At 47.6% G+C, this 57671-nt stretch carries 43 protein-coding genes, 1 tRNA gene and 3 rRNA genes (1 of these 47 cut by a window edge); 12 read left to right on the top strand and 35 right to left on the bottom strand.

Going from position 1 to position 57671, the window contains the following annotated elements:
* Nucleotides 1-98 precede the first annotated feature (98 nt).
* Nucleotides 99-626 carry a hypothetical protein gene (locus QFZ78_RS23860; protein WP_307551250.1) on the top strand — a complete coding sequence of 176 codons (528 nt, stop codon included), beginning with the start codon at nucleotides 99-101 and terminating at the stop codon, nucleotides 624-626.
* 501 nt (nucleotides 627-1127) lie between these two features.
* Here the strand turns inward: QFZ78_RS23860 and rrf are convergent.
* From rrf to QFZ78_RS23775, 17 genes are all read right to left on the bottom strand, one after another.
* Nucleotides 1128-1244, bottom strand: a 5S ribosomal RNA gene (gene rrf, locus QFZ78_RS23855).
* 136 nt (nucleotides 1245-1380) lie between these two features.
* A 23S ribosomal RNA gene (locus QFZ78_RS23850) occupies nucleotides 1381-4297 on the bottom strand.
* Nucleotides 4298-4614: 317 nt separating this feature from the next.
* Nucleotides 4615-4690 (bottom strand) — tRNA-Ala (locus QFZ78_RS23845).
* 160 nt (nucleotides 4691-4850) lie between these two features.
* Nucleotides 4851-6392 (bottom strand): 16S ribosomal RNA (locus QFZ78_RS23840).
* The 16S, 23S and 5S rRNA genes sit together here with 1 tRNA gene alongside, the layout of an rRNA operon.
* 248 nt (nucleotides 6393-6640) lie before the next feature.
* Complete coding sequence (locus QFZ78_RS23835; protein ID WP_307551249.1) at nucleotides 6641-7651, bottom strand: DUF1835 domain-containing protein; 1011 nt, start codon at nucleotides 7649-7651, stop codon at nucleotides 6641-6643.
* Nucleotides 7652-7674: 23 nt separating this feature from the next.
* Nucleotides 7675-9696 (bottom strand): NAD-dependent DNA ligase LigA, encoded by a 2022-nt coding sequence (ligA, locus tag QFZ78_RS23830; protein WP_307551247.1) that lies wholly within the window; start codon nucleotides 9694-9696, stop codon nucleotides 7675-7677.
* 63 nt (nucleotides 9697-9759) lie between these two features.
* Nucleotides 9760-12117: a DNA helicase PcrA gene (gene pcrA / locus QFZ78_RS23825; RefSeq protein ID WP_307551245.1), complete on the bottom strand. Its 2358-nt coding sequence runs from the start codon at nucleotides 12115-12117 to the stop codon at nucleotides 9760-9762.
* 3 nt (nucleotides 12118-12120) lie between these two features.
* Nucleotides 12121-12816, bottom strand: a complete 696-nt coding sequence (pcrB, locus tag QFZ78_RS23820; protein WP_307551243.1) for a heptaprenylglyceryl phosphate synthase — start codon at nucleotides 12814-12816, stop codon at nucleotides 12121-12123.
* Between the two features lie 180 nt (nucleotides 12817-12996).
* A complete protein-coding gene (locus tag QFZ78_RS23815) occupies nucleotides 12997-13464 on the bottom strand; it encodes a DUF6130 family protein (RefSeq protein ID WP_307551242.1) in 468 nt (155 codons plus the stop codon).
* A 201-nt stretch (nucleotides 13465-13665) separates the two neighbouring features.
* A complete protein-coding gene (locus tag QFZ78_RS23810; protein WP_307551241.1) occupies nucleotides 13666-14496 on the bottom strand; it encodes a spore coat protein in 831 nt (276 codons plus the stop codon).
* A 28-nt stretch (nucleotides 14497-14524) separates the two neighbouring features.
* Nucleotides 14525-14749: a hypothetical protein gene (locus QFZ78_RS23805; RefSeq protein WP_307551239.1), complete on the bottom strand. Its 225-nt coding sequence runs from the start codon at nucleotides 14747-14749 to the stop codon at nucleotides 14525-14527.
* Between the two features lie 135 nt (nucleotides 14750-14884).
* Nucleotides 14885-15817, bottom strand: a complete 933-nt coding sequence (locus QFZ78_RS23800; protein WP_307551238.1) for a DUF4340 domain-containing protein — start codon at nucleotides 15815-15817, stop codon at nucleotides 14885-14887.
* Nucleotides 15814-17202 (bottom strand): GldG family protein, encoded by a 1389-nt coding sequence (locus tag QFZ78_RS23795; RefSeq protein WP_307551236.1) that lies wholly within the window; start codon nucleotides 17200-17202, stop codon nucleotides 15814-15816. Before QFZ78_RS23795 ends, QFZ78_RS23800 begins: the two co-directional genes overlap by 4 nt.
* 5 nt (nucleotides 17203-17207) lie before the next feature.
* Nucleotides 17208-17924, bottom strand: coding sequence for an ABC transporter permease subunit (locus QFZ78_RS23790; protein ID WP_307551234.1), 717 nt, complete (start codon nucleotides 17922-17924; stop codon nucleotides 17208-17210).
* On the bottom strand, nucleotides 17917-18993 hold the full coding sequence (locus QFZ78_RS23785; RefSeq protein WP_307551232.1) for an ABC transporter ATP-binding protein: 1077 nt from the start codon (nucleotides 18991-18993) through the stop codon (nucleotides 17917-17919). Before QFZ78_RS23785 ends, QFZ78_RS23790 begins: the two co-directional genes overlap by 8 nt.
* 210 nt (nucleotides 18994-19203) lie before the next feature.
* Nucleotides 19204-20718 (bottom strand): coiled-coil domain-containing protein, encoded by a 1515-nt coding sequence (locus QFZ78_RS23780; protein WP_307551229.1) that lies wholly within the window; start codon nucleotides 20716-20718, stop codon nucleotides 19204-19206.
* A 195-nt stretch (nucleotides 20719-20913) separates the two neighbouring features.
* Nucleotides 20914-23466: a U32 family peptidase gene (locus QFZ78_RS23775; RefSeq protein WP_307551227.1), complete on the bottom strand. Its 2553-nt coding sequence runs from the start codon at nucleotides 23464-23466 to the stop codon at nucleotides 20914-20916.
* A 249-nt stretch (nucleotides 23467-23715) separates the two neighbouring features.
* Between QFZ78_RS23775 and QFZ78_RS23770 the strand changes: the two genes are divergently transcribed.
* The 6 genes from QFZ78_RS23770 to QFZ78_RS23745 all read left to right on the top strand — a co-directional run bounded on the left by QFZ78_RS23770 (nucleotide 23716) and on the right by QFZ78_RS23745 (nucleotide 31861).
* Complete coding sequence (locus tag QFZ78_RS23770) at nucleotides 23716-26964, top strand: FG-GAP repeat domain-containing protein (RefSeq protein ID WP_307551225.1); 3249 nt, start codon at nucleotides 23716-23718, stop codon at nucleotides 26962-26964.
* Nucleotides 26965-27011: 47 nt separating this feature from the next.
* Nucleotides 27012-27269, top strand: coding sequence for an acyl carrier protein (locus QFZ78_RS23765; RefSeq protein ID WP_261303522.1), 258 nt, complete (start codon nucleotides 27012-27014; stop codon nucleotides 27267-27269).
* A 7-nt stretch (nucleotides 27270-27276) separates the two neighbouring features.
* Complete coding sequence (locus tag QFZ78_RS23760) at nucleotides 27277-28476, top strand: hypothetical protein (protein WP_307551222.1); 1200 nt, start codon at nucleotides 27277-27279, stop codon at nucleotides 28474-28476.
* Nucleotides 28477-28644: 168 nt separating this feature from the next.
* Complete coding sequence (locus tag QFZ78_RS23755) at nucleotides 28645-29547, top strand: hypothetical protein (protein WP_307551220.1); 903 nt, start codon at nucleotides 28645-28647, stop codon at nucleotides 29545-29547.
* 142 nt (nucleotides 29548-29689) lie between these two features.
* Complete coding sequence (locus tag QFZ78_RS23750; protein WP_307551218.1) at nucleotides 29690-30844, top strand: MBOAT family O-acyltransferase; 1155 nt, start codon at nucleotides 29690-29692, stop codon at nucleotides 30842-30844.
* 48 nt (nucleotides 30845-30892) lie between these two features.
* Nucleotides 30893-31861 (top strand): sugar phosphate isomerase/epimerase family protein, encoded by a 969-nt coding sequence (locus QFZ78_RS23745; RefSeq protein WP_307551216.1) that lies wholly within the window; start codon nucleotides 30893-30895, stop codon nucleotides 31859-31861.
* Between the two features lie 89 nt (nucleotides 31862-31950).
* Here the strand turns inward: QFZ78_RS23745 and QFZ78_RS23740 are convergent, their stop codons facing one another.
* The 4 genes from QFZ78_RS23740 to uvrB all read right to left on the bottom strand — a co-directional run bounded on the left by QFZ78_RS23740 (nucleotide 31951) and on the right by uvrB (nucleotide 37875).
* The gene (locus QFZ78_RS23740) at nucleotides 31951-32151 is read right to left on the bottom strand and encodes a DUF2759 family protein (protein WP_307551214.1); all 201 of its coding nucleotides are present in this window, start codon (nucleotides 32149-32151) and stop codon (nucleotides 31951-31953) included.
* Between the two features lie 377 nt (nucleotides 32152-32528).
* Nucleotides 32529-32687, bottom strand: a complete 159-nt coding sequence (locus tag QFZ78_RS23735) for a hypothetical protein (RefSeq protein ID WP_307551213.1) — start codon at nucleotides 32685-32687, stop codon at nucleotides 32529-32531.
* A 270-nt stretch (nucleotides 32688-32957) separates the two neighbouring features.
* On the bottom strand, nucleotides 32958-35840 hold the full coding sequence (gene uvrA, locus QFZ78_RS23730; RefSeq protein ID WP_307551211.1) for an excinuclease ABC subunit UvrA: 2883 nt from the start codon (nucleotides 35838-35840) through the stop codon (nucleotides 32958-32960).
* Between the two features lie 37 nt (nucleotides 35841-35877).
* Entirely contained in the window at nucleotides 35878-37875 is a 1998-nt protein-coding gene (uvrB, locus tag QFZ78_RS23725) for an excinuclease ABC subunit UvrB (protein WP_307551209.1), read from the bottom strand.
* A 296-nt stretch (nucleotides 37876-38171) separates the two neighbouring features.
* Between uvrB and QFZ78_RS23720 the strand changes: the two genes are divergently transcribed.
* Both QFZ78_RS23720 and QFZ78_RS23715 read left to right on the top strand, forming a co-directional pair.
* Complete coding sequence (locus tag QFZ78_RS23720; RefSeq protein WP_307551207.1) at nucleotides 38172-38966, top strand: flagellar motor protein; 795 nt, start codon at nucleotides 38172-38174, stop codon at nucleotides 38964-38966.
* Nucleotides 38950-39765 (top strand): OmpA/MotB family protein, encoded by an 816-nt coding sequence (locus QFZ78_RS23715; RefSeq protein ID WP_307551205.1) that lies wholly within the window; start codon nucleotides 38950-38952, stop codon nucleotides 39763-39765. Before QFZ78_RS23720 ends, QFZ78_RS23715 begins: the two co-directional genes overlap by 17 nt.
* 50 nt (nucleotides 39766-39815) lie before the next feature.
* Here the strand turns inward: QFZ78_RS23715 and QFZ78_RS23710 are convergent, their stop codons facing one another.
* From QFZ78_RS23710 to ftsE, 6 genes are all read right to left on the bottom strand, one after another.
* A complete protein-coding gene (locus tag QFZ78_RS23710; RefSeq protein ID WP_307551204.1) occupies nucleotides 39816-41099 on the bottom strand; it encodes a PDZ domain-containing protein in 1284 nt (427 codons plus the stop codon).
* A gap of 123 nt (nucleotides 41100-41222) precedes the next feature.
* Nucleotides 41223-42686 (bottom strand): S41 family peptidase, encoded by a 1464-nt coding sequence (locus QFZ78_RS23705; RefSeq protein ID WP_307555861.1) that lies wholly within the window; start codon nucleotides 42684-42686, stop codon nucleotides 41223-41225.
* 91 nt (nucleotides 42687-42777) lie between these two features.
* Nucleotides 42778-43968 carry a murein hydrolase activator EnvC family protein gene (locus QFZ78_RS23700; protein ID WP_307551202.1) on the bottom strand — a complete coding sequence of 397 codons (1191 nt, stop codon included), beginning with the start codon at nucleotides 43966-43968 and terminating at the stop codon, nucleotides 42778-42780.
* A 182-nt stretch (nucleotides 43969-44150) separates the two neighbouring features.
* Nucleotides 44151-44291 (bottom strand): hypothetical protein, encoded by a 141-nt coding sequence (locus tag QFZ78_RS23695; protein WP_307551201.1) that lies wholly within the window; start codon nucleotides 44289-44291, stop codon nucleotides 44151-44153.
* Between the two features lie 77 nt (nucleotides 44292-44368).
* Nucleotides 44369-45286: a permease-like cell division protein FtsX gene (gene ftsX, locus QFZ78_RS23690; protein WP_307551199.1), complete on the bottom strand. Its 918-nt coding sequence runs from the start codon at nucleotides 45284-45286 to the stop codon at nucleotides 44369-44371.
* On the bottom strand, nucleotides 45276-45962 hold the full coding sequence (ftsE, locus tag QFZ78_RS23685; protein WP_047682153.1) for a cell division ATP-binding protein FtsE: 687 nt from the start codon (nucleotides 45960-45962) through the stop codon (nucleotides 45276-45278). The genes ftsX and ftsE overlap by 11 nt, the downstream gene beginning before the upstream one ends.
* A gap of 363 nt (nucleotides 45963-46325) precedes the next feature.
* Here ftsE and QFZ78_RS23680 point away from each other — a divergent pair, with 363 nt between their 5' ends.
* The 3 genes from QFZ78_RS23680 (at nucleotide 46326) to QFZ78_RS23670 (ending at nucleotide 49487) form a co-directional block, all read left to right on the top strand.
* Nucleotides 46326-47768, top strand: a complete 1443-nt coding sequence (locus QFZ78_RS23680) for a VanW family protein (protein WP_307551197.1) — start codon at nucleotides 46326-46328, stop codon at nucleotides 47766-47768.
* A 117-nt stretch (nucleotides 47769-47885) separates the two neighbouring features.
* Entirely contained in the window at nucleotides 47886-48590 is a 705-nt protein-coding gene (locus tag QFZ78_RS23675) for an HAAS signaling domain-containing protein (RefSeq protein WP_307551195.1), read from the top strand.
* 3 nt (nucleotides 48591-48593) lie between these two features.
* Nucleotides 48594-49487, top strand: coding sequence for a DUF4097 family beta strand repeat-containing protein (locus tag QFZ78_RS23670; RefSeq protein ID WP_307551193.1), 894 nt, complete (start codon nucleotides 48594-48596; stop codon nucleotides 49485-49487).
* A gap of 56 nt (nucleotides 49488-49543) precedes the next feature.
* On the opposite strand, the gene argH is transcribed toward QFZ78_RS23670, so the two are convergent.
* The 8 genes from argH to argC all read right to left on the bottom strand — a co-directional run.
* On the bottom strand, nucleotides 49544-50959 hold the full coding sequence (gene argH / locus QFZ78_RS23665; protein ID WP_307551191.1) for an argininosuccinate lyase: 1416 nt from the start codon (nucleotides 50957-50959) through the stop codon (nucleotides 49544-49546).
* A 150-nt stretch (nucleotides 50960-51109) separates the two neighbouring features.
* On the bottom strand, nucleotides 51110-52348 hold the full coding sequence (locus QFZ78_RS23660) for an argininosuccinate synthase (RefSeq protein ID WP_307551189.1): 1239 nt from the start codon (nucleotides 52346-52348) through the stop codon (nucleotides 51110-51112).
* A 39-nt stretch (nucleotides 52349-52387) separates the two neighbouring features.
* Nucleotides 52388-53347 carry an ornithine carbamoyltransferase gene (gene argF / locus QFZ78_RS23655; RefSeq protein ID WP_307551187.1) on the bottom strand — a complete coding sequence of 320 codons (960 nt, stop codon included), beginning with the start codon at nucleotides 53345-53347 and terminating at the stop codon, nucleotides 52388-52390.
* Between the two features lie 31 nt (nucleotides 53348-53378).
* Nucleotides 53379-54575 carry an acetylornithine transaminase gene (locus tag QFZ78_RS23650; RefSeq protein ID WP_307551185.1) on the bottom strand — a complete coding sequence of 399 codons (1197 nt, stop codon included), beginning with the start codon at nucleotides 54573-54575 and terminating at the stop codon, nucleotides 53379-53381.
* Between the two features lie 27 nt (nucleotides 54576-54602).
* Nucleotides 54603-54878 carry a hypothetical protein gene (locus QFZ78_RS23645; RefSeq protein ID WP_307551183.1) on the bottom strand — a complete coding sequence of 92 codons (276 nt, stop codon included), beginning with the start codon at nucleotides 54876-54878 and terminating at the stop codon, nucleotides 54603-54605.
* Nucleotides 54879-54921: 43 nt separating this feature from the next.
* Nucleotides 54922-55692, bottom strand: a complete 771-nt coding sequence (argB, locus tag QFZ78_RS23640; protein WP_307555860.1) for an acetylglutamate kinase — start codon at nucleotides 55690-55692, stop codon at nucleotides 54922-54924.
* A gap of 68 nt (nucleotides 55693-55760) precedes the next feature.
* Nucleotides 55761-56987 (bottom strand): bifunctional glutamate N-acetyltransferase/amino-acid acetyltransferase ArgJ, encoded by a 1227-nt coding sequence (argJ, locus tag QFZ78_RS23635; RefSeq protein ID WP_307551181.1) that lies wholly within the window; start codon nucleotides 56985-56987, stop codon nucleotides 55761-55763.
* A 30-nt stretch (nucleotides 56988-57017) separates the two neighbouring features.
* Nucleotides 57018-57671, bottom strand: the 3' portion of a protein-coding gene (argC, locus tag QFZ78_RS23630) for an N-acetyl-gamma-glutamyl-phosphate reductase (protein ID WP_307551180.1). Its footprint extends 396 nt past the window's final position; only the last 654 of its 1050 coding nucleotides appear in the window; the start codon falls outside the window, past its right edge; its stop codon occupies nucleotides 57018-57020.

The following is a 57671-nucleotide window of genomic DNA, read 5'->3' as shown; positions in this document are numbered from 1 at the left end:
ATTCACAATTCTCCTAAACTAGCTAAACGCTCATATTTTGGAAGGCATGTGCCGATATAGTCTTATATCAGGTTAACCGCCTTGCGGAGGTCATCAGCATGTCAACTAAACAGGAACCAAATCTCTCCAAACAATCTACCATTTATAGCTATACTTTAATGAAGCGAATATATCATTCCTTGTATAAAATAATTGTTTATTTTATGCTGCTGCTACTAACGGTCTTTTACAAATTTGACCCTTCGAACTGGCTGCCGCTCTTAGTTAGCTATCCGCTTCTTCTTATCTTCCATTCTTTGCTCATCCGGATCTATTTTCAGTTTACAATTGGAATGGCAATGAGGGGCTGGTCTTACCGTTGGGGTGTTTTTTGGTGTGGATTCTTACCAGAAGGAAATGCCTCCATTCGACTGGTATCCAGAATACAGCTTACTTTATTTTGGATTGGCCTTGCTATGATTACACTTCTTTATCCATGGATACCCGACAAATGGTTAATCCATCTCACAATTTTTCACTTCTGGATGCTCATGCCGCGACTGTGGATGCTTTTCCGGTTTCGCCCGTACCGCAAAGCTGGGCTGATTAAGATCACAGATAAGGACACCTCCTGCTACATGCAGTAGTTGTTATTAAAATGCAAATAAGAGCCTTTGGCTCTTATTTGTTGTTGTTTGCTTGTTCAAAGGACGAATGAATCAACTTACTCGTCATCTTAGGCAAGAGTGTCACCCAAAATAACTTTTGCGGCTATAAGGTTTGTTCCATGCAGGCAAAGTTTTAGGTTATACAACATTTAAGCAAGCTATCTGTGTTATCTAAGAAAATGGTGTAAAAAAATACACATTATTATCAAAATTAGCTCCATAGCATAGCCTGAAATACGGCTAAAATTGTTGTACAACATACAACATAAACAACTTAGTAGATAGTAGGTATAAAATCAACGAAATTATTGTACGGTGTACAACTTTTAAAGGCAAGGAAAGACTAAACCATACATCTACTTTAAACCAAAAATCGAAAACACAACACAACAACCAATAATCATGCATTTACGTACAATTCAATAAAATCAACAATAAAAAAGCCTTCTTGAGATTTCTCTCAAAAAGGCTTTATCTTTTGCTTGGCAACGTTCTACTCTCCCAGAACCCTGCGGTTCAAGTACCATCGACGCTGGAGGGCTTAACGGTCGTGTTCGAGATGGGAACGCGTGGGTCCCCTCCGCCATCATCACCAAACGGGATGCTTCTGCCAGGAAACATCGAAAACATTGTTCAGGCTGTCTTGCACCCTGAAAACTAGATACGAAACTTGCGTAAAGTTATCATGTGCATGGCTACGTTAGACGTAGGTGCTAGCTGCTTAGTCAGCTTTTTGGTTAAGCCCTCGACCGATTAGTATTCGTCAGCTGCATGCATTGCTGCACTTCCACCTCGAACCTATCAACCTCGTCGTCTACAAGGGGTCTTACATACTGGGAAATCTCATCTTGAGGGGGGCTTCGCGCTTAGATGCTTTCAGCGCTTATCCCCTCCGTACATAGCTACCCAGCGATGCCTCTGGCGAGACAACTGGTACACCAGCGGTACGTCCATCCCGGTCCTCTCGTACTAAGGACAGCTCCTCTCAAATTTCCTACGCCCGCGACAGATAGGGACCGAACTGTCTCACGACGTTCTGAACCCAGCTCGCGTACCGCTTTAATGGGCGAACAGCCCAACCCTTGGGACCTACTTCAGCCCCAGGATGCGATGAGCCGACATCGAGGTGCCAAACCTCCCCGTCGATGTGGACTCTTGGGGGAGATAAGCCTGTTATCCCCAGGGTAGCTTTTATCCGTTGAGCGATGGCCCTTCCATTCGGTACCACCGGATCACTAAGTCCGACTTTCGTCCCTGCTCGACTTGTAGGTCTCGCAGTCAAGCTCCCTTATGCCTTTGCACTCTGCGAATGATTTCCAACCATTCTGAGGGAACCTTTAAACGCCTCCGTTACATTTTAGGAGGCGACCGCCCCAGTCAAACTGCCCACCTGACACTGTCCCCATACCGGATTACGGTACCAGGTTAGAACTCCGATACGATCAGGGTGGTATCCCAACGATGCCTCCACCCAAGCTGGCGCTCAGGCTTCAAAGGCTCCCACCTATCCTGTACAGATCGTACCAAAGTCCAATATCAAGCTGCAGTAAAGCTCCATGGGGTCTTTCCGTCTTGTCGCGGGTAACCTGCATCTTCACAGGTATTAAAATTTCACCGGATCTCTCGTTGAGACAGCGCCCAAGTCGTTACGCCATTCGTGCGGGTCAGAATTTACCTGACAAGGAATTTCGCTACCTTAGGACCGTTATAGTTACGGCCGCCGTTTACTGGGGCTTCAATTCATAGCTTCGGGCTTGCGCCCTAACCACTCCTCTTAACCTTCCAGCACCGGGCAGGCGTCAGCCCGTATACTTCGCCTTGCGGCTTCGCACAGACCTGTGTTTTTGCTAAACAGTCGCTTGGGCCTTTTCACTGCGGCCCCCTCGGGCTATTCACCCTACCGAGGCACCCCTTCTCCCGAAGTTACGGGGTCATTTTGCCGAGTTCCTTAACGAGAGTTCTTCCGCGCGCCTTAGAATTCTCTTCTCACCCACCTGTGTCGGTTTGCGGTACGGGCACCTTCGCCTGGCTAGAAGCTTTTCTTGGCAGTGTGAACTCATGACCTTCGGTACTTAAATTTCCCTCCCCATCACAGCCCAGCCTTACGATGTGCGGATTTGCCTACACATCAGCCTCACTGCTTGGACGAGCATCCATCAGCTCGCGTCACTATCCTTCTGCGTCACTCCATCGCTCATAACGGCTACGGTGGTACAGGAATTTCCACCTGTTGTCCATCGACTACGCCTTTCGGCCTCGCCTTAGGTCCCGACTTACCCTGAGCGGACGAGCCTTCCTCAGGAACCCTTAGGTTTTCGGCGGATCAGATTCTCACTGATCTTTTCGTTACTTATACCGGCATTCTCACTTGTATGCGCTCCACCTGTCCTTACGGTCAGAATTCAACGTACATACAACGCTCCCCTACCCATGCACTAAAGTGCAAGCCATAGCTTCGGTGGCGTGTTTAGCCCCGTTACATTTTCGGCGCAGAGTCACTCGACCAGTGAGCTATTACGCACTCTTTCAATGGTGGCTGCTTCTAAGCCAACATCCTGGTTGTCTGTGCAACTCCACATCCTTTCCCACTTAACACACACTTGGGGACCTTAGCTGATGGTCTGGGCTGTTTCCCTTTTGACAATGGATCTTAGCACTCACTGTCTGACTCCCGGATTTAAGTTTGTGGCATTCAGAGTTTGACTGGACTTGGTAACCCTTGGCGGGCCCCGCACCCAATCAGTGCTTTACCTCCACAACTCAACATCCGAGGCTAGCCCTAAAGCTATTTCGGGGAGAACCAGCTATCTCCGAGTTCGATTGGAATTTCTCCGCTACCCCCACCTCATCCCCGCATTTTTCAACATGCGTGGGTTCGGGCCTCCAGTGAGTGTTACCTCACCTTCACCCTGGACAGGGGTAGATCACACGGTTTCGGGTCTACGTCCACGTACTAAAGCGCCCTATTCAGACTCGCTTTCGCTGCGGCTCCGCCTTTTCAGCTTAACCTCGCACGGGAACGTAACTCGCCGGTTCATTCTACAAAAGGCACGCCATCACCCATATAGAGGGCTCTGACTTCTTGTAAGCACACGGTTTCAGGTTCTTTTTCACTCCGCTTCCGCGGTGCTTTTCACCTTTCCCTCACGGTACTGCTTCACTATCGGTCACTAGGGAGTATTTAGCCTTGGCAGATGGTCCTGCCGGATTCCGACGGGGTTTCACGTGACCCGCCGTACTCAGGATACCTCTAGGGGTTTCGTTCGATTTTGGCTACGGGGCTTTTACCCTCTATGCCGGACCTTTCCAGATCACTTCGCCTACCGAACTAACCCCACAACGAGGTCCTACAACCCCAAGGAGCAAGCTCCTTGGTTTGGGCTATTCCGCTTTCGCTCGCCGCTACTGACGGAATCACTTTTGTTTTCTTTTCCTCCAGGTACTTAGATGTTTCAGTTCCCTGGGTATGCCTCTACTATTGCTATGTATTCACAATAGAGTAACTGCGCATTACCACAGCTGGGTTCCCCCATTCGGACATCCCCGGATCAAAGCCTGCTTACGGCTCCCCGAGGCATTTCGTCGTTCGCCACGTCCTTCTTCGGCTCCTAGTGCCTAGGCATCCTCCGTGTGCTCTTTCTAGCTTAACCATTTATAGGGACCTTTTGCGCTAAGCAAAAGTCTCTCCTATTGGAAAGAGTTAAAGATTTTTGCAAGATCCGTTAGAATCAAGCAACCTAAGTTCTTACTTTACGTTTTGTTTCGTTATCTAGTTTTCAAGGAACAAATGTTTTTCCTTCGCCTATCAGCGGCAGGAAATATATCTTATCATGCCATCTCATCATCGGCAACAATCAATAATTGCCAGTTAACGAGACGAATCATAAGTTATATAGATGGTTTGCTTTTCATTAGCCTAGTGTCAACAACACCGCCTTATCGGCGGCGGAAGTATGCATTAGATTAATGGTGGAGCCAAGCGGGATCGAACCGCTGACCTCCTGCTTGCAAGGCAGGCGCTCTCCCAGCTGAGCTATGGCCCCATATTGATGAGATACACTTCAAATAAAGTGTACAAGCTCCATCAAAACTGAACAAATGAAATGAGTAATCAGCGATTTGTGCAATATGTGAGACTTTGATCTACGATCAAAGATCCCTATATATCACTTGACTGGATCTATCAGATCCGAGTCTCCATAGAAAGGAGGTGATCCAGCCGCACCTTCCGATACGGCTACCTTGTTACGACTTCACCCCAATCATCTACCCCACCTTCGGCGGCTGGCTCCCTTGCGGGTTACCCCACCGACTTCGGGTGTTGTAAACTCTCGTGGTGTGACGGGCGGTGTGTACAAGACCCGGGAACGTATTCACCGCGGCATGCTGATCCGCGATTACTAGCAATTCCGACTTCATGCAGGCGAGTTGCAGCCTGCAATCCGAACTGAGATCGGCTTATAAGGATTGGCTCCACCTCGCGGCTTCGCTTCCCGTTGTACCGACCATTGTAGTACGTGTGTAGCCCAGGTCATAAGGGGCATGATGATTTGACGTCATCCCCACCTTCCTCCGGTTTGTCACCGGCAGTCATCTTAGAGTGCCCACCCAAAGTGCTGGCAACTAAGATCAAGGGTTGCGCTCGTTGCGGGACTTAACCCAACATCTCACGACACGAGCTGACGACAACCATGCACCACCTGTCTCCAATGCTCCGAAGAGGGCGCCTATCTCTAGGCGTTACATCGGGATGTCAAGACCTGGTAAGGTTCTTCGCGTTGCTTCGAATTAAACCACATACTCCACTGCTTGTGCGGGTCCCCGTCAATTCCTTTGAGTTTCACTCTTGCGAGCGTACTCCCCAGGCGGCATACTTACTGTGTTAACTTCGGCACCGAGGAATCGAATCCCCAACACCTAGTATGCATCGTTTACGGCGTGGACTACCAGGGTATCTAATCCTGTTTGCTCCCCACGCTTTCGCGCCTCAGCGTCAGTTATAGGCCAGAAAGTCGCCTTCGCCACTGGTGTTCCTCCACATCTCTACGCATTTCACCGCTACACGTGGAATTCCACTTTCCTCTCCTACACTCAAGTCAACCAGTTTTGGATGCGAACCGGGGTTGAGCCCCGGGCTTAAACACCCAACTTAATTGACCGCCTGCGCGCGCTTTACGCCCAATAATTCCGGACAACGCTTGCCCCCTACGTATTACCGCGGCTGCTGGCACGTAGTTAGCCGGGGCTTTCTTCTCCTATACCGTCACACAAAAGGCAGTTACTCCTCTTGCTGTTCGTCTAGGGCAACAGAGCTTTACGATCCGAAAACCTTCATCACTCACGCGGCGTTGCTCCGTCAGACTTGCGTCCATTGCGGAAGATTCCCTACTGCTGCCTCCCGTAGGAGTCTGGGCCGTGTCTCAGTCCCAGTGTGGCCGTTCACCCTCTCAGGTCGGCTACGCATCGTCGCCTTGGTAGGCCGTTACCCTACCAACTAGCTAATGCGCCGCAGGCCCATCTATAAGCCACAGATTGCTCCGTGTTTCATGATTCTCTCATGCGAGAAAACCAGTTATCCGGTCTTAGCTATCGTTTCCGATAGTTATCCCGATCTTATAGGCAGGTTACCTACGTGTTACTCACCCGTCCGCCGCTAACTTATCCCGAAGGATAAATCCGCTCGACTTGCATGTATTAGGCACGCCGCCAGCGTTCGTCCTGAGCCAGGATCAAACTCTCCATAATAGTGGACGATTGCTCGTCCGTATATCTGAAAGCTGAAATGCTCATTGACTTGCTAGCGAGATTTTGCAATCTCAATTGTAGTCACTTACGTGACTGAATTTGCTGATTTACTTCATTCATTTGTTCAGTTTTCAAGGAGCTTTAATGCGTTACCGTTTAAAGCGTTAATGCATCGCTTGTTGCGGTGACAAGAACATATATTATCAGGTTTCAAAACGAATTGCAAGCAACTTTATGCATCCATTATCTTACATCTTCAAAAACCCTGTGGTTGCAGCGTTTCGGCGCCATAACCCCTTTTTTCCAAGCAGATGAACGCCACCAATCCAATCATTCATGCCATTCAGGTATATATGATCCTGCTCACCTGCATGAACTAGCTTTCCCGTATCCGACCTTTGCAATCGCCATTCTTCAAAATGAGGCGGTAGCGGTTCGCCGTAAACTGGCAGCTTGTCCCCTCCGGCAAGACGGACCAGCGGAATCTCACATTTGCGGATACTATCAACAATAGCCCAGAATTGCAAATCACCGAGGCCGTAATGACTGGCCGTTTGGCTTACACGTTTAAACAATGACAGAATCGGCATTTCCTCCTCCCCTATCAGCTCCAGAATAAGCTGCTGGTTGGCTGACAAGCCATTTTGAGAGGAGGGATAGCGTTCTGAATTGGCCTGTAGAGCCTTTTGAAGAAAAGGCAGTGCAGATAGATCCTCTTCCAATAAAGTCGCCATAAGAAGGGGCTCAGAAGCTGAGTAGGCTGTCCAGACTTTGCAGGCCAAAAGAAGTTGGTCTTCATTAACAGGCAACCACTTGTCGTGCAGCTGAGTAATTTGATCCACGTTTAATTGTCCTAATCCATGAAAGAACTCAACGCCAGGAAACTGATTGATACTTAACAAAGATAGTTTTAAGGATGGATTAGGAAGAGCGAATAATCTCGACAGCAAGTAACAAAGCATCAATTGGTCATATAAATCATGCTCAAACCACAGGACAATTTCGTCTATATCCTCAGCGAGTCTGTCCATCGCTTTTTCCTGCTGTAGGGTAATGGACTTGAACAATTCCTCAGGAATGCCATGTTGGAGATTCATATAGGCCGCCCTTATAGATAAAAGGACACTATCAGACATTTGCATGCCGATAGGTCCTTCATATAATGACTCACGCCACACCAATATGTCTCCATCGATACCCGAAACACGCAGCTTATCTCCAAATGCGTCTCCATTCACGATATGAAGTTTATTCGGCATGGCACAGTCCCCTTATTTGTCATTTAGCCTTCACCTAAAAGCTGCAAAAGCTCCTGTTCATCCTCAATGATCCTAATTCCAAGTTCTTGCGCTTTCGCCAGCTTGCTTCCGGCGCTTTCCCCTGCGATCACGATGTCCGTTTTCTTAGAAACGCTGCCGGTAATCTTAGCCCCTAGCGCTTCCAGCTTCTTGGCACATTCGTCACGACCCATGGTGGATAGCGTACCTGTGAGGACGACGGTTTTACCAAAGAACGGATTGTCAGGGCTAGCCAAAACAACCGCCGGTTCTTCAGCTATTGGGTTGACACCTGCAGCGAGCATACGCTCAATACTGGACACCATCACAGGGTCACGGAAGAATGAATAAATACTCTCAGCCACTATTCCACCTACATCGGGAAGCCCGATTAGCTCCTCAGGCGTAGCCGCCATAATCTTCGTTAAGCTGCGATAGTAGTCTGCCAGAACCTTTGTCGTGGTTTTACCCGAGTTAGGAATGCCTAGGGCATAAAGGAACGAAGCTAGATCGCGCGATTTGCTTTTTTCTAGGGCATCAAGCAGATTGCGGGCCTTCTTCTCACCAAAGCGATCGAGCTTGACGAGGTCCTCGAATTGTAGCGTGTACAGATCCGCAGGATCGCGGACATCCAGCTCTTGATGCAGCTGTGAAGCCGTCATTTCGCTGAAAAATTCAATATCCATCGCATCGCGCGAAGCAAAATGCGCCATACGTCCAACCAGCTGCGGACTGCATCCGAGACGGTTCAAACAGAACAGATGCGCACCACGCATCTCAAGCTCACTGCCGCAGGAAGGACAATGCGTCGGAGCTACAATCTCCTCGCCATCATTCTCCTCGGTTACTTTGCCGAGAATCTCAGGAATAACGTCATTGGAGCGACGGATGTAGACGAGGCTGCCTAAGGCGTGTTTGAGATTTTTACGCTCGATGTCACCGACATTATTGAGCGTGCAGTTCTGTACGGTTACGCCAGCGAGATCCACGGCTTCAACGCGGGCTAATGGTGTGATTTTGCCAGTACGGCCAACTTCCCAAGATACACTTTGCAGGATTGTTGTCGCTTCTTCGGCTTCGAACTTATAAGCAATCGCCCAACGGGGGAATTTCTCGGTGTAGCCGAGCACTTCTCTTGTACGCATGTCCGTAATCTTGATGACACTTCCGTCAATCAGAAAATCAAAGCCAAGGCGCTCTTCGGCAATCTGCTCCAGCTCTGCGCTTACTTCTTCAATCGTGCTGAAATACCGTGTGCGGTTGCTTACTTTAAAATGGTTGTCACGAAGAAACTGAACCATGTCGAAATGATTATCGAATTGGATCTCGTCGGAGTAACCCACATTATAGAAGAAAGCGTTCAGCTTACGCTCTGCCGTCACTTTGGGATTGAGATTGCGCAATGCTCCGGCTGCTGCGTTGCGGGCATTTTTGAGTGGATCCGTCGCAGTCTGATTGTACGCCTCAAGAACGGAGAGGAACATCATACCCTCACCTTGCACTTCAATGGTTCCCTCCGTGTACGGGATTTCCAGCGGGATGGACTTGATCGTCTTGATTTGGGCTAAAATCCCCTCACCAACCGTACCGTTTCCTCGCGTGGAGGCTTGAACAAGCTCTCCTTGCTTGTAGGTAAGGTTCAGCGTGAGCCCGTCGAACTTTAATTCCACCACATATGTCGGGTCTGGCAACGGGTTCTCTGGATTCTTGCTGTTGTAATCTGCAATTAGCTTCAGCACACGTGTGTGCCAAGTCTGCAGGTCCTCGGCATTTTGCGCCTTGTCCAAACTCCAGAGTCGAGCCAGATGCTTGTGTGGATCGAAACCCTTAAGAATGTCGCCGCCCACGCGCTGGGTTGGAGAAGAAGGCAGGGTAATCCCCGTCTCCTTCTCTAGCGCGGTCAATTTATTGTATAAAGCATCCCACTCGGCGTCGGAAATCGCCGGTTCATCGAGCGTGTAGTAGTTATGGTTGTGCTTGTTGATTTCTTGGATGAGGGTTTTCATTGCCGCGATGGCATCTGTCATTACGGGCTCTTCCTCTCTAATGGGAAATAGGGTTGGTGCGGCAAATAAGGCGCAAAGCGGCTCCTATTCTTTCGTAATAGGAGCGAACTTCGCGAGCAGGCGCTTCAAGCCAACAGGCGCCGGGAAAGCAATTTGCAGCTCGGTGTCATCACCCGAGCCTTTCACTGACACGACGGTGCCGATGCCCCACTTGCCATGCGACACTTTGTCGCTGGCTTTGTAATCCGGCACCGCGCCGCCTGCGGCAGGCTGCGGAGCCCGGAACGCAGCCGGCTTCGCCCCGGCTGCAGGGCTTGGCGCAGCCGCGCCTGTACTAGGCCGTCCGAAGGAGGACGGCGTGCCCCAGGCGGACGAGCCGGCGGAGCCGCGGCCCGCTTGTGAGGCAGTGGCGCTGCTCCCACTGCTGCCCCACGAGCTGGAGCTAGTGCGGCCAGCTCGCGAGAAGCCTCCACCGATGGAGCCGCCCATCGAGACATTCTCTAGGAGTTCCTTCGGAATCTCCTGAAGGAATCTCGATGGGGCGTTCGCCGCGGTGCGACCGAAGAGCGTGCGCATACGGGCGCACGTAAGGAAAAGCTCTTGCTCGGCGCGCGTGATGCCGACATAGGCCAAACGGCGCTCCTCTTCGAGCTCTTCGTTATCGGCGAAAGCACGGCTGTGCGGGAAGACGCCTTCTTCCATCCCGATGATGAACACAACCGGGAACTCTAGACCTTTGGCGCTGTGCATCGTCATGAGTACAACGGCGTCTTGCTCTTCCTCGCTTTTTTCTTTATCCAGCGTATCGATATCGGCGATAAGCGCCAAATCGGTCAGGAACGAAATCAGGGACTTGTCCTCGTTACGTTTCTCGAAGTCCATCGTCACGGACAGGAACTCCTCAATATTTTCGAGACGTGCCTTGGATTCAATCGTATTCTCGCGCTGCATCTCCAGACGGTACTGCGACATCTCCAGTATTTTCTCCGTCAGTTCAGTTACAGATAAGTATTCAACCATACGGTTCAGGTTATCAATCATTTCGCGGAAATCTGCTAAAGCGTGCTTAGCCTTCGTCGTGATCTCCAATGAATCGACTTCCTCCAGCATGGCATAGAGTGAAATACCTCTTCGTCCCGCCATATCGGCCACTCTGTCCATTGAGGTGTCACCAATACCCCGCTTCGGCACGTTCACGATTCGACTCAAGCTGATATCGTCGTCCGGATTGGAGATGAGGCGCAGATACGCCAAAATATCCTTGATCTCTTTCCGATCGTAGAACTTTACGCCGCCAACGATGGTATATTGGATATCGGATTTAATGAGAATTTCCTCAATCACCCGAGATTGTGCGTTCGTCCGGTACAAAATGGCGTGATGACCAAACTTTTTACCATTCGATTTATTTTTATTAATTTCACTTGTAACGAAATAACCTTCTTCGTGCTCGGAATCAGCTTGGTACAGCTTAATCCTTACGCCGCCCTCTTTATCCGTCCATAGGTTTTTGGGCTTACGGCCCGTATTATTGGCAATGACCTTATTGGCAGCCTGCAAAATATTAGAGGTGGAGCGATAATTTTGCTCCAATAGGATAGCTGTGGCATTCGGATAATCTTTTTCAAAATTAAGGATATTAGAAATGTCAGCTCCACGCCAACGGTAAATGGACTGATCACTATCTCCCACAACGCAAATGCGCTGATGTTTGGCCGCAATCATTTGACAGAGCATATACTGCGCTCGGTTCGTATCCTGATACTCATCGACATGGATATATTGAAATTTATTTTGATAAAACTCCAGAACCTCTGGAACTTCATTAAACAAATGAATGGTTGCCATAATTAAATCATCAAAATCCAGGGAGTTGTTGCTTCTAAGCTTCTTCTGATAAAGCGTATAGATTTTCGAGGTCAATCCGTCGAAGTAGTCACCGATTTTATCTTCAAATTGTTTAGGAGAGATGAGTTCATTTTTGGCTGTAGAAATGGCTGCTTGAAAGGTCTTAGGTTCGAATTTCTTGGTATCAATGTTCAGTTCTTTGCAGCACGTTTTGATGACGGATAACTGATCACCGGAATCTAGAATGGTAAAATTCGAGGTGAAGCCGATACGTGAAATATCTCTGCGCAGCATGCGCACACACATGGAGTGAAACGTGGAAACCCAAATATCATTCCCACTGCCGCCTACCAGCTTTCCAACGCGGTCCTGCATCTCACGTGCCGCTTTATTCGTAAATGTAAGGGCCAAAATGCTCCATGGCGCCGCTTTGCGCGTGCCGATCAAGTACGCAATACGATGCGTCAGCACTCGTGTCTTCCCGCTTCCCGCTCCAGCCATAATCAGAAGTGGCCCGTCGACAGCTTCAACTGCTTTGCGCTGCTCGGGATTCAACCTTTTTATCGCATCTAAAATATTGACTGTCTCGTTCATAAGTTACCTTCCTGTTCTATCAAAGTTCACGGTCTGAAGCGCCTGCTCCAGATCACTATAAATAATGTTACCGACGACGATGGTATCTGCGACCTCTGCTGCTTGCTGCGCTTTATCTAGGCTGTCAATGCCTCCGCCATAGAATAAACGGGCATTCTCCAGCACTTGTCGCGTCCGCCTTACCAGCTCCATATCACCAAACACACCGCTATATTCCAAGTAAACAATAGACATGTGAAAAAGCTTGTCCGCCATGCGAGCATACGCCGCAACATCTTTGACATCCAAGTTCGTACGAGCCGATGTTAACTTCGCCGCTGTAGCTTCGCTATTCAGAATAATATAGCCTTCGGCTATAATCTCGTCCCAATTAAGCAAAGAGCCATATTCCTTCAACGCCTCATGATGCTGCCCAACGATCCATTTCGGATCATCCGCATTCACCACAACCGGAATTAAGAATAAATCGAATCCTGGAACGATAGCCTCATGATTGGAAATCTCAAGTACACAGGGCACTTCATATTGACGAATTCGAGATAGAAGGTCAACTGTGTTATCGAAGGTTACCCCCGTAGAGCCACCTACCATGATCGCATCGGTCCCAGACTGGCAAAGCCGATCGAGCGCTTCATCTGAGATGTCCCGATCTGGGTCAAGCTTAAAAACATGCTTCCACTTACGTATATCGACGATCAATTGTTTCCCTCCGATTAGGCGGCAATACTGCCATACTATCAACAGTCTATGCTACGTATTCGGGTGTGTCAAATGACAAAAGACGGGCTAAGCGCCCGCCTTTTCAAGGAATATGTACATAATGTTATCTGATCTACGCCCAAGCTTGATTTCCGACTAAATACGCACAAATGTTCCCGATTATTTCACTTCAATATTAAGAATTTTCTCTACATTGATATCCTTATGATCATTTTGCTGAAGCTCGAGTCTGATCTCATGTTTACCTGCCGCTAGATTCGTTAGGGTTAACGGACCCGTTTTACCAATCATCGCTTTCTGCTTACCGTCTACGTACAAATGTAAATGTCCTTCACCCTGTACGGCTTTCTGATCCATATGATCCGCTATCTGGAAATTACTTGTCTGATACGTGATCGTAACGTTTCTGCCATCTACTTTATATTCGGCATCGAGGGTTGGCTTGGCGCCCGAGGCTACCGTCTTCACACTGCTTTCCGTGTTCCCTTGGGCCACTGTAGTCGCTGCCTTAGGGTCTTTCAAACCTGCTGCACCGCTACTAACAACTTCCTCTTTGGAACCGCATGCTGTTGTTAATGCTCCTAAAACAACTAAAGTAGCTGCGCCGTAAATCCACGTTTTTCTCATCAGTGTTTGCACCCTTTTCCCATAAGTTTGGACATCCTATGTTCCTTATATATGTGTGACAAGCTGGTTCCATACCATGATTATGAGAAAAGTGGGACAAAATAAATAAAACTTATTTTTGGAGTGATGGGATATTGGATAAAAAAAAGACGCCCTTTAGCTAGAAGCTAGGACGTCTTGGTCTTGAGGGAACAATGCGAATTAGAAGCTATATCTACTTCCCTCATGTTGTTGTTTACTTAGATAAGAGCTTTCTCCTGCCGTCGAGGTATGGGCACCTGTTTGACTGCGGGAAGCGTTGGTAGAACTTGCTGATTTGCTTGTAATGCCAGTACTGCCAGCATTTTCAGATGCGTTATATCCGGATGATGCGGCGTAACTCTGCGATTGACCGTAGCCGGTTTGTCCATAATTCTGATCTTGAAAATTTTGTCCTTGCTGGTTACTAATATAGGCTTGCTGTTGACTTGTTTGGTTTGGCGAAGACTGTGTATGGGTTGAATAACCTTGTCCTTGATTATTATGCACCGCATTAGGATATTGAGAGGCACTAATCATGGGTTGGATAGGTGTCTGTGTTTGATATAAAGCAGCAATCTGGTTCTGTTGTTGACTCTGCTGCGGATGTTGTTGTTGCTGGGCGATAGCCATCTGGTCTTGCTGCTGATAGCTAGCCGTGTTGGTTTGACTCAAATTTTGTTGTACAAAGGACTGCAGCTGAGCTGCGACCTGGCTTTGTTTCTGCAGCTCTTGTTGAATTTGTTGCTGAGGAGCAGCTTGAATCTCATATTGACCAAGCTTCTGGATTTCCTGAAATACAGCAGCTTGATCCTGCAGTGTCTTTTGCAGCAACGACTGGAAGGCCTGCCTGATCTGGGGATTAGCGGCCTCCAAAGCTGCAGTCGTATATTCACGAGCACTGCGTTTCAACTCGTTTAATACAAAGTTTGCAAGGTCCTCGTCTTTTAATTGTACTTGCTGCTGATGAGACTGTTGCTGCTGTTGTTGTTGATACGGGTTTTGCTGATACATGCTTCTTGCACCTCCTATTATGTACGAATTAATGGGTAATGCCTGATTGCTGCTGAAGGGTGTTGATGAGAATGCTAATGTTTTGCATACGCTCCTGAGAAAGATGAGACAAGGTTTGTTTCAGGGACTGACTTTGGCTATTCACTGCTCCTTGTACACATAGCTTCGCTATCAAATCCTCATTTTTCAGCGTATCCGCTAGATATAAAAGCTCTTTGGTGGAGATGTTTTGGTTCCCTTGATTGCTGTACATGTGAATGTTACCTCCTTTCCGTTCCTTTTTTGTAGGTTTCCCAAATTATTCCGTTTTATGTATCATTGGAAAAAAAAGTTAACGAAAAAAACTGCCCCAACACAGCATGTTTGCTGTAGAGAGCAGTTTTCCTTGTTAAGAGGCAGGCTGAGCCGGTTTCCCGGCATAGGCATCCGCCAATTTCTGTATATCTGCAGCAGTAAGCAGATACGCCCACTGTCCGCCTTGCTTCGCCAACCAGACTTGATCTTGGCTTAGCTTGCCTTCATAGATCTCTGTGACCTCTTTGCCATCTACAGACAATCCAAGTTCCACTTTGAGCTCACCGCCCGCAGTTGGCTTCTGAGCCGCCGGCTGTGGAAGTTCAGCGCTGTGCAGGAAGATTAGCTCATCCAGCAGCGGATTCGCCTCCGCGCCTTTCAGCTCTTTATCACCGAGCTTCCAGCTCGCCTCAGCAGCCACCTTGTCTTTGTCTGTCTTGGTAAGCGTCCAAGTCTGACCTTTCCACGTCAGCTTCACGCTCTGCACCTTGTCGCTTTCAAATTGGACTGGGCTGGCATCGGCAAAGTCTACCGGTTCTTTGCTGAGCGCAGAGAGCGACTGATCACTCACCTGATACACAGCAGGAGATCCCTCCACTTGAACATAGGAGAAGCCTTCAATAGGAAGAGCCGTACCCACCAGCAGTCCCTTCTTCGAGCCGTCTTTTAACGTTACTTCATAAGTTCCAAGCGGCTTATCCAACCCATAGTTGGCTAGATTACTTACCTGATCTTCAACTAGTTTCGTTGATGTCACCAGACCGAGAGCATCCAACCACGAACCCACTTGATTCGTATTGATCGGCGCTGCTGCCGGGCTTTTCATCTCCCATCCGCTGCCGGTCCGGGCTAATTCGATCTGCTGTACCTCTGTTTTTACATGAATGGATTGCACTTCTTCTTGCTTGAGTGTGATGAGCGATTTCGGTTCATCTTTTTTCTCTTGAAAGAAGTCTTTGCTCGAAGCGTACCAAAAACCGCCGATACAAATAACGACTAACAGAATCGTAGGAATAAACCGTTTCATCCTCGTCTCCTCCTCCACCAAATCAAGCCGCCAATCACTAGGAACAAGAGCGGTAAGAACACGATCGTTACGAGGAAAATAGTATTCGCTTGGCTAGGCGTAATCATCGCTTGTTGGAAGGCATCCCCTTGACGCGGACGGATCGTAATCTGATCCTTCTGTTCCTGCAGCCAGCCGATACTGTTCAGAGCAAAATCCTTATTACCTTGATTCTGAATATCTTCATCCAGTACGAACGTCGATCCCCCTAGAATAACGGCTTTAGGCTTGTTATCCTTACCCGAAATCGCGTAGCCAAGGTTAAGCGGTCCTTTGACATCTGTCGTATCCTGCTTTGTTTTGGATTGTGCAAGCAAGTTAATATCCGTTTCGCCATACGCTTTGTCCGTTGTTTTCAGAAGCAAGGACTGCGTATAGTCCGGTGCACTTTCATCGGCATTCAAACTAACCGCCAGCGACAACATCGTAATCAAATTATTGCTGGACAGCTTGTCGGTAATCTCATGAGAGCCGTACTCCGGAATAATCGTCAGCGGATCGTAGAGCGAAGTTTGTTTCGCTTCAATCGCGATCGCATGTTGATCTTGGATACCGTATGTTTTCATGATGGCATCGATATTTTTCCACTTGGTCGCCATATCTTTATTAAAGCCTAATGCCATATAAATCTTGCCTTTATCTTTCAAATAAGCCTGAATCAGCTCAGCTTCTTTGTCGTTCAGATCATTTTGCGGTCCAAGCAGCAGGAGCATCTGCGCATCGTCCGGTATTTTACCCTCAACGAATAGATTAAGGTCCTTCACGACATAATTAGCGGCTTCCAAACTGCTTTTCAATATAGTCATGGCATTCAATGGATATTCCTGATGGCCCGAAAGCAGATAAACCGTGTGCTTCTCTGTCGACGTGAGGCTCTTAATGGCCTGGGTAAACTTCTCTTCCCCTGAGAACGTGTAGGAACCATCCTGTTGGCCGACAAACAATTCATAGAAATTGATATTCTGCTTTTTAGAACCCATTTCAAAAATAATCGTTCCGCCTTGATCGACACCATACTGCTTGGCCATCGAAGGCTGTTTCAGCATATCGTACTCATCATACGTAATCTTGCCGCTTTGCTTCTTATATTCGGTCACCATATCGGTGACTTGTCGCGTCACAAAATCGTTGTTGTCCCCACTATTCGTAAAGGCAACGATGTGAATATCTTGATTTAAGTTTTTGAGTGTGGCAACTGTTTGCTCGGAGAGCGTAAAGCTCTTATTTTTCGTCAAATCGACCTGAAAGCCTTTCAGCGAGTGAAGGAAGATGGTCAAAATGATGAAAATGCCGATAACGGCGATCGATAAAACAGTCGCATTAGTTCCCCGTATCCACTTATTCATCCCGCTCACCTCCAGCGCTTTCTTTCAAGGACTTGTATGCAAAGAACGAGGAACACTGCTGTTAATGTGATGTAAAAGAGGATGTCTCCGCCATGCAGGACGCCTTTTTGCAAGTTCGTCAGATGGCTCGTCAATGAGAATTGACCGACATAATCCTTCAGCTTGCCTGTCATACCGCCGCTTACCCAGTCGAGCAGCCATAACATAAGCAAAATAACAAAGCCTGAAATACCGGCAACCATCTGATTGTTGGATAAACTGGAAGCGAACAAGCCAATGGCCATCATCGCGCAGCCTAATAGGAACATACTTAGATAAGACAACCACATAACAGGCTTATCCAGCGTTCCGAAGGCAGACATTATGAGCGGGTAGATCAAGCTGATCCCCACTAGCCCCACTTGTACAATAAAAGCGGATAAATATTTACCCATCACGATCTCGCCAATACCCGCAGGTGAAGTCAGAAGCAGCTCGTCGGTGCCTTGACGGAACTCATCTGCGATGAGACGCATCGTTAAAAGCGGGATGATAAACAGATACACGAATGTGGTGTTTCCAACAACGGAACGCGCATCCACAATCGGTGGCTGGCCGTTAACGAAGTTGATGTAGAAGAAAAAGCTCGATAACAGCACATAGAAAGCGAATGCCACGTAAGCAACGGGCGAAAAGAAATACATTTGCAGCTCTTTCGAGCAAATGGCCCAGATTCTACGCATCGGTGTCTACCTCCTCCTTCGGAGTGCCTTCGGCTTCGACAGGTTCATCCGTCGTCAACTTGAGGAAGATATCCTCTAAGCTGAGGCTTTCCCGCTTCATTTCGAGGATCGGATAGCCTGCGCCTGCCAGGCGGAAGAACATCGCCTCGCGGATATCGGAGCGATCCGCAGAGGTGACTAGCAGCTTCACAGTTTCGGCTGCTGCTGGTGGTTCTGTGGTTGCTGCTTCTTTCGATGCATCGTCGGTAATGAACACATCCTGCGCAGCCGGGGCAGCGATAGTTGCAGCGTCGCTCGGCGCGTCGACTTCTTTCACTTCTGCGACCGCCTCTAGGCTGCGCAGCTCGGTCAAGATCCGCTCGCGAGGTCCCTTGACCTCGAGCGATACCTCGAATGTCTCGCCCATCGTGCGGCCGAGATGCTCAGGGCGCTCGTCGAGAACGACGCGGCCTTGGTTAATAATGAGAACGCGATTGCAAATCGCGTTAATTTCCGGGAGAATGTGCGTGCTCAGCAGCACTGTGTGGTTCTCGCCCAGCTCATGAATCAGCTGGCGAATCTCGATGATCTGCTTCGGATCGAGGCCAGACGTGGGCTCGTCCAGGATAAGCAGATCCGGTTGGTGCAGAATCGCTTGCGCGAGGCCCAAGCGCTGCTTGTAGCCCTTAGACAAGGAGCGGATGATTTGCTTCTCGCGGCCTTGCAGACCTAGCTTGTCGATCGCTTCGCCGACACGCAGCTTCTGCTCCCGTGCTGGCACATCGCGAAGATTTGCGATAAATCGTAAATAAGCTTGCACCGTCATCTCTGGATAGAGAGGTGGCGTTTCGGGTAAATAACCGATTTTGCGGCGTGCTTTCTTCGGGTTATCAGCCATGGAGTGACCATCTACCCATATTTGACCATGCGTAGGGTTTAAATAACCCGTAATCATGCGCATCGTCGTTGTTTTGCCAGCACCGTTCGGCCCTAAGAAGCCGACGATCTCACCGCGCTGCATCGAGAAATCGATGTTGTGTACGCCGCGATCATTTTCGTACAGCTTGCTGACTTGTTTGACCTCAAGCATCCAAGATCCCCCATTTCTAATCGTTCATATAACCATCATCACTATACCCGTGGAACAATAAACCAACCTTAAGCAAATCTGAAAAATAGATTAAAATATTGTGTCTAAATTGTGAACAACCGAGAAGGCTGAAATGTAAATAATAAATAGAACTCCTTAGCTGCTAGGGAGTTCTATTTATTGGCATCATGTTGAGGATTAAATGATAGCCTAAAAGCCTAACATTTTAGAGATTTTTTCAAGTAGTCGTTGCTGTGATGTCAATTGTTGAGATATGTCATCATATCGTTTGTTTAGTGATTCAGCAGTAGCAAGCATTTCACTTCGGATTTCTTGTTCCAACCTTTCACTTACCTTTTGCGTGGGATCTTGCTCCGAAACTTCCGTTACCTTTTGCTGAACGGTTTGGATTACGTTTTGCAGTTCCGTTACCTTTTGTGCTTTGAGATGAATCTCATTTCGCAGATTCTTTACATCTTCCGAAACGCCTTCAAATCGTTGGTTCAGTAACTCCGTTGTGGCAGTAAGTATTTCACCTTTGAGATCTTGCTCCGAAGCTTCCGTTACCTTTTGCTGAACGGTTTGGATCACGTTTTGCAGTTCCGTTACCTTTTGTGCTTTGAGATGAATCTCATTTTGCAGATTCTTTACATCCTCCGAAACGCCTTCATAGCGTTGGTTCAGTAACTCCGTTGTGGCAGTAAGTATTTCACCTTTGAGATCTTGCTCCGAAGCTTCCGTTACCTTTTGCTGAACGGTTTGGATCACGTTTTGCAGTTCCGTTACCTTTTGTGCTTTGAGATGAATCTCATTTCGCAGATTCTTTACATCTTCCGAAACGCCTTCAAATCGTTGGTTCAGTAACTCCGTTGTGGCAGTAAGTATTTCACCTTTGAGATCTTGCTCCGAAGCTTCAGTTACCTTTTGCTGAACGGTTTGGATCACATTCTTCAGCCCTATTACTTCTACAAATACACCCTCAATTTGTCTGTGTAGTAATTCTAGCGTAGTAGCAACTTCACTTCTAATGTCCTGTTCGAACAAATCAGTTATATGTTGGGTGAGGATTTGGATCACGTTTCGCAGTTCCGTTACTTCTTCAGTAACGTTCGAAACTTCGATAACCTTTTGCTTGAGCGTATGGATGATGTTGCTAAGTTCCGCGACTTCATTACTTAATTGAACGAACTGAGAGTTTGAGTGATCCATCATAGGTGACAAAAGCCTGCCACCTGCTGTAGACGATATTCCAACCTTTTGATTCAGGTCATCTAAATGGTCCTTTAAATTTCTTGGGAATTTATTCGCTTTTATTTTTTGCGTAAGGAGCTGTACCTTGCTACTTAATTCCATTGTTTCTTTACTTAATTGCAAGCTGGAGTTGTTCATAACTGAAGGTAAGATTGCGTTGTCTACGGAAAGAGGTAAATTGGAGTCAGGAACACTAGTAGATGTAGGAGGTAATGGCTTTTCATCATTGAGAGCGATAATTGCTTTCTGACGCATTTCCTGTAAATGTTCTTTTATAAATCTAGGCGGTTTATTGGCATCACTCAACTTGGAAATGATCTCAAAAATTTCAATGGCTTCTTCTGTGTACCTTTGGGATCCGCCAAAAGCTTTAGTTGGAAGAAATTCGCGATAATAATTTGACCATCCCCTTACAACTTCTCGCGTTTTTCCGATTCTACCAGCGATCTCGTTGAACTTATATGTCCTTTTCATTGTTATCTATCGTCATCCTTTCTTCTTATGTCCTTTAGGCTTAGGCATTAGCTCTAAACATATTATTCAGGACATCAAACAAGTGACAACAAATGAAGGAAACATTTAAGAGCCCGCCTTTCCTTTTCTTCCAGAAAACAACAAAAACCCAGTGCCTATGCGGCACTGAGTCTGTTTTTTCACACTATAGATCTTCTACTTCACCAGCTGACCGCGAGTAACACCTAATTGGTTCGTCGCTTTCAACGAACGCCATACTTGCGTACCGCTAATCTCACCATCAATCGCGCGACGGTACAAGTCGAGAATTTCGCGCACCTTGTCAGGCGTCTCTTCCAGGAACTCCACACGGAAGGAACGGATGCCTAAATCCATGAAATGACTCAAGTACTCAGCACCAGATTGATCCACCGCGTTATACACCGTATTACGGCAGCCTTCATCAACACGAACCGGATGGGACATACCGACACGGTCTTGCAAAGAAACGCTGTGATCCTCACAAGGACGACCGCAGTTTGTAAAGTCAGTGCCCTCGCTCAGGAACGTACAGTACACGCAGTGCTCCATATGGAACATCGGCATGTGCTGATGGATAACAACCTCAAGCTTCGAGGTCTCAGCGCGGCGAAGCAAATCGACCATTTGCTGAATGTTCAAATCGTACGAAGGCGTAATCTTCGATAGGCCCGCTTCTAGGAACAAGGCAGCCGTTTTGTGGTTGGCCACATTGAGCGAGAAATCCCCGATTAACTGCGGTTTCGGCGCGTCCGGATTTTCCAACCGATGCTTCAAGAAAAAGTAGGCTGCGCCCGTATTGCGGATCAATACCGCATCCGGATTAAGCTTTAATATATGGTTAAAATAGCCCGTTTCCCCAGGCATATGAATACGCGGTGTCACCAAGGCAATTTTGCGCCCGGCTGCACGAACGGCTTCCACGGCCGCAGGGAACTGCTTAATAAATTCGAAATCCGCGTAAATAAACTCGATTTCCGTGGTCTCAAGCACGGCCTTCACCTGATCCAAGTTACGGCAAAGTGCAGTAAGCTCCACAGCCTTGCGTTCCGCTAGGGAAAGGGCAGGAGTATTCGCGGCAGCATTGGCGATAGCTGACTCAGCAGCTGACTGAATCACATCGTCATACACGCCGATTTCACGCTTCATGTAAACCGGTGGTTTCTGCCGCTCGTCTTCCATCAGCTCCACAGCCATGCGGCGCATGCTGTTAAGTTCTCGCATCGGCACGATCAGCTCGCCGGTCAGCTGCACATCCAGCTGACTGAGCGCATAAATCGTACCGCCAAGGCGTCCGAACTGCTCTGTAAAGAGCTGCTCGTCCATTGGTCTTTTCTCCGCGCGAACCAGCGGAAGCTCGGATTGTACGAAGACGGTATGTCCGCCTTGGATATCCGTCCACCAGCTCTTGAGCGGCTCACCTTCTATACCGCTGACTTTCACGCTTACTGGGAAAGTCCGGTAAGGCTTGTCTGTCTCAAACGTCTGGCGCAGGCGCTTGTCCAGCTGTGGATCATTCGTCTTCCAGATGCGGTCCCCGACATGCAGACGGCCCAGCTCCACATCATTGCGTCCCATAATGATCTCGATGAGTCCGCCCTCGGCTTCACCTTCGAGCTTCTCTCCCTTGCGGCGCAAATCGTAGATGCGCCCGCCTTCTTCCTTCTTCGTCGGATCCCCGGCGTCGAAAACAAGCCCGTCGCCGCGCTTGAGCGGCGCCTCCAGCTCACAGATCACGCCATCGCGCAAAATCTGCTTGATGCGGCCCACGAAAACCCCGCGGCTCTTCGGAAACGTGCCGTCGACAAGCTGCTTATTGTTGGTTCCATTCAAGAAACCAACTGTAAATCCACGTGAGAAGCTTTGTTGAAGCTCACGAACCTCTTCTTTGGTCGGACGAGCATCCTCCCCATCGAAATAACGGTCAATCGCACGGCGATACTTGCTCACGACATTGGCCACATATTCAGGAGTCTTCAGACGTCCTTCAATTTTGAAAGAGCGTACGCCGGCTTCAATTAGCTCCGGCACGATCTCTATCGCTGCCAAATCCTTTGGCGACAGCAAATACGTGACATCGCCCATCGGCTTTTGCACGCCATCGACCATCAAATCATACGGCAAGCGGCATGCTTGTGCGCATTCTCCGCGGTTAGCTGAACGTCCACCCCACATTTCAGAAGTCAGACACTGACCGGAATAAGATACGCAAAGCGCACCATGCACGAATACTTCCATCGGAAGCTTCGCTTGATCGCCGATTTGCTTAATCTGCTTCAAGTTATTTTCGCGACCTAAAACAACGCGTTCAATATCGAACGGCTTCGTAAATTCAACCGCCTCAGGCGATGTAATCGTCATCTGTGTGGATCCGTGAATCGGGAAATCCGGAGAGATCTGACGTATCATTTTAACTAGACCAAGATCCTGTACAATGACTGCATCCACACCAGCGTCGACACATGCATCAATCAATTGCTTCGCATCATTCAGTTCTTCCTCAAATACGAGGATGTTGAAAGTAAGAAAGCCTTTTACCCCATATAAATGAAGGAACGACATAATATCCGGCAGTTCAGCCATCGTAAAGTTATGCGCACGTGCTCTAGCATTAAATTTCTCCACACCAAAAAATACGGCATCCGCCCCATTGGCAACAGCTGCTCTCAAACAATCCCAATCCCCCGCAGGGGCTAACAATTCTATATCTTCTCTGCGTATCGTACGCATGGCAGCAAATCCTTTCAATAATAGATCCTCGGATCGTCCTCAAAGTCTTCTCTTTAGTGTAACAGAAAGGGTAGGTAGGAATCTAGGGCGGGGGGTAATTACAAACTTAGCCAATATCCGACAGTCACAACCTCGTTACCAAACGTTTCCTCCTCAAACAGAAACCCTTTAGAAGTTAACAAAGTTTCCTATGAATGCTATAATGTCAAGGATAGTAACCTTTTTAGCAATTGAGGGATACCTTTGGTTTTGTCGAAAATTCGTGTTCTTAAGTTATTGATCGGACTAGGCGTCATCAGTAGCCTATTACTCATTGTCCTTCTTTTATTTTTGCCAAAAGTAGATGAAACCAAGCTCCTCTATGCAACAAGCGGGGATCTTTATGATGCGGCAGCCTATGGAAATTTTCAGCAAACCTTGCAAGCAGGCGTTCACATTGATAAACAAAACCTGCCTTCTTTATCAACGAGCCAGCTTCGTAAGTACGATGCAATTTATCTGGATCCTGCCCTTGCGCAAGATGCCGGGTGGACGGAACAAGCTTCGAAACTCGTAACATTCGTAAAGCAGGGCGGGCATTTATTAGTGGAAAATGAGTTTGCTGACCGGTTTCCGCTGGATTTTCTTGGAGCTGCCAGAATTGTTGATTTAAAAAAGGTACCACTGAACAAATTTGGCTCGCCTTTCTTATCAGGGGATTCACTGTCTCTCAGCTACCCGCAAGTGCCAGTTAATCTTCAGGGCATTCAACAAACCTTTCAATTATTTACGCAAAGCTATCTTAAGCATAATACAATGGACGATCTACCTGGTTTTAACCTCGGATTCGGTTTCGATCCCTCCACAGGTCAAACGATTGTGGCAATGAATAAACCAATGGAGTCGAAGATGCCTGTTTCACTTGTTATGCAGAACCGCGTTGGAAAAGGTACCGTGCTGATCAGCAGTAACTTTCTGCCTAACCGGTACTTCCTAACAGGCTACGACATGATGAGCGGCATGGACCCGAACCTAGGCTTCTCTCAGCTGGCTGCAAAGTACCAAGCAGCAATGAAAGGAGTTCCGGGAACAACTTATTTCAATAGAAAAACGTTACCGATTGAGCCTTACTTTAACTTTGCTTTTGCTGCAGCGAACATGCAGTATCGCAGTGAACTGCTGGCTTATGTATCGAAAGAAACACTTGGTTACAGTGTGAAAAAAATGCTTGGACCTTACGGAAGGCCCGCGATGGCCTTTCAGAATCATTTTGAGGCGATGCCGGCAATTGGGCAAAAGGATGGCATCGCTTGGGCGGAGAAGCTGAAGGAATATAACGAGATTCCATCGTTTACACTTGTCCGCAACGCCTTCTACTGGGGGCAGTGGCATGAGAGCGTGACGGTACAGCTTAACACGGGGACGAACGCGCAGCCGAAGTTCGTCGGTGAGCTGCCCGGCTCGGGATACGCGAGCGGACTGCACGTGATGGCTGCCGGCAAGCCCCTGCGGCAGGCTTTGTTTCCGCAGTATCGCGATCTGTCGAGCGCGATTGAGCTGCCTTACCGCGCGTACCCGGCAGCCGCGGATATGAACAGCGACGGCCGCACGGACCTCGTCGTCGGCAGTTCGGATGGATTCGTGTATGTGTACACGAATCAAGGTGTTGACGCGGCGGCCTACACGAGTGAGCCGCCGCCTGACGGCTTGGCGCTGCCGGACACGTTCGGCGCGCCAGTGAAGCTGTTGCTGGAGTCCGGCTTGCCGCTCCAGCTTGGCCCTTACAGTGCCGTTCACGCCGCAGACGTGAACGGGGATGACCGCACGGACCTCGTCGTTTCCGACGAGTCCGGGGCCGTGCTGCTTCTGCCGCAGCTCGCTAGCGGCAGATTCGCGAAGCCCGCGGCGCTGCTCGCGGGCGGGAAGCCGCTGCAGCTGCCCGGAGGGCCTGCAGCGCCGAGCGTCGCCGACGTCGATGGCGACGGCAAGCTCGACCTTGTCCTAGGCGGAGCCGATGGACAAGTATGGCTCTACAAAGGCCGCAGCGCAGTGGGCCTTGAGCTAGAAGCTCAGGGCAGCGCTCTGTTCCCGCTGCCAAATAAATCTACGCACGCCGCACCATCCGTGCGTGACATCAACGGCGACGGCCGACTCGATATCGTGGTCGGCAGCAGCGACGGGGACCTGCAAGTGTATCTCCAAGGCTCTGATAATGGCGCTTGGACGCCACAGGGTCCCCTACAGGGCGCAACCCTGAACCAAGTCGGCGATCACGCCTTGGTTGCAGGCCACTACTCCGTCCCGCTTTGGATAGATCTTAATCACGACGGTAAAGACGACCTGGTCGTCGGCGGTATCGAATTCGGGTCCCCCGTTTCGATCGACGACCCGCAGTTTCCTTATCAAGCGGAATTGAAGGAGTTCATCCAATACGCGCGTGACAATCATTTACAAATCGATCCGCACGTGTTTGTGCATAATTTCAAAAGTGCTGAGCAGGAGCGCACTGAGCTTTCCCTTCACAAGAAAGCATTCGATAAGCTCGGCATCCCTTGGCTGCACCTTGGAACGAACCAACACACGTGGCGCATCAATAACATAGATCACCAGCAAACACTGGAAAATGAACAGCAGCAAGGATTATGGTACAATTTCGGATTCTTATCACCCGATTCGCCCGTTATTCCACGCCCGGAAGAGATTTGGTCGCTTCCCTTCCTACTACAGGATAAACAAGGGAATACGGATCATACGATGCTGATTCATACACCGACGCCGGTGCTGCGAACAGGAGACTATGCGACGACAGATGTTTTCGAATCGATGGTTAAATTGGATATGCCGATTGATTATTTCGAACACATCGAGTACCATTTTCCCGTACCATCTTTGGTTGCCGATTTAACCAATTTTGCTGACTACTTTAATAAACTTCGTATGAAGCATGATTATAATTTTATGACCGAAACACAGATGGCGAAGTCATTCTTAACCGCTATGAAAAGCGAGGTTCGTATCAGTCAGTCATGGGCCTCATATTTATGGGACAAGCTCAAAGATCGATTAGCTGGCGGCAGTCCACACTTTCATGCCACTTTGACACCGAATACCGACAAGGTGCCAAGCTTGGCTGGTGAGTATGCTGCGACACTGGGTGTTGTCATCGAAAAGGGTGAAAAACTTGCCCTATACTCCCTACAAAGTGATTCGGATATTTACACGACAATTGATAACCGATTTTATCTAGGTTTGGCTAAGCCATCCTCCATCGGTATTGGAGCGACCAAGGAGAAGTTTCATGTCGTTCGTTCTAATATTCCTTTTGAGCTAACCCAGCAAGGAAACACTCATCAATTAATCCTGAAATCAGCAGGTCTGCAGCAAGTGAAGGTATTCAGTCCTACAGAGCTGCGTTTCGACGAATCATCCGAGGTCAAAATCGAGCATGACGCCCAAACACATATGTACACCATCACCCGATACGGTGATTTGACGACACTTTCTTTCACCTCAAAGTGAACTAACGTTCCTTTACCACTTTTACTTTAACCAGGAGGCTTTCCAACATGTCTAATGAAGAATTAGTAGCGCAGCTTGAACAGCATATTCGCGAGCGTTATGAAATTGCTGAGGATGACGATGATTTTGATGTTGATGTTCATCTGTTTGATTATGGGTTCATTGACTCCATCGGTGCCACAGCGCTTATCGCCCATATTGAGAAAACGTACAGTATCCAAGTAACGAATCAAGATTTAATGCTGTACTCCATGAACACGGTAAGCGAAATTGCCGATTTTATTTCCAAGAAGACTGCGAGGTAACCCACTCATGTTGACATGTAAAATTTCTTTAGAAGGCCTGGCTGAAAGTCAGCATGGACAAGTCAAATACGCGTCCGCCTTTGCCGATGAGCATATTCAGGATATTGCCCTTGTGGATGGTCACATCATCATTACGCATAACTCTCCCAATGGAAACGAAGGTATTACCGAGCGGGTTCAGCGTCTCATTGAACGTTTCTCCCACGGCGATTTCGGCTTCAAGGAAAACATTCTATTCGAGCATAAAGTCGATACCCCTTACGAAGGCGATATAATCGCTGAGCTTGTAGAGCGTAAAGCAATCAAAGTGTTGGAGCCCGGTCTTTTTATTTTCCGTGAGCCTTTCTCCAGCTTAATGCGTTTCTTTGATTACTCTTTCGTTACGAAGATCGCCAAGCGGTTCGAAGGCATGCAGGAAGAGTCATATCCTGCTGTTATTCATAGTCATACTTTGAATAAAACGAATCACTTCACTTCTTTCCCGGAGCACATTCATTTCGTGACTCATCTACGTGAAGATCTCGATGTCATTGAGTCTTTCTCCCAATCGATCCGCGAAGCTGGCGGTTGGAGCCAAGAGCAGCCGCTCGCGCTTGATAACAATATGGTGAAGCCGAACTTCATGATGAATCCATCTACTTGTTATCACTGCTATGAAGGCCTAGAGAATGAAACGCTTGAGGGTGACGGCATCGTCGTTACAGCCATTGCGAAATGTCACCGCTTCGAGTCCAAAAACCACACCGATTTCGGTCGTCTGCTCGACTTCTCGATGCGCGAAATTATTTTCGTCGGTAAACCAGATTTCGTCAAAGAAAATCGCCTAAAATCGATCGAATATCTTAAAGAGCTTGCCGTTGAATGGAACGTGGACAGTATGATGGAGATCGCCAACGACCCGTTCTTCACAAACGATTTCCAAGTGAAAGCGTCCTTCCAACGCAATCAAGAGATGAAGTATGAGCTGCGCTTGAGCATTCCTCATGTGAAGAAGTCAATCGCCTGTTCCTCTGTAAATTTCCATAGCAACACGTTTGGGAATGCTTTTAATATTAAAATGGGCAAGCGCAACGCCGTTACAGGCTGTGTAGGCTTTGGAATCGAACGCTGGGCGTTCGCATTCTTAGCGCAGTACGGTCTCGACGAGCAGCAGTGGCCAGCCACATTCCGTGAGCAGTACCATGCTTGGCAGGAGAAGGCGCTGTAAGTGCTTCATCAGTTCATCAAAGTAACATCACATGGCCCACACGCCGACATTAGCTGTACGATATACAGTTCCTTGTCAGCTGTGGGCCAACTAATGCTTCATGCGTTCTCTATGGCAAGCCAAACGTTATGAAGCGTCCATCCTATACAAAGATAATGAGTGATACCGTTGAAAGTAGCTGCATTTCTCAAAAAAAATAGCTTCGTACTCGGCCTGCTGCTGGCAATCGTCGTCTCCGACCTGCTCATTTCCTGGTGGAATCCGATGGTTAGCTCCCGCCGTTTTTACAAAAACGACTTTACCAAAACGCTCTACCACCACGGCTGGTCCCAATCGGGTCCGGTTTTCTTCGGTAATTCATCCGTTACCGGTGCGTATATCGAAGAGAAGTCCGAAGCCCATTTGGTTGAGATGGGACTTTCCTATGGAAAGCTAACCGACCTGAAAGCCATCCTATCGAATAACCTTTACCAGGTAAAGGATGAGCTTGTGATTGGCATCGATGTTCACACCATGCTGGACTCACTTGAAACAGATCCAACATACCAATGGTTCAAACCATGGTACCAGCCTTATGTTTATACCTACCGCGACTATTTCCGAGACTCCGGTGAAGAGTTTGCTCGTACTTTGCGTAAAGGCAGCCTTGCCTACGAACCACGTTGGATTGATAAAGAGCTTTACCCCGGGCACAAAGACGATGCTTTCCTAAAGACGAAATGGACCGATTATGACAAACGCTTCGGTGCTATGACATTGAAGGATTTTCAGGCAAATTTGGATGCTCTGCAGTGGGTTATCCAGTATGCGAATAAACATCAACTTCCTCTGCGAGTGATTTGGATGCCGTGGAACAAAGGCTATGCAGATCCGCCTTATGTCGCCTCCTTGATGCAAGAAGGAAACCGCCAACTGCAAGCTGCGAATGTGCCTACGCTGGATTTGCTGCACAAATACGATCCACGCTATTTCCATGACCTTGTTCATTTAAACCGCGAAGAGGGCGCGCCGCTATTTACGAAGGAGGTTGACACATGGTTAAAATCCTTAGGAAAACCATCGAAGTCTTGATCTACCTCGTGATGTTGTACTTGGTTTTCATTTATTTTACCGGCAAGGGCTTGTTTATTTACGAGAAATTCTAGCATTTCTAAATCGGCCAGATGTCTAAGTTGATTCCGATCAAGCTTTCGAAGCGAGGAGTTCTATAGCTATGTTTTATATGCACATGAACGCAATTATCGCTATGATTGGCATGGTTGCCGTTCTGATGCTCACCCGCAAGTGGGCTAATAACAAACGCATTCTGATGATTATTTTCAGCCTCTGCTTTCTGCTGCTGTTCAGCGAGAAGCTGCTCATTTTCTATGCTGCTTTTACGGTCATTAATTATGCTGGCTTTGTTTATCTATGCCGAACGACGTTATGGCGTAAAGCGACCTTTATTTTCGCGATTGCCGCTAATGTTGTCGGTGTATTTCTCGGTGTCCGGCTTTTCGTCATGGACATTTTTCACAATCCTTTATTCGATGCTATCATCTATTTAGGCCTCATTTATAACGTTCTTAAAGTGATCGATGCTTATTATTTCGCATATTTCTTCGGTAAAGAAGGTCAAGTTCCAGCCATAGATTACGCGAATTACCTGCTATTCATTCCAACTTTTACATCGGGGCCGATTTTAAAATTCCGTGATTTCATGGCCGATAGCAAAAAGCCTTACAGCGTAGACGCTGCGCTCTTCGAAGACAGTGTGAAACGGATCATTTTAGGATTGTTTAAAAAAATCGTTGTCGTCACCTGGATGACCAGCATTTTCGATCAAGTGCTAAAGCAGGATCTACACACTCATCAGTCGTTATTTCTATTGATCTGGTTCTACGCACTCATTTACTTCGATTTCTCTGGTTATTCCGATATGGCGATCGGCTTTGGGCGATTGATGGGCTATACGATGCCTGAGAACTTCAAGCGTCCACTCTTCTCGCCTTCCATGACGCAGTTTTGGCGGAATTGGCACGCGACGTTAGGTGATTTTTTCCGAGATCATATCTTCATGTTCTTCTCCCGTACTGCTCCATCCCGTTGGGTAGCCTCCAGCTTGTCCGTTCTGATTATGGTCTTAATTGGTCTATGGCATGGTTTCACATGGCTTTATTTCTTTTACGGGCTCTACCATGGGATCATTCTGGCCATCGAAAATATATTTAAAATCACTACCGTTAACAAAAAGAAAGTATCCAAAACCTATTTCTACTTCCGTTGTTTCGTGACACAAGCGTTGGTTACGTTCTCGGTTATTATCTACAGCTCCAATTATGAGACGGTACTTCGAATCTATAAAGGCTTGCTTCATTTTACTGGGTGATAGTGGTATAATTTGTGTGGTTGTTTACCATTTATGGAGGTGTACCTAATGAAGTTAGGCGTTTTTATGGTTCTGTTCGGTGGAAAACCTTTCGAGGAAGCGTTGGATTACATTGCTGCGAAAGGCTTGGATGCTGTTGAAATTGGTACAGGGGGCTATCCCGGTACAGCGCATTGCAACCCAAGCGAACTTCTCGCAGACGCAGGGAAACTAAAAGCATTTAAACATGCGGTGGAATCCCGCGGTTTGACAATCAGCGCACTTAGCGCTCACGGGAACCCGCTGCACCCGCAAAAACACATTGCTAAAGAGTTTCATGATGCTATTATACAAACGATTGATCTTGCTGAGCGCCTAGAGGTACCTGTAGTTAATACGTTCTCTGGTTGTCCTGGCGACCACGAGGATGCGAAGTATCCGAACTGGCCGGTAGCGCCTTGGCCGAACGATTTCCAAGAGATTCTGGACTGGCAGTGGGGGAACAAAATTATTCCTTACTGGACAGAGACAGGCAAGTACGCTTCCGACCGTAATATTAAAATAGGACTGGAGCTGCACGGTGGTTTCTCCGTACATACGCCAGCAACCCTCCTTCGTCTTCGTGAAGCAGCAGGCGATGTAATCGGAGCGAATCTTGACCCGAGTCACATGTGGTGGCAAGGTATCGATCCTGTTCAAGCTGTGCAAATTCTTGGCCGTGCCGGAGCGATTCACCATTTCCATGCTAAAGATACATCGCTTGATGTTAACAATGTAAACCGCTATGGTGTAACGGACATGCAATCCTATGCCAACATGCTTGACCGCGCTTGGCAGTTCCGTTCCGTTGGTTATGGTCACGATATGAAGGTTTGGGCTGACATCATTAGCGCTCTGCGCCTTGTTGGTTATGACTATGTAGTGAGCATCGAGCACGAAGACGGTTTGATGTCCGTTGAAGAAGGATTCTCCAAAGCAGTGCAAAATCTTCAACAAGTCCTCATCAAGGAACCTCTTGGTGAAATGTGGTGGGTATAAGCATTCGCTTTAAATAAAACAAAAAAGCCCGCAGGCGCCTATGATCTTACGATCTTGGTCCTGTGGGCTTTTATCTTGTTTTGCTCAGATTACCAGCCGGTGATCATTATGTAATCCATGAAGCCGAATACGAGCAAGGAAACCCCCGCAAATCCTAGAGCAAACACATTTCTTCTAGGGTTGATCAACTCTCTGATGAAAGCAATGGCGATGATCACCGTGAAGATCAAAACATAAATATCAAAGCTTGTATACGTACTTGTTGTTGCTGCTGCTTCCGCTAATAACATGGTGAAACCTCCTTATAGTAACTCGGTGCAAGGCACACGTCCTGCTATTTTAATTCTATGTTAGCTTGATTGAGCACTAGATGCAAGTGATTACACTGATGTGTAACAAGTTTGTCACCTTTTACAGGGCTTGACCACATAACAAGGCCGTTAATGGATGGGTTCATTAGAGCCCTAACATCAAATCAATGATTGTTTCATGATGAACCGGGATTTCTCAAACCTGCCTCGTAAGTATAAAATGTCCATCTCTTCGACTATTTATAACTCTGGGTATGCCAAGATTCAATGCTTAACTTAATACACAAGCTACAAAAAATAAACCCGAAATCCCTATCAAGGGACATTTCGGGTTCTATGTTTTCATAGATTTGCACTTAAACGACTAGTCCGTACACGGGGTCGAATTCTTTATGCTCCTCGATATATGCGTTTTGTAGTTTTTCTGCTAATTCTTTTTCCTGCCAAGCTAAGAATCGAAAAGGATCAATACCTAAAGCAGAAACAATCTGTTGTAACTCTAACGTCGGTTTCATAACAAGCCTCCATAAAGTAGATAGATTAGAACTGCTTATATCCTCGATCATGGATAGTTAGTAAGAGGGATATTTTCGTATGCAACTTATAACCTAATTATAGGTCTTTTCTCCTTCATTGGGATAGAGGGTTAAATTGTCGAAGCTTGTATCATTCAATTAAGTATTAACAAAATTAAACGTTTGTTAGTCGGAATTGTGACAAAAGAACAAAATAAGCTTGGCGTCACGATCTCTTGTATCGTGAGCCAAGCTTATTCGGGTAACTTACTAGCCTACTGATTCTTCTAGCACTTCAAGACGCTTTGTGTAGTTCTCAGAGCGCTCCCGATCCCTTTCAAGGATCGGTTTCAAGTACTGGCCGGTGTAGGACCCGGCCACCTTCACGACATCCTCCGGCGTACCGGCAGCCACGATCAGTCCTCCGCGGGTACCACCCTCGGGGCCTAGATCGATGACGTGGTCCGCCGTCTTGATCACATCGAGGTTATGCTCGATGACAAGCACGGTTTCACCGTTCTCAACGAGACGGTGAAGAACCTTCAGCAGACGATCGATATCGTGGATGTGGAGCCCCGTAGTGGGCTCATCCAGGATGTAGATCGTCTTGCCTGTGCTGCGGCGGTACAGCTCCGCTGCGAGCTTCACACGCTGGGCTTCGCCGCCGGACAGCGTAGTCGCTGGCTGGCCGAGGGTCATGTAGCCCAGTCCAACATCCAAAAGTGTCGTCAGCTTACGATGAATACGCGGCAAGTTCTTGAAGAACTCACAGCCGTCCTCAATCGTCATCTCTAACACTTCGGAAATGCTCTTGCCTTTGTACTTCACTTCCATCGTCTCACGGTTATATCGCTTGCCTTTACAGACTTCACAAGGCACGTACACGTCTGGTAAGAAGTGCATCTCGATCTTGATGATGCCATCTCCACGACAAGCCTCACAGCGGCCGCCTTTCACGTTAAAGCTGAAGCGTCCCTTCTTGTAACCGCGAACCTTGGCTTCGTTCGTATTCGCATAAACATCACGGATATCGTCAAATACACCGGTATACGTCGCTGGATTCGAGCGCGGCGTACGACCAATCGGTGATTGGTCAATATCGATGACTTTATCGATATGTTCAAGGCCTACAATCTCCTTGTGCTCACCAGGACGCACCTTAGCTCCGTTTAAATCACGCGACAAGGTTTTGAACAAAATCTCGTTAATCAACGTACTTTTGCCTGAACCAGATACCCCTGTTACACAGGTGAATACACCGAGTGGCACTTTAGCCGAGACGTTGCGCAAGTTATTTTCTTTGGCGCCTTTGACCTCGATCCATTTCCCATTCGGCTTGCGTCGCGCTGCTGGAATAGGAATAAACCGTTTGCCGCTGAGGTATTGCCCTGTAAGCGAGTTTTCGTCTTTCATCAACTCTGAAGGCGTACCTTGCGCAATGACTTGTCCGCCATGAATACCGGCACCAGGACCGATATCGATAATGTAATCGGCAGCCATCATTGTATCTTCATCATGTTCCACGACGATTAACGTGTTACCAAGATCACGCATATGTTCGAGCGTCTGAATCAAACGCGTATTATCTCTCTGATGCAGTCCTATGCTAGGCTCATCCAAAATATAAAGGACACCCATCAAACTAGAACCGATCTGAGTAGCCAAGCGTATCCGCTGAGCTTCTCCACCCGATAATGTACCTGCAGCACGATGCATCGTTAAGTAATCAAGACCTACGTTGACTAGGAACCCTAGGCGCGATCTGATTTCTTTGAGAATCAAATTGGAAATCGTCAGCTCACGTTCATTCAAGTCCAGCCCTTTGAACCATTCCTCAGCGTCACCAATCGAAAGGGAAGTTGCATGAGCAATGTTTTTGCCATTGATCGTCACAGCTAACGTTTCTGGCTTTAGACGCTGTCCTTTACACTTCGGACAAGGCTTCGTGCTCATATATGTCTGAATGTGCTCCCTGATTCCCTCAGAGAACGTATCTTTGAATCGGCGTTCTAAGTTGCGAATGATACCCTCGAAAGGAACTAGCGCTTCCTTGCTCGCTCCCATATCATTCTCGTAGCGGAAGCGAATCTTCTCCCCGCCTGTTCCATAAAGGATAACCTTCATCTGATCACTGCTGATCTCAGAAACAGGCACATTGCGCGGGATGGAATAATGTTCGCAAACCGCCGCAAGGAACTGCGGATAATAGTTGGAAGTGCTGCCGGCCCATGCTTCGAACGCTCCCTCTTCAATCGTTAGCTTCATATCTGGAACAAGTAAATCAGGATCAACAATCATTTGACTGCCTAGTCCATCACAATCGGGACAAGCGCCAAAAGGACTGTTAAACGAAAACATTCTCGGCGCTAATTCTTCAACACTGAAGCCGCACTCCGGACAGGCTAGGTTCTGGCTGAAGAGCAGCTCTTCTTTGTCAATAATATCGACAATTACCCGGCCATTTGCCAACTTGAGCGCTGTCTCCAGGGAATCCGCAAGGCGAGTTTGAACATCCTCTTTGATCACGATACGGTCAACAACGACCTCGATCGTGTGCTTTTTATTTTTGTCGAGTTCTATCTTCTCAGCGAGGTCGACCGTCTCACCGTTGACACGCACCCTAACGAATCCCTGCTTTTGAATATCAGCAAGCAGCTTCGTATGTTCGCCTTTGCGTCCTGAAATAAGGGGAGCTAGAATCTGGAGCTTCGTTCGTTCCGGATACTCCATAATGCGATCCACCATTTGTTCTACGGTTTGCGATGTAATCTCAATGCCATGGGTCGGACAATGCGGACGTCCAATTCGAGCATATAGTAAGCGCAAATAGTCGTAAATCTCCGTTACTGTCCCAACCGTGGAACGCGGATTGCGACTTGTTGTCTTCTGATCAATGGAAATAGCCGGTGATAGACCTTCAATCGAATCTACATCCGGCTTATCCATTTGCCCTAGAAATTGTCTGGCATAGGCAGATAGAGATTCAACATATCTACGCTGCCCCTCCGCATAAATCGTATCAAAGGCAAGCGACGATTTCCCTGATCCACTTAAGCCTGTAAGAACAACAAACTTATCACGTGGAATCGTGACATCGATATTTTTCAGATTATGAGCTCTAGCTCCTTTAATGACGATTTGATCTCTAGACACAGTACCCTTCCTCTCCTATGTGAAGCTGATGCCACTTCTAGGCGTCAGCTTTCATTTCCATAATAGCATCACGCAGCTGCGCGGCTCGTTCAAACTGTAGGTTCTTCGCAGCCTCTTTCATCTCGCCTTCCAAACGCTCGATCAGCGATGCGCGATCTTTCTTCGACATCTTCGCACCCTTCACATCGGCCAGATAATCCGCTTTCTGTTCAGCTACTTTCGTAGCTTCGATGACATCGCGAATTTTCTTGGCAATCGTCTGCGGCGTGATCCCCAGTTTCTCATTATGTGCTTCTTGAAGACTTCTGCGGCGACTCGTCTCATAGATCGCCTTCTGCATGGAATCCGTAATTCTATCTCCATACATAATGACGCGACCGTCTGAATTTCTCGCCGCACGGCCTATGGTTTGAATCAGCGATCGTTCCGAGCGTAGGAACCCTTCTTTGTCCGCATCTAGAATAGCGACCAACGAAACCTCAGGTAAATCAAGTCCTTCCCTAAGGAGGTTAATCCCCACAAGAACATGGAAGGTCCCCAACCGCAAATCACGTAAAATCTGCATACGCTCAAATGTCTTGATATCCGAGTGCAAGTACCGAACCTTAATACCGATTTCCTTAAAGTAGTCGGTTAAATCCTCCGACATCTTTTTCGTTAAGGTAGTAACGAGCACCCGCTCATCTTTACGAATTCGATCATGAATTTCGGCTATTAAATCATCGATTTGTCCCTTGGTTGGTCTTACCTCAATAATAGGATCCAATAGTCCCGTAGGACGAATAATTTGCTGCGTCATTTCCGGACAATGTTCTAACTCGTAAGGTCCAGGTGTTGCTGATATATATAAAATTTGGCTGACTTTCTCCTCGAACTCTTCAAAGCGTAGAGGACGGTTATCGAGTGCAGATGGCAAACGGAAACCGTGGTCAACCAATACTTCTTTCCTCGCCCTATCTCCATTGTACATCGCGCGAATTTGCGGCAAAGTCACATGAGACTCATCAACCATGAAAAGCATGTCGTCCGGGAAATAATCCAAAAGCGTATAAGGCGTAGCCCCTCGCTCGCGGAAAGTCAGCGGTCCTGAGTAATTCTCAATACCATTGCAAAAGCCCATCTCTTGCATCATTTCCATATCGTAACGCGTCCGCTGTTCCAGCCTCTGTGCTTCGAGTAGCTTCCCTTGCTCTTTGAGCTCGGCAAGACGTTCCTCAAGCTCACGCTCAATATTCACAAGCGCGCGTTTCATCGTATCTTCGTGCGTCACAAAGTGAGACGCCGGGAAGATAGCAATATGCTCGCGTTCGCCGATAATCTCGCCGGTAAGCACGTTAATTTCCGTTATCCGTTCGATTTCGTCACCAAACAATTCAACTCTCACTGCTTGTTCGCCATGGGACGCTGGAAAAATCTCAACAACATCTCCACGCACGCGAAACGTCCCGCGGACAAAATTCATATCATTCCGCTGATATTGAATATCCACGAGCTTGTGTAAAATCTCATTGCGCGATTTCTCCATACCTACACGTAAAGAAAGCAGCATATTCCCATATTCAATTGGCGAACCCAAGCCGTAAATACACGATACGCTCGCAACGACAATAACGTCACGGCGTTCAAATAACGAGCTTGTCGCTGAGTGACGAAGCTTATCAATCTCTTCATTGATGCTGGAATCTTTCTCGATGTAAGTGTCAGAGGAGGCAATGTAGGCTTCTGGTTGGTAGTAATCATAGTAACTAACGAAGTAGGAGACGGCATTATGAGGGAAAAATTCTTTAAATTCACTGCACAACTGTGCGGCTAACGTTTTGTTATGCGCAATAATCAGGGTAGGACGGTTCAACTTGGCAATAACTTGCGCCGCTGTGAACGTTTTTCCCGTTCCCGTCGCACCTAAGAGCGTCTGATGCTTATTACCCGCTTGAATACTTTGAACAATTTCCTCAATCGCTTTAGGCTGATCGCCTTGTGGAGAAAAATCCGATACTAGTTCAAACTTCTTGGAACTTATTTCTAGTTCACTCATCAATAATCACCTACACTTATCGAAATAAATCGAACTTTTATCCTATTAACTTTCCTTATGCTATTTCCGATATAGAAGTTTATGGAACTTATTTTGCACAAATATGAAGGAATCTCTAAAATCATCCATCATAAGAATGTTTGTTCTGGTTTTTCCATTATACCCTTTTTGAATCATGGATGCAAACGGCAATATCTGTTACGGCCGTATAAATTTTATGGAGAGAGGCCCCAACGAATTTATCTGGTTGCTTTAAGGTTCCTATTCTTTTTATGCTAATTAGGAGTGGTACAGTCATGGATTTGACAACAGTTTTAGGATTAGTATTGGGTCTTGTAGGTTTAGTCGGCGGGTACATGTGGGATGGCGGTCATATTAGTTCATTGATCATCCCGAGTGCCATGCTAATCGTTTTCGGCGGAACCTTTGGTGCAGTAGCCATCAGCTTCCCGCTCTCTATTTTAGCCAAAATCCCTAAAGCTCTAGGCATTGCCTTCAAAGAAGTAAAAAGAGATCCGAGGGCAACGATTGATGAACTTGTGGATATGGCTTCGATCGCTCGTCGAGAAGGAGTACTAGCCCTTGAGCAACGCGCACAAGAGCATACAAATCCGTTCCTAAAAGATGGCTTGCTTATGGTGGTGGATGGAACTGATCCCGAGCTGACTAGACAAATTCTAGAGCTTGAGATGGACGCAATTGAGCACCAGGTTGATAATATGTCAAAGGTTTTCGAAGCCGGAGGCGGCTATGCACCAACCATGGGCATTATCGGTACCGTTATGGGTCTCATTCACGTTCTCGGTAATCTCGACGATCCCTCCAGTCTCGGACCTGCCATTGCCGTTGCTTTCACAGCTACCTTATACGGTGTTATGAGCGCCAACTTAGTCTATCTTCCGATTGCTAATAAAATTAAGGTTCGCGGCAAAGAAATGGTTTCCGAAATGGAATTGATGTTAGAAGGAATTCTCGCCCTTCAAGCTGGTGAAAATCCACAGTTAATTAAGAAAAAACTGAATTCCTTCCTCCACGATAAACCAACGAAGAAAGTCGTAGAGGAGGATGTCGATAATGGCGCGGAGAGGTAAGAAGCACGAGGAACATGTCAATCATGAGAGATGGCTCATTACTTACGCTGATTTAATCACCCTTCTGCTCGTTTTCTTCATTATTATGTATGCAATGAGTAAAGTCGATGTTCAAAAGTATTCCGTTCTAGCTCAAGCCTTAAACATGCAATTCCAGAAAGCCGACTCGGTATTGGATAAAGGCTTTGGCGTCAGCGGTCAAATGACCCCGAAGCAAGGCGATGCCCAGACACCGCAGAACCAGAATCAGAGCCAAGACGATCAGAAAGAAGAGAAAGATAAAACAAAGCCTGAAGATAATGAAAAAGAGAAGCGCGAAAAGGAACTTCAAGATCTTTTAAAACAAGTCCAAGCTTATATTAAGGATCAGAATCTGGACGCACAAGTGTCCGCTAGCGATACAGAACGCGGTGTGGCTATCACCCTTAATGACTTATTCCTATTCGACCTAGGAAAAGCGGACCTGAAAGCGGCCTCCTTTCCTATTCTACAGAAGCTTGCTTCATTTTTCCCTACGCTGAACAGCAAGGTGAGTATTGAAGGTCATACTGACAACTTGCCTCTAGCTACTGGTTCTCCTTTCAAAGATAATTGGGGATTATCATTCGCCCGTTCCCTTTCGGTGCTTCGCTATTTTAGCGATACGGCCAAACTGGATAACAATAAATTTATAGCTACTGCTTATGCCGATACGATGCCAAAAGTAGCCAACACCAGCGATGAGAACCGCAGCAAAAATCGCCGCGTCGAAATCATTGTTCTGCGTGATGGGCTTTCACCAACAACAACTGTTAAATAAGCAAAGACCCTTCCTCTTTCAAACGAGAGAATAGGGTCTTTTTTTTGAAATTACATAGATTTCGTCGAATCATTGGATAACAAGCCTGTCAGTTTACTTCGCAAATAGGAAAACAAATGCAAGGGTCTTTGCTCTAAGAAGTACAATGCATCCTGATCCGGAGCTAAAATAATACCTAATTGATGATGATCGCCAGAGTATATCGCTCGCTGCAAGAAACGCACCTCACCCTGCTCATTCAGCACCTCCAGCCTGCAAAAGGCGGAATTCAGCCCCATGGCAACGTGTAGATCGGTTTTAGTCTTGATTTTGTGACCGTTCACCTTGTGAATGAGTTCGCCCGTTTGAATACCTAGCTCGTGGGCAGGACTGTTTGGCACTACCGACAGCACCATAAGACCTCGCTCTGAGTGAACGTAGAACGGCACCAGCTTATCTTCCACCCATTGGTTATACCGAATCAATCCTTCATGTAAAGCAATGCTTAATGCGGCTCCTACAAGCAGAATCGGCGGCCAAAAATGAGCAGCAATCGCTGTGACTAATAGGATGATGCCATATAAGTAGAGCAAGCTTGAACTGAAACGGGCTTGTTTGCGGGGAAGCTTCGATATCGTAAGCTCCGTAAAGCCAATCATTGCCGGAAAGGCAAGAAGTGTCCATCCTGATGCGAGGTTCGAACCAAACAGCGTTTCCCATGGAAGACCTTGTATACTTCCTCCTGTCATAGGAACGAGCAAGAATAAAGGGACAGGCCAGAAGCCTTGCAGCTGTTGCCCGCCGATAATTTGCCCTCGCCTTCCTTCAAGGAACAGCGGTGTTGCCATGCGTGCTCCTTGAAAGCCGACGAGCATCGCTTCTAGAAGATGAAGTACGGCGACAATGACCAGCAAGGAAGGAATATCCGCGCCAACTACAATGTCCAGAACCGGAACCCTCTCCTGTAGGCTGGCTGCGTTCGGTATCCACGAAAGAATCACTTGCGCGATTCCCAAAATACCTACTGCATAAGCCAAACACAAGAATCTAACGCGCATCATCACTAGGATAATCGATAGGACCCATAACAGAATGACCGTGCTCGCTTGAATATTAACACCTACGAAGAGCATAAGTACGGAGGCACTGATACCGCCTAGCCAACCCCAAAGTACGGTTCGCCATGTCTCATTCAATAAAGAATGCAAGCGCGTGTGAAACAGCTTACGCTCCATCTGAATCTGCTTCCGATAATGCAACACGATAAATAGAATACCTATATAGTAAAAAGGATTCGCAAACAACTGCCCTACAGCCTGCAGCAGTCTGTCCAAGAGTTGAATCAATACATCCATACGAATCTGGGCTCCTTGATGAAAAAGAAATAGGAAGGCAGCCGTAGCAACCTTCCTACACTAATTCGACTATTAGAGCTTATCTCCTGCCCATCTTGACGAATTTCCAATATCTGATCCTTATTATTTCCCGATTTGCTTTTGGATTTGCCCAATTGCTGCCTTCAACTGCAAATCATTCTTCGGCTCACGGATTTGCTCCAAAATTGATTTTTCGATTTTAGCCGCTGTTTCCGTATCTACCTCGCCAGTCATTGGTAAACCGTTAGTTCTTTGGAATGCTTTAACAGCTGTAACTGTCTTATCATTGAAATAACCATCCGAACGCTCAGGGTTAAAACCAAGGCCTGATAACATCAGCTGTAGATTCTTCACATCATCGCTTGTCATATCCTGTTTAAGCACACTTTTCTTAGACAGCGGAGCTGCTTTGAAATAAGCCGGCTGCTCAACTGGGATATCCGGCTGGATCCCTGTTTTGTGAATCCAGTTGCCGTTCGGGGTTAACCATTTGTACACCGTCATTTTGATATTGCTGCCGTCACCCATTTCCTTCTCAAAAGTAACCTGTACGGTTCCTTTCCCATAGGAGGTTTCACCAACAATTTTACTGCCAACCGCTTCTTGGAAGGCTCCTGCCAGTATCTCCGAAGCACTCGCACTACCCTTGTTCACAAGCACTGTAACCGGATAGTTCTTGCCTGAGCCTGTTGAAGGTGTCGGCTCCCGCTTCCCATCCCGATTCTCGACCTGGACGATCGGCTTGCCGCTTTTGACGAAAGGATTCACGATGTCGACGACCACGTTCAAAAGACCGCCTGGGTCATTACGCACGTCGATAACTAGCCCTTTCATCCCTTTGGCTTCAAGGCTTTTCAGCTCTTCAGCGAAACGGACGGCTGTATTCGAGGAGAATTGGCGAATCTCAATCTTCCCGATTTGGTCCTGCAGCATTTCGCCATAAACCGTTTCAACGTCAATATTATCCCTGACCACGATGACTTGTACCGGATCACCGGCACCTTGACGAAGTAAATCGAGCTTCGCCTGCGTTCCTTTAGGGCCGCGGATTTTCATGACCGCTTGGTTGAGTGTAAGCCCGTCCAACTTCTCTCCGTTGACCGAGACAATCACGTCTTTGGATTGAATACCAGCTTTCTCAGCAGGAGAGCCCTTGATGGGAGACACGATTACGAATTTACCTTCCTCAATCGAAACCTCTGCCCCTATCCCTTGAAAAGAGGACGTAATGCTCTCATCGAACTGCTTCGCTTCCTTCTGATCCATATACACGGTAAACGGATCTTCCAGAGATTCCAACATGCCATTGATTGCACCGTTGACCAGCTTATCATGATCCGGCTGCTGCAAATACTTGCTCTCGATCAATTGAAACGTTGTAGCGATTTTGCTCAAATCCTTACTCGAAAGTCCGGAAGAAGTGGCAGTGGATGCGGTCGTACTGCCCGCTGGCTGCTCTTTCCGCCCCCAAGAAAAGGATGAATCCACAATCGTCAGTGTCACGATACTGCTTGCAAACATGGCTAACAAAACAAATACTATGACCGTGCGTCCTTTGAATTGCAAAGCGCGTTTCACCACCTTTTTCCTAAAACCCATTTGGGTTCGCCTGTTTGTAGTATATGACAAGCTATTCCCGTTTTATAACCAAGTTCCCCTATCGTAAGAATGGTTTAGGATCGGTTGGAACTTCATTCTTCCTTACTTCAAAATGCAAATGGTTCCCTGTCGATTGACCTGTCGAGCCAACACCGGCAATCTTCTGTCCGCGTTTCACCAAATCGCCAACTTTGACATAGATCCCATCATTCATAATATGTCCATATAACGTCCATAACCCATTCCCATGATCCACGATGATGCAATTCCCATATCCGTTCATCCATGAAGCATAGATGACTGAGCCGTTCTCAGCTGCGAGAATGCCCGTTCCCTTGGGAGCTCCCAAATCAATACCTTTATGGCTCTCTGATCTGCCTGTAACTGGATTGATTCTATTCGTGAAATCGGATGTGAGCGGCGCTTGAGAGGCCAATGGGTAACCCAGTTTCCCACCGGAATAAGTGAAAGGCGACTTCGCTTTACTAGCTGCCCGTTTCTTCGCCTGTAAATCTGCCTCTTGCTTCGCTAATTGTGTAATCTGTCTATCGCTTTCTTCTGAAATATCCTCTAGCACCTTCTCTTGCTTCGTAAGGGAAGCAATCTTAACTTCCTTGGCCTTCTCTTTCGCTTGCAGATCGTCCCTAAGGGCGTCGGCATCAGCGTAAAGCGCCTTAACCTTCTCAAGCTGCTCTTCTGTATCTATCTTCTTCTGAGCAACCGTTTCTTTATCTTTCTTATTTGCCACTAATATCTCTTTATCTTGATTAACAATAGATTTCAAAGCTTCAATACGGTTCAAGAAATCAGAAAAACTGGTCGCGCTAAGCAGCACATCCATGTACGAAACAAAACCGTTCATATACATTAAGCGCACTCGAGATTTCAGCATTTGATCACGAGACTCCACACGAGCTTCCGCTTCATCCAATTGTTTAGCGTTCTCTGCTAATGTATCCGACACTTGGTCGATTTCTTCATTCAGCTTCGTGAGCTTCTTGCTAGCCTCATTGACCTGATTGACAAGCGTGTTCATATCCTTCGTCGCCTGGTCCTTCTCGTTATGGACCTTCGTTATTTGATTCTGGGCGTCATTCGCCTTCTGCTGCGCTTGCGCCTTCATTTTCTTGAGCTGAGTCAACTGCTGATCGATCTTTTCCGTTGTTGAAGCGGCATACCCCGCATAAGGAACCGCCAATGAAGCCGCAATCCCAAGAGTCAACACCATAGGTAGAATCTTCTTCTTCAAGCACGTAGCCTCCCCATCATCAAAACCTGGAACTTCTTAAATCTTTTATACTTTGAATCTCTTAAATTCCTAATCTATGAATCTTTGAAAATGAAAAAATAAAAATAAAAGCTTCTAAAGCCGACTTTCAGAACCGAGAAGGTTGGACGAAAATGGGAGTAGGAGAACGGAGTGTAGCAAAGCTACATGAGTACCGGACTACCCCATTTTCGTTCAAGATTCGACGCCGAATAAGCTTCCAGAAATACATCGTTATGAGATAAACCTATATCGAAGTCATTCGAAGATGAGCGACCGCGTTTAGTGGTAGGTTTATTCGCCAATCAGAATCCCTCCTTTACGCTTTAGCGCTATTAGGATTTATCATTCTGATGTGGACAAAGTCGGCTTTAAAGCCTCCTTAAACTCTGAGGAATTTGCGGACTGAGATTAGGGACCCCCAGATTCCGATTACCATCCCAATACCTAACAACAAAGCCATCATCGTAGGAGCAATATCCCCGAAAGGTGTTAATTCAACCATAAGCAGATTCAAGTTCAGTGAACTTGTGTTAAGCAGCTTCCAGTACCCACCTAAAATAATAGCTGTCGGGACTACAGAGCCGATGAATCCAAGCAGAGCACCTTCTATAAAGAACGGCCAACGAATAAAGGAATTCGTCGCACCCACCAGTTTCATAATTGATATTTCTTTGCGTCTGGCCAAAATCGTAATTTTGATCGTATTCGCGATCAGGAACACAGCGGTAAATGAAAGTAAAATAACAATACCAATCCCGACCCAACGAACAATTTGTGTCACCTTAAATAGGGCTTCAACCGTACCTTTGCCATAATTCACCTTGTAGATAGGCTTTGGATCTTTGCCGATGTTAAGCGCGCTGATTTGATCAGCAACGACGGCCACATTGCGAGGGTCATCGACTTCGATGGTAAACGCATCGTTTAGCGGATTATTTTCTCCTTCAAATCCATCTAATAAAGCTTTACCGCTCTCACCAAGCTTTTGCCTTAAATAAATAAGGCCCTCTTCTTTCGAAACAAACTTAATAGTTTTTACCTCATGAATAGCTTGGATTTGAGATTCGAGCGCAGTAATTTGATCCTGCGAAGTGTTAACTTCCAGATATACATTAATCTCAACCTGTTTCTCAATCTGACCTGCAATATCATTCACATTAAGTGTAATAAGGACGAAAATACCTAAAATAAATAACGAAATGGCTATCGAACTAATCGACGCGAACGTCATCCAACCATTCCGAACGACATTCTTCGTACCTTCTCGCAAATGACGAGAAACCGTACTAATCTTCATAACCGTATTCCCCCCGTACCTGGTCACGAGCAATGAGTCCATGCTCAATCGCAATGACTCGTTTACGCATCGTATTTACGATTTCCTTATTATGCGTAGCCATGACTATGGTGGTGCCCCGGAAGTTAATTTCCTCCATCAATTTCATGATTCCCCAGGAAGTCTCAGGATCGAGATTTCCTGTCGGTTCATCGGCGATAATGACAGCTGGGTTGTTAATTATTGCCCGGGCAATCGCTACCCGCTGCTGCTCGCCTCCAGAAAGCTGAGAGGGCAGCGAATTCGCTTTATCCTTCAACTTAACAAGCTCAAGCACTTCCATTGTGCGTTTCTTAATCTGCTTCTTAGGTGCCTCGATAACTTCCATAGCGAAAGCCACATTTTCAAAAATATTAAGCTTAGGAAGCAGTCGATAATCCTGGAAAATAACGCCAATATTACGACGCACATAAGGAATCTTACGCTGTTTCAGCTTTTCCAAATTAAAACCATTCACGAAGATTTGCCCCTTGGTCGGCCTCTCTTCTCTATACATCAACTTCATAAATGTAGATTTACCTGCGCCGGAAGGTCCAACAACATATACGAACTCGTTGCTGTCCACTTTTACATTAATCCCTCGCAATGCATGAGTGCCGTTGGAGTACGTTTTCCATACGTCCTGCATTTCGATCACAATATCACATCCTAATATATGGATCTTTGCGTAGCAAAGTCTCTCTGCTTTGGGATCTTTGAGCGGAGCTCAAAGTCTCTCTGCTGTATAGTTAGCTTTTATCCATTCGACACAAAAGCTGAAATTCCTTCTAAAATAGCTCTGAAATTCCTGTAGATTACCGTCATTATATCATTATTTGTACACATTTAAGCCGAATAAGGATTTAGTAATAAATTGGTTGAAAGGATGATACATATTAAGTAGAGAGACTTTAAGCTCCGCTCAAAGATCCCTATAAGCAGAGAGACTTTAAGCTCCGCTCAAAGATCCCTATATTAAGTACAAGCCCGAAATCATTCGTATGTAAAGGAGCCGCTATACATGTCACGCCAAATTAGAAAAGTTATCTTCTATACGTCTATCGTCGTAGGCATGCTAAGTGCATTTAGCATTGCTCTATACGTCTATGGTTCTCAGCCTACATTCCCTGCAGATTTCACAGTTGCTGGCTGGAGGGTTGGAGGAATGCCCTATGATAAATTTCAACAAGAATACGAACAGCGCCTACAGCTGCTCTCATCCTATCCCGTTCAATTGCAATCCTCCCGTCCGAACATTCCGAATAAACAACTGGCGCTTGGACAGCTAGGCGTTCAGTATCAAAAGGAAACCCTAGCTCGTTCACTTGGGCAGCTGTTCGGAGGCTCTCCGATAGAGCGTATAAAAGCCCGCTGGACCCTGCGTCACGCGGATATACCGCTCGAGGTCACTGTCAATCAAGCGCAGCTAAACACCGTAGTCAAAGAAGCTTGGAAGGACCTCTATAACCTTCAGCCGGTTGCCGCAAAACGCATTGTAACCAATGAAGATATACTAGCTTTCGAGCCCGAACGCAAAGTGCTTAGAATTGATACGGCCCATTTGCTTGAACACTTGAAAGAAATTGCCCCATCCATTGGCTATATTCACAATGCTGCTCCTATCACACTGTCCTTGCCTTTATATGAGCAGGGTCCTACAGTAACGATGGAAACATTGAAACGTCAGGGCATCGATCGCAAAATCTCGGAATTCACGACCTCATTCCCCCCATCAGGTGAAGGGAGAATTCACAATATACGCTCCACAGCCGCCTCTATTCAGGACTTGCTAATGGCGCCGGGAGAGACATTCGACTATAGTAAGATTATTCAACAAACCGAAGCCCAATTCGGCTATAAGGAAGCACCCGTCATCCTAAACGGCAAGCTCGTGCCAGGCATTGGAGGTGGCATTTGCCAAGTTTCGACAACACTTTACAATGCTGTCTTGCGGAGCGGTCTCGACATTGTTGAGCGGCGCAATCATTCACTCCCTGTTAGCTATGTTACGCTCGGCCAAGATGCAACTTTCGCCAGAGGTTATATTAATTTCAAATTCCGCAACAACACAGATGCCTATCTATTGATACGAACCATAACAACAGAACAAGCCGTCACCGTGAAACTTTTCGGGCATATGTCGCCTTCCATTACCTATGACATTAATTCCAACATTGTAGAAACAATTCAACCACCGGTTAAATACTTGCAAAATCCCAGCCTGAAACCAGGCGTTACACGCCCTATTAGCACAGGCAAGGTCGGCTACAAGGTAGAGACGTATCGGATCAAAAGAGAAAATGGTACGATCGTCAGTAAAGAATTAATCTCAAAGGATCAGTATTCTCCAGTACCTACTCTCATCGCCGCCAACCGCGGTGACATCAAGTCGGAAGAAATGAATCCCTCCACGCCAGAACAGCCCATCCTTGAAGATGGCGTGAAAGGACCGGTTAACCGGTAATATAAGGCTTCTGCCTCTTTTTGGAATAGGAAAGGTCATGTGACTGTAGTTACTAGGTCATTATGACTTTTTTCTATTATGATAGGAATATGAAATAGCACACAAGGAGGCTAGGCGATGAGCAAAATCGATTATTTCAAAGAATTAAACTATCGACTGCGTGGACTTCCCGAGAAGGAGCGCCAAAATATATTGTCTGTTTATGAAGAATTGTTTCAGAAAGCCATTGAAAATGGTAAGCAAGAGGATGATGTAGCGCAGTCTCTCGGCTATCCGCGAGTTCCTAACTGGGACGCTCAGAAGGAGACACCTAGTACAGAACAGGAGCCTTCCAAAAGCACGTCTGGCGAACGGGTAGAGAAATTTTATTCCAAACCGGAACCGACTGCGGTGCCTAAGCAAGCTCCTGAAACTAAGGGTTTTCCACCTTATACGCCTCCACAGGGCGCGAATCCTTATATGAATCCCAACCCGTACCCTTATCCAGTTAAACAGGAGTCGAGTATTAAGGCTATTATTGTAAGCATTTCGCTTGGATTTTTTAACCTAATATTCGTCGTTGGTCCTTGGTTCGGTATTCTCGCAACATTAATTGCGCTATTTGTTTCGGGCTTCGCGCTCATCATCTCGCCAATTGTCGGCATTCTCGGCAGTTATATGGGAACGGTCGGCAGCGATATGCGTTTCATTGGATTCGCAATGCTTGCTTGTTTCGGCTTGGGCATTATATTGACGACGTTAAGCTCATGGTTGTTCAAAGTATTTTTCAAACTCAGCTGGATGTATATCCAATTTAATGCCAAATTGATTAAGGGGGCTTAAGCTATGAAACGTGGAGTCAAATTTTTCTTACTGCTCGGCTTTGCCTGTCTTGGAATCGGCCTTATTGGAGCAGCTGTTTCTTTCAAAGAGGTTGATTGGAGCGCAGGTGTCACGAATATTGATATCGAAAAGAAGATTCCTGCCGCAAATATTGATACATTAATCATTCAAAATGACATCTCCGGGGTAACTTTTATCCCTAGTAATTCCGATGAAATTAAAGTCCATCTCGTAGGAACGATTAGCGAGAATAATGCTAAAAATTGCACCATTGAGGCTGCAACGGAAGGAAGCAACGTATGGCGTATAGACGTCTGTACGCAGAAAAAAGCATCGATTACGAATGGCTTTAATTTTGATTTGAACGAATTGAAAAGAATAATCGCTTACCAAGGGCTAGGCATCAAGACAGAAGTGACGCTACCAGATAAAATATACAAAGCGATCACGGTGTCTTCGGATACAGGACGCATCTACTTTAATGAAGTGAAAGCCGACAAACTCACAGCCAGCACGGACACAGGCGGTATCACCATTGAACGTTACGAAGGTAAGCAGCTGAACCTTCAAACGGATACTGGGCATATCAACGTGGAGAATGGCCAAGGAGATGTAAAGCTGAAAACAGATACAGGCAGCATTACTGCTAAACTGAACGATCTTGGAGATTCGGTATCGCTAGAAACCGACACGGGTACGATTCGCCTACAGCTTGATCCTGCTCCAAAGAATGCAAGCTTCGTTCTGAACGCCGACACAGGCAGTGTCAATCTGGAAGTACCTGGTGTGAATGTAGAGCAGACCGATCATCATTCTGCAAAGGGCACCATCGGCGATGGCAGCAAAAAAGTGAAGGTACGGGCAGATACAGGTTTTATCTCAGTTACTGGTAAATAAGAAAAGCCTTCAATACCATCCGAATCGATGGGATTGAAGGCTTTTTGACTATTGGCTTATTTGCTTTTTTCCAAATATGCCTGCAGCCACTCGTTCGATTGCGCCAGCACTTGTTCTGCACGGGCAATCGCCTCTGTCACTTGGTTGCTGGCCGTTCCGCCGTAGACATTACGCGCGTTAACCACTTGCTCAGGTTGTAGGACCTGATAAATATCGGACTCGAAAAGGCTGGAGAAGGTTTTGAACTCCTCGATGCTCATATCGAGTAGATATTTTTTGTTTTGGATGCAGTACAAAACTGTTTTACCAATCACTTCGTGCGCCTGACGGAAAGGCAATCCTTTGTTCACCAGGTAATCGGCGATATCCGTAGCGTTCGAGAAATCTTGGTTTACAGCTTGTCTCATGCGATCCGAGTTTACTTTCATCGTAGAGACCATAGGAGCGAATAATTGAAGCGCGCCCTGCAGGGTACGAACCGTATCGAACATGCCTTCTTTGTCTTCCTGCATATCCTTGTTATAAGCCAGCGGCAGCGACTTGAGCACGGTCATCAGACCGAACAAGTTGCCGTAGACGCGGCCTGTTTTGCCGCGGACAAGCTCAGCCACGTCCGGGTTCTTCTTCTGCGGCATGATCGAGCTGCCGGTGCAGAAAGCATCATCGAGTTCGATGAACGCGAACTCGGTCGAGGACCAAAGCACCATTTCCTCGCTGAAGCGAGAAAGGTGCATCATGATCATGGACGCGTTAGAGAGGAACTCCAGGATGAAATCGCGGTCGCTGACCGCATCCAGGGAGTTCTCGTACACGCGTCCGAACCCGAGCTGCTCCGCCACGAAATGGCGGTCGATCGGGAAGGTCGTGCCCGCGAGCGCACCAGCGCCGAGCGGTAGCATGTCTACGCGCTTGTAGCTGTCCTGCAAGCGCTCAAGGTCACGCTGGAACATGCTGACGTAAGCCATCATGTGATGCGCGAACAGAATCGGCTGCGCACGCTGCAGATGCGTATACCCTGGGATAATCGTATCCAGATTATCCTTCGCTTTCTCAAGCAAAGCTTCCTGGAGCTTGATCAGCAGGCCTACGAACTCGACCACCCGCTTGCGCAGGTAGAGATGCATGTCCGTCGCCACTTGATCGTTACGGCTGCGGCCAGTATGAAGCTTGCCGCCGACAGGGCCGATCAAATCGATCAAGGTTTTCTCGATATTCATATGAATATCTTCATTCTGAATCGTGTACTCCAGCTCGCCACGGCGAATCATACCTTGGACAGCCAGCAAGCCATCCTTGATTTTCTCGACATCATCCGCAGGTAGAATGCCGCACTTGCCAAGCATAGTCACATGCGCCAAGCTGCCTTCAATATCTTCCTCCGCTAACTCTTTATCAAATGTAATAGATGCGGTATATTCTTCGACCAATTGGTCGGTTTTTTTCGTAAATCGTCCACCCCAAAGCTTAGACACCGTGCATGGCTCCTCTCGTATTAACACCTAATATAGGGATCTTTGAGCTGCGCTCAAAGTCTCTCTGCTGAATAGACTTATGGACACAGCCTTATTGACAACCCAAAGGCTTTCCACGAGGGAAAGCCAGCGGACCGTACTGCTATATAATTACTTCTTTGCGTTTTGTTCTACGCCAGAAGATACTTTCAGACGAAGTGCGTTCAAGCGGATGAATCCAGTTGCATCGCCTTGATCGTAGGCTTTCGTCGGATCTGCTTCCATTGTAGCAATTTCCGGATTGTACAAGGAAACTGGGCTTTTCACACCAGCGCCCATTACGTTGCCTTTGTACAATTTCAAGCGTACAGTACCTGTTACGTTCTTTTGGCTTTCTCCCACAAGTGCTTGAATTGCCAAACGCTCAGGTGCGAACCAGAAGCCGTTGTAGACTAGTGTTGCATATTTCGTAATGAGGGAATCACGAAGGTGCATGACATCGCGGTCCATCGTGAGGGATTCCATTTTGCGATGAGCGGTGAAAAGGATCGTACCGCCCGGAGTCTCGTACACGCCGCGGCTCTTCATGCCGACGAAACGGTTCTCGACCATGTCCACACGGCCAATACCGTGCTTGCCGCCGATTTCATTCAAGGTTTCCATAACTTGAAGAGGGGACAACTTTTTGCCATTGATAGCTACGCAGTCACCTTTGTCAAACTCAAGCTCGATATACTCCGCTTGATCTGGTGCATCTTCCGGAGCTACGCTCAGGACGTACATGCCTTTGTTTTCGTCGGATGCAGCATCAAACCAAGGATCTTCCAACATGCCGCTCTCGAAAGAGATATGCAGCAAATTGCGATCCGTCGAATACGGCTTCGCCGCCGATGCAGTCACCGGAATGCCGTGTTTCTCGGCATACGCGATCATCTCTGCGCGACCTGGGAACTGTTCGCGGAATTCTTCTAGACGCCAAGGCGCGATAACGGACAGCTCAGGCGCCAACGCCGCTGCTGTCAGCTCAAAGCGCACTTGGTCATTCCCTTTGCCGGTTGCTCCGTGAGCAATCGCTGTTGCGCCTTCAGCGCGAGCGATTTCAACCATGCGCTTCGCGATCAAAGGACGAGCAATCGAAGTGCCGAGCAAGTATTGCCCTTCATATAGAGCACCCGCTTGGAACATCGGGTTGATGAAATCCTTCGCGAACTCTTCGCGCAGGTCGTCGATGTAGATCTTGGATGCGCCGGTTTGGAGCGCTTTTTCCTCCAGACCGTCCAGCTCATCCTTTTGCCCAATATCCGCTGTGAAAGCAATAATTTCCGCGTCGTAAGTCTCCTTAAGCCATTTGAGGATAACCGATGTATCCAATCCGCCGGAATAGGCGAGAACGATTTTTTCCTTAGCCATGTCTTCTAATCTCTCCGTTTCTATGTCTGCTACGAATTATTATATCATTGTTGCGGCCATAATGGCCTTTTGCGCATGAAGACGATTCTCTGCTTGATCAAAAATGATAGAATTCGGTCCATCGATAACGCCTTCGCTCACTTCTTCCCCGCGGTGTGCAGGCAAGCAATGCATGAACAAATAATCTGATTTGGCATGCTTCACAAGCGCCTCATTGATTTGGAAATTCTTGAAAGCAATCTCCCGCTCCTTCTGCTCGGCCTCAAAGCCCATGCTTGCCCAAACGTCTGTGTAGACGACGTCCGCATTTTCAATCGCTTCGCGTGGATCGCGAGTAAGGAGGACACTGCCTCCGGTTTGCGCTGCGTTCTCTTTAGAATTCTGAATGACTTCCTTGTCGGGATCGTAGCCTTCCGGTGAGGCAATCGCGAAGTTCATCCCTAATTTACTTGCACCCATCATGAGGGAATGCACCATATTGTTGCCATCTCCGATGTAGGCGACTTTGAGACCTTTCAAACGGCCTTTTTTCTCCAAAACCGTCTGATAATCAGCCATAACCTGACAAGGATGAGCATAATCCGTCAATCCATTGATAACCGGTACCGTTGATCCGCGAGCAAGGTCAATCACTTTGCGGTGTTCGTACGTACGAATCATGATGCCATCCAGGTAACGGGACAGTGTTTGTGCGGTATCCCAAACGGTTTCGCCGCGTCCAAGCTGCAGATCATTTTTACTGAGGAAAAGAGCCTGACCCCCTAATTGGTACATTCCTACTTCAAAGGAAACACGCGTACGCGTCGAGGATTTCTCAAAAATCATTCCCAACGTCTTACCAGCGAGCACAGCATGCGGCTCTCTAGCTTTCTGTTTACGTTTAAGCTCGATCGCATAGTGAATCAAATATTCAATTTCTTCTGATGTATAATCAACTAAAGCAAGAAAATCCTTGCCCTTCAACTGGGCAGCCAGTTCTTCCTTTACAGCCATATTCATGTTATCCAACCTCTCTAAACGGAACTTTTTACTAGACGCTACTGATGGTTGATGCCTTCTGGGAGAGGACACTGCACACCACATCTAGGGCTTGATCTAAATCTTCTTGCGGTATGGTCAAAGCGGGCACCAGACGAATAACGTTCGGCCCTGCCGGAATCACGAGTACACCTTGCTTATGAATTTCACTAATGATTTCACCTGCTGGTTGTGTGCATTCGATCCCGATGAGGAGACCAATACCGCGAATATTGCTGATAAGCGGATTGCCTGCAAGCTTGCTTTCCAGCTTCTTCACTGTGTATGCGCCTAATTCCGCAGCACGCTCTGGCAGTTTGTTGGTGACAATCGTGTCCACAGCCGCATATCCAGCAGCCGTAGCTATCGGCGTTCCACCAAAGGTTGAACCGTGGCTTCCTGCGCTGAATGCTTCTGCCAAGAACGCTTTTCCTAACATAGCACCGATCGGAAACCCGCCACCAAGGCCTTTGGCCAACGTGAAAATATCCGGTTCCACCCCATAATGCTCATAGGCAAAAAGCTTACCCGTACGTCCCACGCCCGTCTGGATTTCATCCACGATTAGAAGCAGATTCTCTTGCTTGCACAGCTCTGCAATTTGTTTCACGAACTCCGGATCAGCCGGCAGTACGCCGCCTTCCCCTTGCACCATCTCCAGCATGATGGCACAGGTATGCTCATTGACGAGACTGCGGACAGCCTCGAAATCGTTATAAGGCGCATAGGCGAAGCCGCCAGGAAGCGGATGGAAGCCTTCCTTCACTTTATCCTGCCCTGTAGCCGTTAATGTCGCCAGCGTGCGTCCGTGGAACGACATGTTGAACGTGATAATCTCGTACCGACCATTGTTCAAAACCTTCTGGTTATAACGACGTGCCAGCTTAATTGCAGCCTCATTCGCTTCCGCGCCAGTGGAACAGAAGAATACCGCGTCTGCACAGCTATTATCTGTGAGTAAGGTTGCCAGCTTCTCCTGATTCGGAATATGAAAAAGATTGCTCACATGCCAAAGCTGATCGAGCTGTTCAATCAACTTCTCCTTCACCGCTTGAGGCGCGTGCCCGAGGTTCGTTACCGCAATCCCGCTCATCAAGTCAATGTATTCCTTGCCTGTATCGTCCCAGAGACGGCTGCCTTCCCCCTTCACTAGCGTGATTGGATATCTTGCGTAGGTTGGAAATAGCGAGCTTTTTCCTGTTTCAGTCATGTACATTCCCTCCTTAAAGTTTGTGGTTCAACCCATGAGTTCGAACTTGTGCCAAGCTAGATAAAGACATATGGCTGCAGCTGCAAATAAAATGATAGCTGTTACTCGATTCCTTCGCATTTTCATCCCGTATGCAATGAAAAAGATGGCTGCCGCTAATTTGGAGAAGCCTTGGTAAGCTGGATCATTCGAAAAGTAGGAATCGCTAAAAAGAAGTGCAATAAGCAAGGTTGTTGAAATAAGTATTCTAAACCATAAGGGCTCTCTTAGGAATTGTTTAAACATAAAAGTAATCCGCTGCATGACGGTTAACTCCATTCAAGAAGCCTTTGATTTTTAACTTCTATTAACGAACAATCCGTGTGCCAATCCCCGTGCCCTTCAGCACTTTGCTCAGCACGTTGGGCTCAGAGCCGTTTACGATGACAACTTCTTGGACCCTGCCTTGTATACAAGCAATCGCTGCTCGAACCTTCGGAATCATGCCCCCGTAGATGTCACCGCTCGCGATCATCTCTTCAATCTCTGCTACACTGACAACGGGAAGCACCTGCTTCTCGCCATCCACTGTTTTCATAATACCGGGAACGTCCGTCACCACAACCATCTGCTCCACACCAAGGTGAGAAGCAACAGCTCCTGCTGCTGTATCGGCATTAATGTTGTAACGCTGGCCGCCATCGGCGCCAAGTCCAACCGGTGCGATCACCGGGATGTACCCCATGCTTACGATACCTTGAATCAGCTCAGCATTTACTTTCGTAACATCACCAACGAGGCCAACTTCATGGCTGTTCGCCACCGGCTTCGCTTCAATTAAATGTCCATCCACACCGGACAATCCAAGGGCCGCTGCGCCTGTTAACTGAATTCGGCGTACGATCTCTTTGTTAATCTGACCGGAAAGCACCATCTCCACAACGTCGAGCACCGCTTCATTCGTTACCCGCAGACCGTTTACGAAACCGGACTCAATCCCCAGCTTCCCAAGCGTCTCCGAAATGGCAGGACCGCCGCCGTGAACGATGACAGTTACAATACCCTCATCTTGAAGCTGACGCATATCTTCAAAGAAACTAATCGGTAACGCAGCAAGCGTGCTGCCGCCGCATTTCATCACAAAGCAATTGTTCTTCACAAGCTTTCGGTCCCCTTTGCTTCCTTATATGCTAGCTTAAAACAAATCTAAGTCCGATAAGCCGCATTGATCCGCACATAATCATATGTTAAATCGCAGCCCCAGCCCGTTGCCTTGCCAGCGCCCATATGTAAATTCACATGAATTTGAATCGTATCTGTTTTCAAATAAGCAAGCGCCGCTTCCTCATCGAACTTTACTGGACGCGACTGCTCTAATACTGCGATATCGCCTAGGCGAATATCGACAGTGTTCACGTTCACCGGCTGTCCAGAGTAGCCGACAGCCGCAATGATCCGACCCCAGTTCGCGTCCGCGCCATAAACAGCGGATTTGACCAAGCTAGAGCCAATGATCGACTTCACGATCTTACGTGCCGCATCGTCGCTCTCCGCGCCGACTACCGTCGTCTCGATCAGCTTCGTTGCGCCCTCGCCGTCGCGCGCAATCGCCTTGGCGAGGTACTCGCCAACGTACTGGAACCCTGCCGCGAACGCTTCCCAATCCGGATGCTCCGGATTCAAAGCTTCGCCGCCAGCCAGCCCACTTGCCATCGCCACAACCATGTCGTTGGTGCTAGTATCCCCGTCAACGGTGATCATGTTGAACGTAGAATCTGTGATCCTGCTCAGCAGCAGCTGCAGGTATTCGCTCTCAATCGGCGCGTCGGTTGTCATGAAACCGAGCATCGTCGCCATGTTCGGGTGAATCATCCCCGAACCCTTCGCTGCCCCGGCAATGTGAATCTCTTTGCCGCCAACAACAACACGGACGCACGTCATCTTCTGCGTGAGATCCGTGGTAAGGATCGATTGGCAGAAGTCGTTTCCGCCGTCTGCCTTCACTTTAGCCGGCAGCTGCTCGATGCCGCTGAGTACTTTCCCCATCGGCAGCAACTCACCGATGACACCCGTGCTCGTCACGCCGACGTGGTGCTCCGCCACGCCTAGCGCCTTCGCACTAGCAGCGCGCATTGCATATGCGTCGTCCTCGCCCTGCTGGCCGGTACACGCATTCGCGTTGCCGCTGTTGACGATCATCGCCTGCAGCTTGCCGCCTTGGGCGATGCTCTCCTGCGTCACGCGTAGCGGTGCCGCTTGGAACGCGTTCAGCGTGTATACGCCCGCCGCTGCCGCCGGTACATCACAGACGATTGCGCCTAGATCATAGCGCTCCGTCTTCTTCAATCCACAGTGCAGACCACCTGCACGAAAGCCTTTCGGCGTCGTTACTGTGCCCTCTGGCACGACAGTAAAGCTCACTAGATCTAGCATGTTCGTCCTTCACCTGTCCTCATCTTCTCGTTATGGATACACCGGTGCGAACAACAGCCCTGTCGTTTCGTCCCAGCCTTGCATAATATTCAAATTCTGAATGGCCTGACCTGCAGCACCTTTAACTACATTGTCGATGACAGAAACGATGGTCACACGCCCCGTGCGCTCATCCACTGCAAAGCCGATATCGCAGTAGTTAGAGCCGAACACTTCCTTCGTAGAAGGGAGCTTACCATTTTGACGAATCCGCACAAATCTCCGACCTTCATAATACTGGCGGTACAATTCGATGAATTCCTCGGCGGTGTGTTCACCTTGTATCGTTGCGTACATGGTAGACATAATCCCGCGAGTCATAGGCACAAGATGTGTCGTGAACGTCGTAACAACGGGCTTACCCGCAACACGGCTGAGCGCCTGCTCGATTTCCGGAATATGCTGATGTTTATTTACTTTATAGGCTGTTAAATTCTCATTCGCTTCCGCATAGTGAAAGCCTAGACTAACGCCACGACCCGCTCCGGAAACGCCGGATTTGGCATCAATAATAATCGTCGAGGGATCGATCCAACCCGCTTTGACTGCAGGAATCAGACCAAGCAGCGTCGCTGTCGGATAGCAGCCTGGGTTAGCGATTAAATCACTGCCCTTCACTTCGTCGCCGAACACTTCGGACAAACC

The sequence above is a fragment of the Paenibacillus sp. V4I5 genome (genome assembly GCF_030817255.1).
Lineage (GTDB): Bacteria > Bacillota > Bacilli > Paenibacillales > NBRC-103111 > Paenibacillus_E.
This window is presented reverse-complemented; position numbering and strand designations above follow the sequence as displayed.

Bases quoted from the DNA above. Each gene is read 5' to 3' on its own strand.
- QFZ78_RS23860 (WP_307551250.1), top strand. From the start codon at position 99: ATGTCAACTAAACAGGAACCAAATCTCTCCAAACAATCTACCATTTAT.
- QFZ78_RS23835 (WP_307551249.1), bottom strand. From the start codon at position 7,651: ATGCCGAATAAACTTCATATCGTGAATGGAGACGCATTTGGAGATAAG.
- ligA (WP_307551247.1), bottom strand. From the start codon at position 9,696: ATGACAGATGCCATCGCGGCAATGAAAACCCTCATCCAAGAAATCAAC.
- pcrA (WP_307551245.1), bottom strand. From the start codon at position 12,117: ATGAACGAGACAGTCAATATTTTAGATGCGATAAAAAGGTTGAATCCC.
- QFZ78_RS23815 (WP_307551242.1), bottom strand. From the start codon at position 13,464: ATGAGAAAAACGTGGATTTACGGCGCAGCTACTTTAGTTGTTTTAGGA.
- QFZ78_RS23810 (WP_307551241.1), bottom strand. From the start codon at position 14,496: ATGTATCAGCAAAACCCGTATCAACAACAACAGCAGCAACAGTCTCAT.
- QFZ78_RS23805 (WP_307551239.1), bottom strand. From the start codon at position 14,749: ATGTACAGCAATCAAGGGAACCAAAACATCTCCACCAAAGAGCTTTTA.
- QFZ78_RS23800 (WP_307551238.1), bottom strand. From the start codon at position 15,817: ATGAAACGGTTTATTCCTACGATTCTGTTAGTCGTTATTTGTATCGGC.
- QFZ78_RS23795 (WP_307551236.1), bottom strand. From the start codon at position 17,202: ATGAATAAGTGGATACGGGGAACTAATGCGACTGTTTTATCGATCGCC.
- QFZ78_RS23790 (WP_307551234.1), bottom strand. From the start codon at position 17,924: ATGCGTAGAATCTGGGCCATTTGCTCGAAAGAGCTGCAAATGTATTTC.
- QFZ78_RS23785 (WP_307551232.1), bottom strand. From the start codon at position 18,993: ATGCTTGAGGTCAAACAAGTCAGCAAGCTGTACGAAAATGATCGCGGC.
- QFZ78_RS23780 (WP_307551229.1), bottom strand. From the start codon at position 20,718: ATGAAAAGGACATATAAGTTCAACGAGATCGCTGGTAGAATCGGAAAA.
- QFZ78_RS23775 (WP_307551227.1), bottom strand. From the start codon at position 23,466: ATGCGTACGATACGCAGAGAAGATATAGAATTGTTAGCCCCTGCGGGG.
- QFZ78_RS23765 (WP_261303522.1), top strand. From the start codon at position 27,012: ATGTCTAATGAAGAATTAGTAGCGCAGCTTGAACAGCATATTCGCGAG.
- QFZ78_RS23760 (WP_307551222.1), top strand. From the start codon at position 27,277: ATGTTGACATGTAAAATTTCTTTAGAAGGCCTGGCTGAAAGTCAGCAT.
- QFZ78_RS23750 (WP_307551218.1), top strand. From the start codon at position 29,690: ATGTTTTATATGCACATGAACGCAATTATCGCTATGATTGGCATGGTT.
- QFZ78_RS23745 (WP_307551216.1), top strand. From the start codon at position 30,893: ATGAAGTTAGGCGTTTTTATGGTTCTGTTCGGTGGAAAACCTTTCGAG.
- QFZ78_RS23740 (WP_307551214.1), bottom strand. From the start codon at position 32,151: ATGTTATTAGCGGAAGCAGCAGCAACAACAAGTACGTATACAAGCTTT.
- QFZ78_RS23735 (WP_307551213.1), bottom strand. From the start codon at position 32,687: ATGAAACCGACGTTAGAGTTACAACAGATTGTTTCTGCTTTAGGTATT.
- uvrB (WP_307551209.1), bottom strand. From the start codon at position 37,875: ATGAGTGAACTAGAAATAAGTTCCAAGAAGTTTGAACTAGTATCGGAT.
- QFZ78_RS23720 (WP_307551207.1), top strand. From the start codon at position 38,172: ATGGATTTGACAACAGTTTTAGGATTAGTATTGGGTCTTGTAGGTTTA.
- QFZ78_RS23715 (WP_307551205.1), top strand. From the start codon at position 38,950: ATGGCGCGGAGAGGTAAGAAGCACGAGGAACATGTCAATCATGAGAGA.
- QFZ78_RS23710 (WP_307551204.1), bottom strand. From the start codon at position 41,099: ATGGATGTATTGATTCAACTCTTGGACAGACTGCTGCAGGCTGTAGGG.
- ftsX (WP_307551199.1), bottom strand. From the start codon at position 45,286: ATGAAGATTAGTACGGTTTCTCGTCATTTGCGAGAAGGTACGAAGAAT.
- QFZ78_RS23680 (WP_307551197.1), top strand. From the start codon at position 46,326: ATGTCACGCCAAATTAGAAAAGTTATCTTCTATACGTCTATCGTCGTA.
- QFZ78_RS23675 (WP_307551195.1), top strand. From the start codon at position 47,886: ATGAGCAAAATCGATTATTTCAAAGAATTAAACTATCGACTGCGTGGA.
- QFZ78_RS23670 (WP_307551193.1), top strand. From the start codon at position 48,594: ATGAAACGTGGAGTCAAATTTTTCTTACTGCTCGGCTTTGCCTGTCTT.
- QFZ78_RS23660 (WP_307551189.1), bottom strand. From the start codon at position 52,348: ATGGCTAAGGAAAAAATCGTTCTCGCCTATTCCGGCGGATTGGATACA.
- argF (WP_307551187.1), bottom strand. From the start codon at position 53,347: ATGAATATGGCTGTAAAGGAAGAACTGGCTGCCCAGTTGAAGGGCAAG.
- QFZ78_RS23650 (WP_307551185.1), bottom strand. From the start codon at position 54,575: ATGACTGAAACAGGAAAAAGCTCGCTATTTCCAACCTACGCAAGATAT.
- QFZ78_RS23645 (WP_307551183.1), bottom strand. From the start codon at position 54,878: ATGCAGCGGATTACTTTTATGTTTAAACAATTCCTAAGAGAGCCCTTA.
- argB (WP_307555860.1), bottom strand. From the start codon at position 55,692: ATGAAATGCGGCGGCAGCACGCTTGCTGCGTTACCGATTAGTTTCTTT.
- argJ (WP_307551181.1), bottom strand. From the start codon at position 56,987: ATGCTAGATCTAGTGAGCTTTACTGTCGTGCCAGAGGGCACAGTAACG.